Source organism: Elusimicrobiaceae bacterium, assembly GCA_028700325.1.
GTDB lineage: Bacteria > Elusimicrobiota > Elusimicrobia > Elusimicrobiales > Elusimicrobiaceae > JAQVSV01.
The window spans coordinates 1-57,671 of the sequence record JAQVSV010000005.1 but is presented as its reverse complement, the minus strand read 5'-3'; the positions used below and the strand labels follow the sequence as shown (position 1 = coordinate 57,671).

The window sequence follows — 57,671 nt, the reverse complement described above, 5'->3', positions numbered from 1 at the left end:
TGCGGCAAAACGACCAGCGCGCGCATTCTGGCCAAGGCGCTCAACTGCACGGGCGGCGGAGCGGAGAAACCGGTGGTCAGTCCGTGCGGCAAGTGTCCGCAATGCCTGGAAATCGCCGCCGGCAGCGATATGGACGTGCTGGAAATAGACGCCGCCAGCAACACCCAGGTGGAAAAAGTGCGCGAGGTGATTATAGACACCGTGTCGCTTTCAGCCGGGCGCGACCGTTACAAGGTGTTCATTCTGGACGAAGTGCATATGCTGTCGGACGCATCGTTCAACGCGCTTTTGAAAACCATCGAGGAGCCGCCCCCGCATGTAGTGTTCATTCTTGCCACCACGGAGCATCACAAGGTGCCGGTGACGATCACTTCGCGGTGCCAGGGGTTCCGGTTCAAGACAATCGGCGCGGAAGATATTTTCGGGCGGCTGAAGTTTATCAGCGGCAAGGAAAAATTCGATATTGAAGACGCCGCGCTGGCGCTTATTGCCAAAGCCGCCAACGGCGCGCTGCGCGACGCGCAGACCCTGCTCGACCGCGCGGTTTCCTACGCGCCGGGCCATGTGAGCGCGCAGCTGGTCGGCGAAATGCTCGGGTACATGCCGGCGGAACTGGTTGAAATGGCGTGCGCCGCGCTGCTCGCCGGCGACGGCGGAAAACTGCACGACGCTTTTGAAACGGTGCGCCGCGAAGGGTACGACCCGGCCGCGTTTCTGCGGGATCTGAAAGCCGGGCTGGCGGAACTGTTTTATTTCAGGCTGGGGTACGGCAAGCCGCCGTTTGACGGCGCCGCCGAACTGGTTAAAGCCGCGCCGCCCGCGTTTTTGGCGGGTTTTGTCAGGCGGGTCGGCAAGATTTCGGACGAGGTGCGGTTTTCCGACATGCCGCTGGTGCAGGCTGAGACCGGTCTGTTTACCGTGATGCAGGCCGTGCCGGATTTCGAGGGCATGGTGCGCCGGCTTGAAACGCTGGAAAGCCGGCTCGCTTCCGGAAATTTTAAACACGCTTCCGCGCCGGAAACGGCCGCCGCGTCGTCATGCGGCCGCGCGGAAGGCGAAGCTGCCGTTTCAAAACAGGCTGCGGAACCGCCGTCGGGTTCCGCGGCTCCGGCTTCAGCCGCCGGATCCGAACCTGTTTTCCGGCCCGGCCCGGCGGAAGAGGCGGAAACCGACCGCGGGCTGGCCGACGGAACCGCCTGGAAGAAACTGCTGGACACGCTTGCCGAGGGCTATCCGCTGCTTTACGAAATAATGTCGAAGTGCCGGGTGGCGTTAGGGCCGAATGAGTGGAATATGGTTTTTTCCACGCGGTTTCAGCTTGATGCCGCGGAACGCAATGCCGAACGGCTGAACGCGCTGGCGGCCGAAGCGGCCGGGCGCGCGCTGCGGCTGAAATTTTCGTTTGGCGAGGCGGTTCAGAAACCGCATGTGGAGGAAATCGTTTCGGAACCGGTGTCCGATTGCGGCACGCAGCTTACCGAAGAGGCGCCGTTTGTTGAAGGGCAGTACCACTGGGAAGATCTCGCCGGCGGATCCGCCGCCGCGACAGAACCGGCGCTGGCGCGGCTGCTTAAAATCATTCCCGGCAAGGTGGTCCGGCCGGAATCCGGCGGCGATAATGAAAAGTTTTGACCGCATGATCAAAGCGCTGCGCCGCCTGCCCGGAGTGGGGCCGCGGCAGGCGGAGCGGTATACGGCTTATTTTCTCAAGGCGCCCGGTCCGGTCGCGGAGGATTTCATAGCCGCGCTGCGGGAGCTGAAGGCGTCGGTGCGGGTCTGCCGCCGCTGTTTTTCATACGCGGAAAACGAGCTGTGCGAAATCTGCTCCGATCCGCGCCGCAATCAGGAGCTGCTTTGCGTGGTCGAGGATCCGCAGGACGTGGAAGCCGTGGAGAAAACCGGCGCGTTCAGGGGTTATTATCATGTGCTGGGCGGCCCGGTTTCGCCGATTGACGGACTGGGCGTGGATTCCGTGCGGCTTAAAGAGCTGGTCAGCCGGGTAAAAGCGGAACCCGGCCTCGGGGAAGTGATCATCGCAACCGATCCCGATACGGAAGGCGAGGCCACAGCGCTTTATATCGCCGACCTCCTGCGCGGGCTGGTGCCGCGGATAACGCGCATCGCCTACGGCGTGCCGCTGGGCGGAGATCTCGATTATACCGACGAGCTGACTCTGGGCTACGCACTCAAGGGCAGAACCGATCTGTAAACCGATGCATCAGTCATTTTATCGCAGGCCGCTTTTCCTCGCGCTGGTCTTTTACGCGCTCGGACTGGCGGTTTTTTTTGCGGTTTTTCCGCCGTTTTCCAGCCAGAGCGGCATTGAAGCCGGCCCCGCGGAAATTGAAGGCTTGGTCATGGACTTTCCGCGCCCGTACGGCGCGGGATACACGTTCGCGCTTGCGGCGGACCGGCTTGACGGCAAACCTTTTTCCGGCCTGATCAGCGTCACGGTCGTGCCGCAGTCCGGCGGCGCGGAGGAAGGCTGTGCGGTTTTTGCGGGGTGCGCCGGGCCCGTCCGCTCCGGCGCGGATTCGCTTAAAGGCGCGCCGGCGTTTAAAAGCCGGGTGCGAGTGCTTGGCGAGCTGGATGAGCCGCGGGGCGACGCGTCGGCCGGCGGGTTCAGCCGGAAACGGTATCTGGCGGCAAAGGGGATCGGCCTGACGCTTGCCGCTGCGGAGGCGGCGGTGACAGCGGAGCCGAGCTTGTTTTACCGCGCGGTCAATGCCGTGCGCGGGCATGTGCTGGGGGTTTTCAATGCCGTGTTCACGCCTGCCCAGAGCGCGGTTCTGGGCGGAATAACGCTGGGCGACCGCACGGGCCTGACCGGGCGGCTGGCCGGGGTTTTCCGCGACAGCGGGGCGATGCATCTGCTGGTGGCGTCCGGCTCGAATGTGGGATTTGTAACGTTAGGGGTTTATTTTCTGTGCGGGCTGTTTATGGTGCGGCGGCAGTACGCCGTCGTTCCTGCGGTTCTATGCGCGGGTTTTTATACCGTATGCGCCGGAGCCGACGCGCCGCTTCTGCGCGCGCTGATCATGGCCTGCGCCGGCTCGGCTGGGTATCTGCTGGGGCGCGAGAGCGGCATACTCAACGGGTTGCTGATTGCCGCGCTGGGGATACTGGCGGTTGATCCGCGTGCGCTACTCAGGGCCGATTTCATCATGTCAATGCTGGCCAGCGCGGGCATCATCATGGGCCTGGCGGCGTTTCCGCCTGACCCGAAACGCCGGCCGCTCGCGCGGTATTTCACGACCGTGTTTTTCATGAGCTGTTTCGCGCAGCTTCTTCTGCTGCCGGTGCTGGCCCTGTATTTCCAGCGGATCTCGCTGGCGGCGGCGGTGTCGAACCTGCTGCTGGTGCCGCTGGCGGGCGTATTGATGTTTTGCGGATTTCTTGCGGCGGGGCTGGCTTTGCTGCCGTTCAAATTTCCGTTTTTCGCGAGCGCGGCTGTTACCGCGCTCGCCGCGGATATCTTTCTTGAACTGGCGGATTTTTTCGCTGGCCTGCCGGTTTCCTGCCTGTGGGTCCGTTCTCCGGGCTGGGGCGTTACCGCGTTATATTACTGCGTGGTTTTTACGCTGCTTAATTTCCGGCTGGTTAAAGCGGGCGTGTTCCCGTGGAAAAGGATTGCGGGGTCAGGCATGGCGGCGTTTCTTCTCTGGCTGGCGTGGCCGGCGCGGGACAGCTATTATATTTCCTCGGCGCGGGGCGGGGGAATTGTGGTTTTCAGGGCCGCGGCCGGCGCGACCGCACTTTCCGGTTCCGGCTGCGACGGCACGGACGCGGCCAGGGCGGTGCTCGCCGCCGGACGCAAGCGGGTGAATGTGTTTCTGGCCGTGTCACTCGCGCCGGGCTATTGCGGCGGACTGGCGGAGCTTGACCGCGTCACCCCGGTTGAAAACGTGATTCTTCCATACGGGCCGCTTGACGCGGCGCTTGAACGCGTCGTAAGCGGGCTCAAGGCGCGCGGCGTGAGCGTGCGGCGGCTGTGGCCGGGCGAGACCGCCGTGTTTCAAACTTCTGCGGGCGCCGTGCGCGTTACCGCGCAAAAAGGGCGCGCGCGCGCGGCCGGGACCGGCGAATACTATTCCCTGCCGTTTTATAGCGGAAACGCCGCAAGCGACGCGCTTTCCTACCGCGTCGCCGCAGGCGGCGCCGAACTGGTTGTGGGCGCTAAAAACCGGTCCGCCGGGCTGATAATACAGAATACGCGCGCGCAATGATATTTGATATAATTCCGGGTAGCGGTGTATCCGCCGGACCGCGTGACCGGAGCGACGATGCCATACAGGTATAACAAAATAGCCGTATTTTTCAATGAACGCAAGGAAACCTCGCTTCTGTGGAGCGACCGCGTGTCGAATGTGCTGCGCAGCCGCGGAGTGGAGCATTCGTGCATAGCCTGCTATGAGCACGCGGAATGGAAAGAGGAGGCTGATCTTGTCATTTCCATAGGCGGCGACGGCACCGTTCTGCACGCCGCGCGCGATCTCGGCGGGCTTGACATACCGCTGCTTGCGCTTAACGCGGGCACGCTGGGGTTTTTAAGCGTGCTGCACGCGCAGGAGTTTGAGAGCCGGTTTGACCAGATTTTTTCAGGCGGGTTCGGTGAAATGAGGCGCAGTCTTTTGTCCGGACGGGTCGAAAACGGCGGAAAAACGGTGCAGCCGGAATCGGTGGCGCTTAATGACTGTGTCATCAAATCAATGTCGTCGCGCGCCATAAGACTGGCGGCGAATATTGACGGAGTGTTCGCCAAAACCTATTTCTGCGACGGCCTTATCGTGGCCACGCCGTCCGGCTCCACGGCTTACGCGCTGGCGGCGTCCGGCCCTGTTGTGCATCCGGCGCTGGCGGCGCTGCTGCTGCTTCCGATTTGTCCGCACACGCTTACCCAGCGGCCGCTGGTGCTGCCTTCCTGCATGACGCTGCGCGTCCGGCCGGATTTTTCCGGCGGTTTCGAGCGCCGGCATCCGGTTTTTTCCGTTGACGGACAGGTGAACTATACGATGAACGACGGGGATGAGGCGGTAATCCGCATATCCGACCGGACGGTAAAAATGCTCATGCCGCCAGAATATAATTATTTTGACGTGCTCAGCGACAAGCTGAAATGGGGCGAATAGGCGGATATGCTCAGCCAGCTAAGCGTTAAAAACTACGCCGTGATTGATTCGCTGGATATAAAATTCGGCCCGGGCTTGAACGTATTTTCCGGCGAAACGGGGGCCGGCAAGTCGGTGCTGGTGGGCGCGCTGGGGTTTGTGCTGGGCGTGCGTGCAGGCGTTTCGGCGATACGGCCCGGCGCGGCGAAGCTGGAAGTGACGGCGGTTTTTGAAAACTGCCGGCTGGACTCAGCCGTCTGCTCCAGATACGGAATCGGCGGCGGGCGTCTGCTGCTGCGGCGCGAGCTGGACGCGAAAGGGCGAGGGCGGGCGTTTATCGGGTCCGTCCCGGTTACGGTGTCGGCGCTTGCCGATATAGGCGCGGAACTGGTGGATTTTCACGGCCAGCATGATCATCAGACGCTGCTTCGGCCCGCGCTTCACCTTGAACTGCTCGACCGGTTCGCCGGACTGGACGGGAAAACCGGTGAAATCGCCGCGCTTGTGCGGCGGATGCGGGAACTGGAGAACGGGCTGAAAGCGCTTACGATGAGCCGCGGCGAGAAGGAACGGCTTCTTGATCTGTACCGGTTCCAGCTGGACGAAATCGAGTCCGCCGGCGTTACTGACGGGGAGGACCTGGAACTGGAAACGGCTCTGCCGCGCGCGAAAAACGCCGATAAACTGGCGGCGCAATGCGCGCTCGCCCGCGAGATTCTGTACGACGCGGAAGGTTCCGCCGTGGAAAAAACCGGCGAGGCGGTCAAGCTGATCGCGGAACTCGCCGCGCTGGATCCGGAACTTGCCGCTCTTGGGGAAACGCTTGCCGGAGCGCTTGCCGCGCTGGAGGATGCCGCCGCCGGCATCAAGGATTACGGTGCGCGCGTGAACGCGGATCCGGCGGAACTCGACCGTCTGCTGGCGCGTGACGAGCGGCTCAAACGGCTTAAAGCCAAGTACGGGCCGGGGCTGGATGACGTGCTGGAGTTTGCCGCCGGGCTCAGGCGTAAAACAGAGGAGCTGGATTTTTCGGAGTTGAAAGAAACGGAAGTCCGGGCCGAGCTGGAAGCCATCAACGCGAAACTGCTGCCGTTATGCGAGAAGCTGCACGCGGCCCGCATGAGCGCGGCCGGGAAACTGAGCGGCAGGATTATCGCGCAGATCAGGCCGCTGGGGTTTGCGGACGTGGATTTTGCGGTGTCGGTGGAGATGGACGGGAGCGATATCCGCGAAAGCGGAGCGGACCGGGTGGAATTTCTGTTTTCGGCCAATCCCGGCAGTCCGCTCATGCCGCTTAAGAACATCGCGTCGGGCGGAGAGCTGTCGCGCGTGATGCTGGGGCTTAAAACTGTGCTGGCCGGAGCGGACCGGGTGCCGGTGCTGGTGTTTGACGAGATTGACGCCGGGATCGGCGGCGAGACCGGCGCGCTGGTCGGCGAGAAGCTCGCCCGCATAGGCCGGGTTCATCAGGTGCTGTGCGTTACGCATCTGGCGACTGTGGCCGCCTGCGCGGCGGGCCATTACAATGTGGAGAAGAAATCCGCCGCGGGCGTCACGAACGCTTCGGTCAAACGGCTTGACGGCGACGCGCGGGTGCGCGAAATAGCGCGTATGCTCGGTTCCAGGGACGCCGGTGATGCGGCGCTCCGCCTCGCGCGCGAACTGTTGAAAAACAGCGTAATATAAATTTTACGCCGCCGTACCCGGCGGCTTTTAGCATAACCGTACAAGGAGAACGACATGCCGCAAAATGATGAAGTCAAAGCCGAAGAAACGGAAATAAAGCCGGAGGAAACGGCAAAAGAGGAAACCGCTGCCGTCGAGGAGAACGGAGCGGACAGAAAGGAAGATTCCTGCCGCGAGTCAGTCTGCTGCTGCGGGAAGGGCCGGATCGGGTCGGAACGGGAGCTGGAGCATATTCCGCTCAGAAACATAGCGATCGGGTTTAAATTCGCGAGCGCGTTGCCGGTGGTTTATTTCCTGGTTTCAGTTTTTCTGCGCGTGAAGGATTATTCACAGGTGCCGGCCGAATACATGGGCCAGTTCTGGAAAATTGTCGCGTTGTCGTCGCTGGTGAATTTCATCGCGTGCGCCATTATCGCGATGATTTTCTATGCCATGAGCGAATGCATCAAAATTACTGTCGAAGCCGCGCAGAATGTGCGCGACATACGCGATTCGGTAAACGAAAAATGCTGTAAATAGAGTCGTTCGCAACGGTTGTGTTTTCCGCCGCGGTGTTAAAACACCGCGACGGAAAGCGCAGGGCTGTTTTGCATCGTCCGGCGCAGGACGGCGGACGGGTTGAAACGCGGGAGACGGATCGGTGGAGCAGGTATGCGTTATTGTCTAATTGCGGCAGCCGCGCTGGCAGTGTTTTTCATACAGGGGACATGCGGGGCCGAAACGGTGTATCTTAAATCGGGCGCGGCGGTGTCCGGTTCGATCGCAGGCGGTTCGGACGGGAGCGTGGAACTGGTCACGGCGTCGGGCACGTTTGTCATTCCCCGGTCCGGCATTGACCGTATCGAGAAAGACGTTTTCAGGGTCACCATGAATGACGGGACGGTTTATGAGGGCGCTATCGAGGATCTCAGCGCGGATTCGATGGTGCTTGCAACAACCGGCGGAAGGCGCATGGTGATCGCGCGGCAGGACATTGCGAAAGCGGAGCCTGTTACCGCCGTGCCGGGCGTGCCGGCGGAGCTGGCCGCGGTGTCAACTTATGCAGCCGCGGCGTTTGAGCCGCCGGCGGCAGCCGCACAGCCGTCTTCGGCGCCTGTGACCGGGCCGGCCGTGCAACAGGCCGGACAGGCCGAGCCTTTGCCGCAGCCGCCGCCTTACGCGGAAATAACCGCCGACGGGCGTGTCAAGCGGGGGTTTTTCGGGCGCGGGATATCGGGCGTGCTTGAATTGTCTTTAGGGCCGTGGCTCAACGATATCAGCCTTGATCTCGGCCCGTATGGCGGAAGCGTCGTGTCGCCCGGCAAAACCGGGTTTGCGCTGGGCGCGGAATACCTGTTCAGGTTCAGGTCCGGGTTGTGTCTGGGCTTGCATGCCGAACTCCTGTCGCTTGGCACAAAAACCCATGCTTTCCCGGCTTCCGCTATCAAGACATCGGGCGGGATCACCGTTGTTGAGGTAACTGGCGGCTACGAATTCAATCCGGCAGGCCGGTTCCGGCCCTATGCGCGGGCCGGAATCGGAGCGGCGTTTACCGATATAAGCTACAACGTGTCAAACGATTCGGTGCTGGGCGAGGGCCATAAGGCCGGGTCGGAAGGACTTATGTTTTCAGGCGGAGCCGGCGTAAAGGCGAAGGTGGGAGAGGCGGTGCTGGCCGCCGAACTGCGCTATTTGAATATACGGCAGAAAGACGGAGTGTTTGCCGGTTCTTCCGCCGGCTCTTTTGTGCCTGCCGTGAAAATATGCTGGGTATTTAACTGAACCGCCGGAATCCGCATGGGTCAAAAGGCCTATATGCGGCATGGTCTTTTGGCGGTTGACGGGCTGGGACATAATGCCTATCATAAATGAATAGACAGGCTGTGCGCCGCGAGGCAGATGCGACAGCGTGCGATATTTCTGCCGTAACAGCCGCATCGGAAACCGGGATTTTTATGCTTGAGTTGAAATTTGACTTGTTAATGCATCGCTTGATTCTCGCGGCGGCTTTGTGTGCCTGCGCCTCGGTTTGCGTGCATGCCCAGACGGAAGGGCTTCCCGGTGCCAGCGAACAGGAATGCATGCTCAAGATTTCGGTTGAAGAGGGCAAATGCGCCAACAGCGAAAATTCCCAGCTTGCGTACCGGAATTTTCTGTTAAAGCTCAGGCAGGAGAATCCTGCCGTTTTCAAGCCGTCCGGCAGGGCCGAACTGGAGAAACTCAAGCACAAGTTCTGGTATGATACGCTGGTGGAATGCGGCAGCGCCTCGGTTCCAAGAAATTGCGCCGTATACGCTCAGGACGCCACCGGCCGCAATCTGGTTAAAGAAGTGGCCGAAATGTCGGCCAGCGTCATTGAATTCAGAGAAACGGGCAAACCGGTTAACTTGCAGGAGTTTCCGCCGGAAGTGCTTTTCCCGCAGAATGACAACTGGCAGCGCGGCTGGAATTCGATTGTGCAGATTGTAAACGACAGCGCGAGCGGCGGCGCATCAGGCAACACTATCGCGCTGACGGTGCCCAGATTATGCCGCAAAGCCCAGATCCCCAATGACAAATGCTGGGAATATCTGCCCGCGCTAAGCCAGAAACTCGCTGAAGAGAACCGCGAGATGGCAAGCATTCGCCAGAGGCGGCCCGGACAGCATAATTCCGGTTCCAACCATCACGGCGGCCAGACGGATGATTCCGGTTCGGACGAAACGTCAACCGGGACGGATTCTTCCGCTTCTCCCTCTTCTTCATCTTCCTCTCAGCCGGGCGCCAATTCTTCCGGTTCTGTTCCGGTCAACAGCCAGTCCGGCTTGGCCAGACTGGCCAGCGGCGTCGCTGGCCAGACACTGCTTGCCGGCGGATTTGAAAGCATGCGCGACGACGGTTCTCCGATTATGGTGGAAGGCGCGTATGCGAAAGGCAAGCGCAGGCCGCTGAACGCGGGCCGGCAGGCCTTTGAAAACGGCGAGCGTAACGGCAGGGGGAGCGACTCCGGTTCCGCCGCCCGGTCAAACGGCGGTTCCGCGCGAAACGCCGCCGGTGCGGTTAACGTGACGCCGCAGGCTCAGCTGGCCGAGCAGTATCTGCGCAATGCCAAGGAAAAGGAAAGCTATGATCCCGCCCGCGCGGCGCTGGAGGCTTCACGGGCGATAGCGGCCAATCCGTCCGATCCGTCCGGCTATGCGGCGCGCGCGGTGTATATGTACAAAGCGTCCAGCGACAAAAATGCCGACGCGATCATGCTGGATACGGAAAAAGCGCTGTCGCTTGCCGGGACGGACCCCAATCTGGCCGGAGTGCGTTTTCAGATGCACAATATCCGGCGGCTGCTTTACAAAAGCAGCGGCGACACCGCGGGAGAAATGCGCGAGGCCCGGCTGATGCTCGACGAGCTTCAAACCGCCGCTTTGCACGCCAAGACTCCGCGCGACCGGGACAAGTATAAAGAACTGCTTGTGCGCGGTTATCAGGAATACCGCGACCGGCTGGCGGATTATTCACTGCTTCCGGAACTGGGGCTTGATTCCATAGCGCTTGCCGCCGTGGCCGAGCAGCCTGGCGCCGTTAAACCGGCGCCTGCCGCGGAGGTCAGTCTGCCGCTGCAGTGGCGGCTGTACGCGATCGGAGTCGGCCTGCTGACGACAGTGGGTTTTTTAATCTGGCTCGTGCAGTTTTTCCGCCGCAACAGCGGCAAAGAGTTCGACGCGGCGCTTCCAAGCGAAATGCAGAATTACGAGGTCATCAGAAAACTCGGCGAAGGCGGCATGGGGCAGGTGTTTCTGGCCGAGGACAAGGTTTTGGGCCGCAAGGTTGCCATAAAGCAGCTGCACACCGAACTGGGCATGAGCGACGACGCCCGCGAGCAGCTGCTTAACGAAGCGCGCACGGTGGCTTCCCTGCGCCATCCGAATATAGTGGACATTTACACGGTTTTCCGGGAGAAAGGCGACCTGTATCTGGTGTTTGAGTATGTGGACGGCGAAACGCTGGAGCACAAGCTCGACGCTGACGGCAAGATGCCGCTTGCCGAAGCCAAACCGATATTCGAGGCGATTTGCAAAGCCCTGACTTACGCTCATAAAAACGGAATTATTCATCGGGATCTGAAGCTGTCGAACATCATGCTTGCTTCCACGGGCATTGTGAAGGTTATGGATTTCGGAGTGGCCAGGAAGATGGACGCCAAACCGGCGGCCACCGTGTCCGGCACGCCGGCCTATATGGCGCCGGAACAGCGGCGGGGGCTTGTGAGGCCGGAGTCGGACATTTATTCGCTAGGGATCTGTTTTTATGAGGCGATTACCGGACATATTCCCTGGGAACTGGAAGGCGTTCACCCGGACAGCGAATATATAATCGCACCCACCCAGATAGATTCAACTTTGCCCAAAGCGGTAGATCAGCTTCTTGAAATGGCGCTCTGTGAAGACTATAACGAACGCATTGCAACCGCTTCGGAATTTTGGGAAATACTGAAAACCATTTAAGCGCGTTTTTGCGCAAGCTGCCCGATTCGCATTCACTTGCGCTGGCTGTGTTTGTGCAAGCGTAAATATAATATGTTATTATTAAGCCATGACTATCAGAGTTAGATTTGCACCGTCGCCCACGGGCAACCTGCATCTGGGCGGTGCCCGTACGGCATTGTTTAACTGGCTGCTGGCGCGCAGGCATAAAGGCGTGTTTATTCTCCGTATAGAAGATACGGATGAACTCCGGTCGAACGCGGAGTTTGAACAGTCTATTTTCCGCGGCATGAAATGGCTCGGCCTGGACTGGGACGAAGGCCCCTGTATCGAAGGCGGCGAAAAAGGTGATTACGGCCCCTATTACCAGAGCAAACGCGCCGAACAGGGCGTTTACAAGGCTTACGCCGACAGGCTGCTGGCCGAAGGCAAGGCCTATTACTGCTACTGCACGCCGGAAGAGCTGGAAGAGGAACGCCGCCGTGCGACTCTTGAAAAACGCCCGCCACGTTATAACGGGCGGTGCCGGGATCTTACCGCGGAGCAGCGCCTCGCACTGGAGGCGCAGGGCCGCAAACCCGTCATACGTTTTAAAATGCCGGCGGAGGGAACCACCGTTTTCAACGATCCGATCCGCGGCGAAGTGAAATTCGAAAATAAACTGCTGTATGATTTCATCATGCAGAAATACTCCGGGTACCCTACCTATAATTTCGCCTGCGTTATTGACGATCACCTGATGAAAATCACGCATATCCTGCGCGGCGACGACCACATCTCCAATACCGCGCATCAGATAAACCTTTACAGGGCGCTGGGGTTTGAAATGCCGGAATTCATGCACCTGTCAATGATCCACGGGCCGGACGGCACCAAGCTTTCCAAGCGGCACGGGCACACCGGCATCTTCGAATACGAGGCGGAAGGGTTTTTGCCGGAAGCGATGATGAATTATCTTGCTCTGCTCGGCTGGTCCAACACGGAAAGCCAGCAGCTGTTCGGGCCGGGCGAACTGGAAGCGAAGTTCGATATCGCCGGGTGCCAGAAGAATCCGGCTGTTTTCGATCCCGTTAAGCTAAAGTGGATGAACGGCGAATATATCCGCAAAATGCCGGCTGATGAACTGGCGCGGCGGGCGTTGCCGTTTTTGACGAAGGCCGGCGTGGATGTGTCCGGCGACCGGGAAAAACTTGTGAAGATCGTGGCTATTGAGCAGGAAAAATACAAACTGCTTACGGAAATTCCTCCGCTGGTGGATTTCTTTTTCACGGAACAGGTTGAATTTGATCCTGAGTCCGTGGAAAAAGTGCTTAAAAAGCCGGGCGCGAAAGCGGTGCTGCGCGGCATTGCGGCTGTTTACGGGCAGCAGGCAGATTTTAAAGAAAAAGAACTGGAGGCGGCAGCCCGCAGGTTCGCAGCCGACAGCGGACTGAAAGCCGGGCAGGTTTTTCATCCGCTGCGAGTGGCCGCAAGCGGGCGCACTCAGGGGCCGACCCTGTTTTTGATGCTTGAATATCTAGGCCGCGAAACGGTATTGCGCAGACTTGAGTCGGCAAAGCCGCTGTGCGCGGAGTAGAACTGGAGCGCGAGTGAATTATTGGTTGTACGCCCGGGGCGAAATCACTGGGCCGTTTGACGCAGATGAGCTTGTCAGCCGGGATGATTTCCGGCTGACATCGCTTGTTTGCCCCGAAGACAGGCTGGGCGAGAGCGGGGCGGACTGGGTATGCGCGTCGGAGTTCGGGGAATTGAAGGCCGCTTTATCGGGTCAGGACGAGCCCGGAACGCAGGAAAACGCGGACGGCGCCGGTCCGACGGGTGAATTTACCGGTTTAAATACTGATTCTCAAGCCGGACCCGGCGGGCAGGAAGTGGTTTCCGGTGCGGAGGCTGATATCACGGCTGCAGCCGGTTCGGGCGATGGCGGTGATATGAAGGCCGCTGCCGCAGGTTCTTCCGGGGAAGCCGGCGCGGAAGAATCCGGTTCCGGCGGCGGATTTGAAAACGAGCTGGAACAGGTTTACGCCGAGGCGGTCGCCCCGGCGGCGGACCCGGAAGCGGACGGGCAGGCTTCGCGGGAGATCCTGCCGGACGGAAGCGAACCGGACGGCGTGCCTGAAGCGGACGGCGGAACTGACGACGGGCCCGGCGCTACCGCGGAAGCGGAACGCGCGGAAGGTGTGGAAGGCGAGAGCCCGGACATGTCGTCTGACCCGGATACGATTGAAATGCTCAGGACGCTCGGTTATTCCGAACAGGAAGCCCGGCAGCTGATAAAATTTGACGGCGCGGTGCTGGAGCCGGAAGACGGCACGGGGCAGCAGTATTCTGGCGCCAAAACGGCGCGTGAAGCGGCTGGGCAGGATTCGGGATGCCGTGAAAAAATGCCGCGCGGCGTTTTACCGGCTGACCGGTCAGGCGCAGACGGCGGGCTGGCCGGCCCGGAGAAGAAATTCCCCAGAGCGCTTGGCGAAGTTGCGCCCGGCTGGGTCGCCACGCTGAAAGAAAACGAGATTTTACAGGAACTGGCGCAGGATTCAACGCGGTTTTCTTTTGACTCGTCTGAACCGGACGAGGAGGAAGAAACGGCGGCCGATTATATGCGCGCCCAAACGCGGGAACGGCCGCAAAAGAGTCATGCGCGGCGGCCTGTTTACCGGCGGCCGGAGTATTCCGCCGGGCCGGATGATGAGTTTGAGGATGAAGCGGAGCCGCAATCCGGGTTTTCGCGGCGCCATATCACGCGGGCAGCGCAGCCCGCAGTTTCGTCGGATTCCAGCCGGCAGGAGTCTGAAGATGATGACACGTCCATAAGCGACATGGAATTTCCCCAGCAGATGGTTTCGCCAAGCCTGCTGGATACGGAATTATACCGTGCCGACGAGCCGGAAAAAGAGCGGGCCGGTCAGGCGGGCGCCCGGCCGGAGTCTGATTCCGCATCGTCTGCTTCTTCCGATGACAATCTGCCGCCGGCCAGGAATATGGATCTGTCGGCATTGGCACGCGACACGATAAGCCGTGATATGGAAGACGGTTCATCTGCGGTTTCGGGCGATATGCCGCCGGTAGTGATGCGGGAAGATCTGGTGACCTCGCCCAATCTTTCGCCGTCGCCACAGCCTACGGTGCCGCCCCAGTTTACGGCGCCGCCGCCCCGGCCTACGGTGCCGCCCCAGTTTACAGCGCCGCCGCCCCGGCCTACGGTGCCGCCGCAATCTCCGCAGGCCGTTCAAAGCGAAGATTCCGCGTCTATCGCGGATTCGGCCGGCCCGGCGGCGAAAGCGGACAGGGATTCGCAGGAGTCCGGCCCGTTTATGGGCGATATTCAGGCCCGTATCGCCGCATTGAGCCGGACAGAGCGGCTGAATGCCACGGGCGAACCGAAGGTTTTTCCGGCGATGACCGAAGAAACCGCAGGGCAGAATAAAACCCAGATGATTCCGGATGTTTTGCCCGGCAATCTGTTTACCGAAGCCTTTACGAAAACTTCCATGCAATCGGGCCAGATGACCGCATCAGCGGCGCTGCCCGCACAGGAGCAGTCTTCCATCCGCATGACCAGAACGCATTTTTCCGGCGTTACCGGCGGCGTTGGCATAGGTACGCAGAATGACCTGCGTACCGTGCATGTAGCGGCCGAAGTGAGAAATGCCAGGCTGACGGCGCCGAATGTTACCCAGCCCGGCGGAGCCGCTCCCGGCGCGAAGAAAATGCTTGTTGTCGTATTGGCTGGCGGCCTCGCGGCCGTTGTTTTGCTTGCGGCGGTTTTTCTGCTGCGCGGGCGCGGCAAAGCCGCCGCGGAACAGGATCCGGCGGCGACGGCGACGCAGCCTGACGCAGGCGGCACGCAGGTTTCGACCTCGGCTGTTCCCGCCGCGGCGACGGCGGCGCAGCCGTCCGGCGAACCGCCGGGTCTGGACGCCGCCGCGAAAAGCGAGTTGGCTGTTTCAATAGTCAAGCAGCATAGTCTGCCCGGCGGGAAAGGCACCATTGAGAACTGGTTTGCCAATACCCTGGTGGCCGGGCTGGGCGGCGAGCCGTATGAGGAAAAATGGGAAAGCAAATCCTGCTACCGCAGCACCTGCTATGTGTACTATAAACTGCTGCAGCCGCGAAAAGAGCCGCTACAGTACGGTTTTGTGGTTGATACGGATGCCCGGAAGATAAAGAGCGGCATCAACAACAAAGCCGTTGAACTGCTCGGCGGTGACGACGGCATGTTCTCAAGCCCGTCGGGCAAGGCCAATAAGCTGTCCCCCTCGGCGAGCGAGCCGGACTATTCCAACGCGGCGCGGTCGGCGTCCGGAAAGCCGGCTGTAAAAACCAGGCCGGCCGTAAAGAAAAAGAAAAAAGCGGCTTCCGTGCCGGATCAGCTGCCGCTGCCGAAAGATCCTCACGCCGGACGAAGCAGGGCGCGCGCCCTCATTGACGAAATTTCCGCCGATGAACGTTCTCATTACGACAGCTTGATGGACGACGAATATAAAAAACGCAAGACCAGCCGGGACGAATAGCAGTTTCCATGGGAGACCATTATATGGTTACAATGAGCGATCTGTTTATAATGATGCACGATAAAAACGCGTCCGACCTGCATATCACGGCCGGCACTCCGCCGATATTAAGGATTAACGGCGATCTTCTGCCGACACCTTTCGAGCGGTTGACCGGCGATTTATGCCAGAACCTTATTTTTTCGCTTATGACCGACGTGCAGCGGCAGCGTTTTGAAGCGAAAAACGAGCTGGATTTCGCGTTTGGCATCAAGGGCATGGGCCGGCTGAGAATGAACGTGTACCGGCAGAGGGGACTGGTGGGCGCCGCGATCCGGGCGATTCCGTCGCAGTTTAAAACTTTCGAAGAGCTGAACCTTCCGCCTGTGGTGTATGATATGCTCAAGCTCAGAAAAGGGCTTATCCTTATCACCGGGCCCACCGGTTCGGGCAAATCCACCACGCTGGCCAGCATGATAGACTATCTCAATGAGCAGTATAAATACCATATCGTCACGGTGGAAGACCCGATCGAATACGTGCACGGGCACAAACGCAGCATGGTCAATCAGCGCGAGGTCGGGGCGGACACCGAGAATTTCGCCGTTGCCTTGCGCCATATCCTGCGGCAGGATCCGGACGTGATACTGGTCGGAGAGCTGCGCGATGTTGAAACCATTCAGGCCGCGCTTAACATAGCGGAAACGGGCCATCTGGTGTTTTCCACACTGCATACCAACGATGCCGCCCAGACGGTCAACCGTATTATTGACGTGTTCCCTCCGCATCAGCAGGAGCAGATCCGGGTGCAGCTGTCGTTCGTGCTGCAGGCGGTGCTGGCGCAGCAGCTGGTTGCCGCCGCAAACGGCAAAGGCCGCGAACTGGCCTGCGAAGTGCTTATTGTGACTTCCGCCATCCGCAATCTGGTGCGGGAGCAGAAAGTCGAGCAGATGATTTCCACGATGCAGACCGGCGGGAAATACGGCATGGTGACCATGAACCAGGCCCTGTCGGAGCTGTATCTCAGGCAGAAGATAACCTATCAGGAAGCCGTTACCCGCTCGCCTGATCCGGAAGATCTGAAAAAATATCTGCAACGCGGGCTGTCCAGCGCCGGCTAGCGAGTGAGGCATTATGAAGTTTGAATATCAGGCGAGAGACGCCGCGGGGCTTATTGTCAGCGGCATCATAGAGGCGCCGGACCAGAAACTGGCGATGGAACGGCTGCGCAATATCGCCAAACTGTCGGTGTTTGAAATCCATGAAAAAGTGCCGTCCCAGTTTGACAGGTTTATTGACAGAATAAACATTTTCAAACCGAAGGTGAAATCCAAGGAACTGGTCATTTTCTCGCGCCAGCTCTCCACGCTGGTCGGCGCGGGCGTGCCGATTGTGCAGGGCCTGGGCATTCTGGAGGCGCAGGCTGAAACAGCGGTGTTCCGCATGGTGCTGCAGTCCATAAAAACGGATATCGAAGCGGGGCTTGGCATCGCCGACGCCATGAAGAAGCATCCCAAGGTGTTCAGCACGCTTTATGTTTCGATGATCCGGGCCGGCGAGGTGGGCGGTATCCTGGACACGATTCTGGAGCGGCTGTCCGCTTATCTGGAACAGGCGGAAAACCTCAAGGGCAAGGTCAAATCGGCGATGATGTATCCGCTGGTGGTCGGCCTGATTGCCGGCGTGGTAACGGTGTTTCTGATGGTGTTCGTCATTCCGACTTTCAAAAATATTTTCGGAAGTTTTGGCGCGGCTCTGCCGTTCCCGACGCGGGTCGTAATAGCGATATCGGATTTTCTGAAAAGCCAGATCGTGGCGGTTATCCTGTTTCCGTTCGCGGCATGGTTCGCGTTCAAGAAGCTGTACGCCACCGAAAAGGGCCGGGCGATTGTGGATTTTAACATACTGAGGATGCCGGTGTTCGGCATTCTGCTTAAAAAAGTGGCGATCGCGAAGTTTACCAGAACGCTGGGCACGCTGATCCGCTCCGGCGTGCCGATCCTGCAGGGGCTGGAGACGGTGGCGGCGACTGCCGGCAACGTGGTTATCGAGCGGGCGGTGATGGATTGCCGCGAATCGGTCAAGGAGGGCGGCAGGCTGGTGGAGCCGCTGAAAAAATCCAGTATTTTTCCGCCGATGGTCGTGCAGATGATCGGCGTGGGCGAGGAAACCGGCAGCCTTGACGCGATGCTTGTCAGAATAGCGGATTTCTATGATCAGGAAGTGGATACCGCCGTCAAGGGACTTACTTCGATGATCGAGCCTATCATTATTGTGGTCATGGGCGTGGTGATCGGCGGGATCGTTATAGCCATGTTTCTGCCGATGCTGTCGCTGGGCCAGCTGGCCGGCGATATGGGCTAGCGCGCGGGTTGTTTGTTTCTTAATGAAAGCCCCGGCTGATATATCAGCCGGGGCTTTTCGCAGGCGATATGCGGCGCATCCGTTTTTTACAGCGGCGGCAAAGGGGTTTTATTTTTTCGCGTGTCCGCCGAGCCGCCTGTTGAGCCCGTCGAAGTAAATGTAAAACGCCGGGGTCACATATAGAGTGAGCATCTGCGAAAAGAACAGCCCGCCCACCACCGCGATGCCCATCGGCTGGCGCGCGTCGCCGCCGGCGCCGAAGCCCATGGCGATCGGCAGGGTGCCCAGCAAAGCCGCCAGCGTGGTCATCATGATCGGGCGGAACCGCACCACGCAGGCTTCGTATATGGCTTCCCGCGCGGTTTTTCCGGTTTTTTCGGCCGCCACCGCGAAATCCACCATCATGATCCCATTTTTCTTGACCAGCCCGACCAGCATGATAATGCCTACAAACGCGTAGATATCCAGCTCCTTGCCGAACGCCAGCAGCGAAATCAGCGCGCCGAACGCCGCCAGCGGCAGCGCGGTGAGGATCGTGATCGGGTGAATGAAATTCTCGTACAGGATGCCCAGCACCACATAAATGATCAGGATGGTGACAAAAAGCAGGAACCCCATATCGGAGAACGAATCCTTGAACGCCTGCGCCGAACCTTCAAACCGGGTGTTGACCGAAACCGGCAGGAGGTTTCCTTCCGCCGCCTTGATTTTCTGCATCGCCTGGCTGATGGACATGCCTTTTTTCAGATTGAACGAGATTGTCGCCGCCGGCATCAGGCCAGAATGGTTTACGCTGATCGGCGAGCTGGTTTCCGTGATCTGGGTGAACGCGGTAACCGGCACCAGTTTCCCGTCGGCCGATTTAACGTAGAGTTTCGACAGCTGGTCGGGGTTGCGCTGGTATTCTTTCTGCAGTTCCACTATAACGTAGTACTGGTTGGTGGTGCTGTATATGGTGGACACCTTGCGCGTGCCGTAGGCCGACTGAAACGCCGTGAGAATGTCGGTCACGGTCAGCCCGTAGGAAGACGCCTTGTCGCGGTTGATGGCAACCGACAGCTTCGGCTGCTTGACGTTGAGGTCGGTGTTAAGGTCAGTCAAACCGTCAATGGCGGCCAGTTTCTGCATCATTACCGGAGTATAGGTGTACAGGTCCTGCAGATAAGGGCTTTGCAGCACATACTGCCACAGCGCGTTGGTCTGTTTGCCGCCGATCTGGATCGGCGGCGGGTTATAAGGATAGCACAGTATGCCCGGCACCGCGTTGAGTTTCCTGCGGTATTCGCTGATGATTTCATCCACGCTGCGGTGGCGGCGGCCCAGCTCCTCCAGCCCGATGAACATGAAACCCGCGTTGACGGAGTCCATGCCGGCTACGGAGATCATGTCCTTTCCCTCCGGGATCGTGCGTGCGACTTCCGCTACAGCCGACTGGTGGCGCACCATGTCCTCGAACGAGGTCTGGTCGGCAGTCTGGGTATAGACCATAAAATAATTCATGTCCTGGTTGGGAATGAAGCCTTTGGGCATAACCGCGAACAGCCAGGCCGTCAGAACCAGCACCACGCCGGTAAGAACGACGGAAATCCACCGTTTGTCAAGCGCCGCGGCGAGCGTGCGCGCGTAGAACGCCTGCATGGCGTTGAACAAATTTTCAATTTTTCCGTAAAGGCCGGATTCGTTTTTCGGCTCTTTCCAGCCTTTGAGCACACGCGCCGCCATCATCGGCGTCAGTGTGAGCGACACGAAGCCCGACACCAGAATCGCGGCGCCTATGCTGACCGCGAATTCCCGGAAAAGCCGGCCCACTATCCCGCCCAGAAAGATGATCGGGATAAACACCACCACCAGCGACAGCGTCATCGAAAGCACCGTGAAACCGATCTCGCCGGACGCGTCCAGCGAGGCGGTCATGGAATCCTTACCCATTTCCATATGGCGGATGATGTTTTCAAGCACTACGATCGCGTCGTCCACCACAAAGCCCACCGCGAGCGTCAGCGCCATTAAAGACAGGTTGTTAAGGCTGAATCCGAGCGCGTACATCACTATGAACGTCGCCACCAGCGACAGCGGCACCGCCACCGTGGGTATTATGGTAGGACGCAGCGCGCGGATGAACAGGAAGATGACCAGTATCACCAGCGCGATGGTCAGCAGCAGCGTGAACTGCACATCCTGAATGGATTCCCTGATAAATACCGACTGGTCGAAAATCGTGTAAAACTCTATCGCCTGCGGCAGCTGGGCCTGAATGTGAGGCAGGATCTGCTTGATGTTGTTGACCACCGCCACGGTGTTGGTGCCGGGCTGTTTCCGGATAGCGACCACGATGCCGCGCTTTACCGCTTCCTTGCTGACGTGCCAGGCGAAACTTTTGTCGTCCTGCAGCCCGTTCTGGGCCGAGCCGATGTCTTTTACCCGGACGGGCTGGCCGCCGAGATACTTGATGATGACGTCGCTGTAGTCTTCGGCTTTGGTGAGCTGGCCGGCGGCGTCTATCATGTATTCCTTGGTCTCGCCGTCGAGCACGCCGGTCGGGATGTCGGAATTGCTTTGCGCGATCGCGTTTGCCACTTCGCTTATCGAAACGTTTTTTGCCGACAGCAGGTCCGGGTTCGCCTGCACCCGCACCGCGAATTTCTGCTCGCCGTAAATCTGCACCTGCGCCACGCCTTTTACGGTGGACAGATACTGCGATACGAAAGTGTCGGCGTAATCGTCCACGGTGGTCATCGGCAGCGTGTCGGAGGCGAGCGCGAAGTATATTACCGGCGTGTCCGCCGGATTGATTTTTTTGTAAGTCGGGGGGGACGGCATGTCCGACGGCAGGTAGCCGCTCGCCGCCGAGATCGCGGTGTTGACGTCCTGTGCGGCGGCGTCAATATTGCGGTCAAGGTCGAACTGGAGCGTGATGGTGGTGTTGCCCGCCACGCTCTTGGAACTCATTGACGACAGCCCCTCTATTGACGTGAACTGTTTTTCCAGCGGGGTCGCCATCGTGGCGGCAGCCTGTTCCGGTATCGCCCCGGGCAGGCTCGCGCTTACCTGAATGGTGGGGAATTCCACTTCCGGGAGGTTGTTTATCGGCAGTGACTGGTAAGCCACGCTCCCGAAAAACAGGATCGAAACCATCACCAGCACGGTCATTACGGGCCGTTTTATCCAGAGCTCTGAAAGATTCATTTGGGTCGTCCTTAGCTATGCGGCGCGGTTTATTTTGCCGGCGCGTTTAAATCAATGGCGCTTTCCACGGCTTTGAAGCCGCTGCGCAGTTTTAGCTGCCCGTCGGTGACGATGTTTTCGCCGCCCGCCAGGCCCGAAGAGATGACCACCTGATTGCCGATAGTGCGGTCCACTACTACCGGCCTGGCCTGCACCACGCTGTCCGCTCCGACTACATAAACAAAGTTTTTGCCCGCGTTATCGGGCTGAACGGCGTTGGCGGCGATAACCACCGCGTCCGCCTGCTCGTCAAGCGTAATGGTGGCGTTGGCGAACTGGCCGGGCCACAGGTCCTTGTCCAGATTGGGAAAACTCGCTTTGAGCTGGATCATGCCGGTGTTGGGGTCTACGGTATTGTTGATAAAGCTCAGCGTGCCGGTTTTGCTTTCGCCGTCCGATGTCACGGCGGTGACCGCCAGCGGTTTTCTGCTGTGCGCTTTGCGTATGGCGCCAAGGTATTTCTCCGCCACGGAGAAGGTGACGTAAATAGGCTTGATCTGGTTCAGCGTCAGGATTTTCGTCTGGTTCCTGCTCACTATCGCGCCCATGTTGACCAGATACCCGCTCGTCACTCCGCTGACCGGCGCGGTCAGCTTGCAGTAGCCCAGATCCAGCTGCGCCTGCGCCAGGGCCGCCTTGTCGGCGTTGACCTGTTCCTGCTGTTTTAAAAAAGAGGTCTGGTGCTGCTGCGCGTCGGCGGTGGCTACGGCGCCTTCCTTGAGCAGGTTCGCGTAACGCTGCGCGTCGGCCCGGTCGTACTCCAGTTCGGAAAGGTCTTGCTGAAGCTGCGCCTGCGCCTTGGAAACCGCTTCCTGGTATACCGCCGGGTCAATGGTGACCAGCAGATCGCCTTTTTTCACTTCGCTGCCTTCCCTGAAGTTTATTGCCTGGATCTGGCCGTCAACCCGCGGTATGATGTCCACCTGGTTATAGGATTCGATCGCGCCCACGGCGGTTATCTGGATGGGCATGGTTTTCACTTCCGCCCGCGCCATCTTCACCGGCACTACGGGGATGGTTTCCTGCGCCTCTTTTTTTTTGCAGGCGGCCAGCGCCGGCAGAACGGCGAGAACGAGAATAAGGACTTTTTTCATTATCTTGACCCCATGGTTTTTTCAATGTCGGCCTGCGCGATTTTGTAATCATACAGCGCCGTGATGAACTGTAGTTTCGCATCGCTGTAGGAGGCCGTCGCGTCAGTCAGTTCAATAGGAGTGCTGATGCCGGTCTGATACCGCACCGTGGCGATCTCCAGATTCTCCGACGCTTCTTTTACCTGCGCCGCCGCGTTGGAGATCCGTTCCTCCGCTTCCGACAGCGCAAGCAGTGATTTCTGCGCTTCCATATAAATATCGCGGCCTTTCGAGTAAAGCTGCGCCTTGAGCGCGTTTTGCCGCGCGTTGCCGCGTTCCACCGCCGCGCGGGTTTTCATGCCCTGAAAAATGTTCAGTTCGAGCGACAGGCCGGCGTTCCAGTTCTGCGACGCCGGAGTTTCGCTCCCCGCCGCGTTGTACGCGCCGCTGGCGTAAAACGAAGGGTAATAGTCCGACCTGGCCTGCCGCACCTCGAATTCCGCCGCCGCGTATTGCTGGGCCAGCGCCTTCAGATCGGGCCGGTTCTCATAAGCCTTGTTAAGAATATCGTCAAGCGCGATGCTGTAATCGGTGTAATCGAGAGTGTCCCGGACGCTGTATCTGCCGGGCTTGGTGAGGAACATCGCGCTGTTGAGCCGGATGCGGGCGAGTTCGTATTCGTTGCGCGCGCGAATCAGACCCAGCTGCGCGCCGCTTAAATCGGTTTCGGCTTTGGTCACGTCATATTTCGGTTTGCTGCCCTGCCCGAACTGGGCCTGCGCTACGGCCAGATGCTGCTCGTATTGCGACACCGTTTCGATATTGACGTCCAGCGCGCGTTTGGCCCGGATCACGTCGTAGTAATACTGCTTGATGTCGCGGGCGATTTGCGTGGCCAGATTTTCCAGATCATAAAGCGAGGCTTTGTAGCCCGCCGAACTCGCGCCTATCGAACCGGAGCGGCTGCCGAAATCAAGCAGCAGCTGTTTCAGCGAAATGCCACCACCGCCCAGCGTGTACTTCTGCTGCTGGGTGGTTACATACGGGTCTTGCGGGTTGGTGTAGGGCGCACCGTATTTCTGGGCGTAAACCTGGGCGTTTATGGCCGGATAATAGGCGGATTTCGAGCCTTTGAGCGCGGCCTGCGCGGCTTGCGCCGAGAACCGGGAAGCCAGTAAGTCGGGATCCTGGTCCAGCGCGATCGAAAGGCACTGGTCGAGAGTCAGTTCGTCGCCGTCTTTTACAACGTGTTTTTGCGGCAGATCGAATTTTTCGATGACTTGCGATGTGACCAGATTGTCTAGCCCCTGCGGCGGGCCGGATACCACGGCCGCGGTATACCCGGCCACCGGATACATCGGCGGTTGCGGCGCGGCGGTCTGGGCGTATAGCGGCGCGGCGGGCAGAAGCCCGGCTGCCGCCAACAGTGCTGTTTTTAAAAAAGGCATTTCCGATTTCCCCTGAAAAGACGGTGATATTGTCTGGAAATTATAGCAATTCTTTTCCGGGTTTAGCTTTCCTTCGATATTTTCGCCGCGCGTTCAGCCGCCAGCAATGCGATTTTTTTAGCCGGCCCGCCGGGCGCCGAATAACCGCCCGGCTCGCCCGACTGGCGGATCACGCGGTGGCACGGCACCGCCGGCGCGAACGGGTTGCGCTTTAACGCGGCGCCAGCCGCGCGCGCCGCGCGCGGATTGCCGGCCGCCGCGGCAATCCGCCCGTAAGTTCGGGTTTCGCCTTTCGGGATCAGCGCGCACGCCAGCCATACCCGCTGGTAAAAAGGCGGGTAGTCCGGCATTGCGGCAAGCACGGCTTCCGGCAGCAGTTTTTGCAATTGCGCTTTTGTGACGCCCGGCGGAAGGCACAGGGCCGGTCTGGATTTTTTCATCGCCGGCTGTTCCTGACATCCAGAACCGTCAGATCGAACTCCAGAGTCTGTCCGGCGAGCGGATGATTGAAGTCAACGGTCGCGGCGGTTTTGCCGAGCGCGATTATTTTTGCCGGCAGCGCTTTGCCGTCGGCCGTGCGCGCCGCTATGTTGTCCCCCGCTTTTACCTGCAAGCCTTTCAGCGCGGAAAGCGGCACTTCCTTCACATAGGCGCCGTTATGGGCGCCGTAGGCTTTTTCCGGCGGGATCAGAATATGGATTTTATCGCCTTTATGCTTGTTCTTCAGCGCTTCTTCCATGCCGGGGATGGTGCTTTTGTCGCCCATCGTGAAAACGAACGGCCTGTCGCCGGAGGCGGTGTCCACCTGCCGGCCGTTCACTTTCAGCGCGTATGAAATGGATACGATTTTGCCATCCGTCGCAGCCGGGTCTCCGCAGCCGCAGATCGCAATCAGCGCCGCGGCTGCCGCTATCAGTCCTAGTTTCATTTTAATCCTCCAGTAATTTTTTATCACGCAGCCGGCGGTGATAGGTTATGGCGAAACGGTGCGCTTCGTCACGTATTTCCATGAGCAGCCTTAATGCCGGGTCCGACCGGTCGAGCCGGATGCTTTTGCCGCGTCCCGGCACGAACAGTTCCTCCTCCCGTTTGGCCAGCGCGACAAGCGCTACGCGCAGGCGGCTGGCCGCAACGGCTTTTGCGGCGGCGGCCAGCTGGCCGGGCCCGCCGTCAATAAGCAGCAGATCCGGCGGTGGTTCGCCGGTTTTTGCCAGCGCGGCGAGCCGCCTTGTAACTATTTCCCGCATCATGAGAAAATCATCCCCGCCGCGCTCAGGCAGCGCGCTTTTTATCCGGAACCGGCGGTAGTGCGGGCGGTTCTTTTCGCCGCCCGTGAAACAGACCATTGAGCCAACCGCCTGTTCCCCGAACAGGTGCGAATTGTCGAACGCTTCGATATGGACCGGCGGGCGTTTTAAGCCCAGCGTTTCGGCCAGCCGCATGGCGGCCCGGCTTTTGGCGAGTTTGGCTTCCAGCCCGGAACCGGTGCAGCGCGAAATTTTTATCCGCTCGCGCATATGCCGCAGGGTTTCGAGAAAATCCCGGTAGCGCGCCGCCTGTTCGTAATCGAGCCGTTCTGACGCCGCGCTCATCAGCGCGCGGAATCGGTCGGCCAGTTCCTGATGGCGGCCTTCCAGGAACAGTTCCGCCCGTTCCGCTATTTCACGGTATTGCCGCGGCGAGATGCCGCCCGCGCAGGGCGCGGGACACTGACCGGTATGGTAATACACGCAGGAGTCTGTTTTCTTCCGCGCGAGCGGGCGCTCCGGCGAAAAATTCCATTTGCACGGCCGCAGCGGAATGATTCCTGCCGACCACAGATGCCGCAGCAGTCCTTTAAGCTCCGCGGCGTGCGGGTAAGGGCCGAAATAGCGAGCTCCGTCGCGCCGTTTTTCGCGCGTAACGCTCAGGCGCGGGAACGGTTCGTTTAAATTCAGCCTTACGAACGGGTAGGTCTTGCCGTCTTTGAGCATTCTGTTAAAGAACGGCTGGTGTTCTTTTATCAGCCGCTCTTCCAGCACGAGCGCGTCCCGCTCGCTTTGGCAGGGCAGATAGTCAATCCGGCGCAGCAACGCCATCAGGCCCGGTATTTTCCAGCCGCCTTCGCCCGCGCGCGACTGCTGGAAATACTGCGAAACCCGCCTGGCCAGATCTATCGCCTTGCCGATATAGATTATCTCGCCCTTGCCCGCGCGCATTATGTAAACGCCCGGGCTGTGGGGCAGGGCCGCGAGCCCGGCGCGGTTTGCGGTCATCGGGTGTTCTCCCGGTTCTTTCCGGCGGCCAGAAACAGTTTGGCTTCGCCGGTGTTAAAAGCCAGAGCCAGCCCCGCGTAGCCGGCCGCGCCCGCGCAGACGGCGCAGGCGGCTGCAAGCGCCGTGCCGAGCGGCTGAGCGTAATGCAACGCCATGGCGCAGAGCCCGGCCATCGCGCCCGCCAGAAGGATAAATCGCGCGTACGCGCGCAATATCCCCGCGAAACCGAGCGGCCCGAACTTTTTTCTTAGCGCCAGCGTAAGCAGGAGCGCGCCGGACCATGCGCCCGCCGATGACGCCAGCGCCAGTCCCGCCACGCCCATTTTCCCCAGCAGCGCCATGCACAGCGCGATTTCGACCGCGGTCTGGGCCAGAATTATTTTGAACGGGGTTTTCCAGTCTTTTAACGCGTAAAACGCCATTACGGAAATTTTGTTCACGCCGTGCGCCGCCAGGCCCGGCCCAAGCCACCGGAGCGCGGAGGCGGTTACTTCGCTCTGCTCGAATGAAAAGCGCCCGTGCTCGAACAGAGCGCGCACAAGCGGCAGGTCGAGAACCAGAATGCCCGCCATGGCCGGTATAAGCATGAATCCGGTCAGGCGCACCGCGAGCGAGTAGGTGGAACGGAATTCCGCCCGGTCGCCCGACTGCGCGCTTACGGTTAAATGGGCCAGCGCTGAGTTGGCGGCCGCCACTCCGAACAGCGCGAGCGGCAACTGCATTATGCGCGCGGAGTTATAAATCGCCGTGATTGAACCCTGCGGCAGAAAACTGGCGAAGAACATGCCGGTAAACATGGAAATCTGGTCGCCGGCCGAGCAGACCAGCGCGGGCAGCATCATGGCAAGCGCGGTTTTTACCGCCGGCGTGCGCAGCGGGTTTGTCAGCCTCAGACTGTAACCCAGTTTTTTCACGGCGGGCGCAAGCAGCGCAAGCTGAAGCGCGCTTCCCGCCACGGCGGCCAGCGCCAGCCCCCGGACCCGGGTTTCCGGGTCCGGGCCGGGCAGCGCCGCCGCGGCTATAAGGTAAACGATTATGGAAAGCGAAAAGGTGACGGGCGCGATTGCCGGCAGAAAAAAACGCATCGAAAGATAAAGCGCGCCCTGGCATAAAGCCGACAGCATGACGAAAATCACCTGCGCCATCATTATCCGCGTGAGCGTTACCGTCAGCCCGAAAATTTCCGGCTGGCCGCACAGTCCCCATGTCAGCGCGCGCACCAGCGGCGCGGCGAAGACAGCAGCCAGCAGGGAAAAAAATGCCGTCGCGGCCAGGCCCGCGGTCCAGACCGCGGCGAAAAATTCATGCCCGCGCGCGCGCGAAACCGCGTTTTCCTGCGCCAGCAGCGGCATGAAGGCCGCGTTTATGGTGCCTTCGCCGGCGGTGCGGCGGAAAAAATTGGCGATCCTCAGCGCCGCGTAATACGCGTCGGTCAGCGCGGTCGCGCCGAACAGATACATTATGCCCGCGTCGCGCAGGTAGCCTAAAACGCGCGAAACGGCGGTCGCGGCGCCGAACGCGCCGGCGTTTTCAGCGAATTTCTCGTCCCGAGCGGTTGACCTGATATCCATAAAAAGTGTACACTATGTAACGGAGTTATAAAATAATTTATGGCAAAACTTAAAACTGGAAGACACACTAGTGGTATCAAAGCTCACCGCCAGTCTGAGCGCCGGGCCGCGTTTAACCGCGGTATGCGCAAAATGATCCGCACGGCGGCAAAGGCGGTCACGACCGCTGTTGAAAAGAAAGAACCCGAAACCGGGAAAGTCCTTACCGAGGCTTTTTCCAAATGGGACAAGGCCGCCAAGAAGGGCCTTATTCACTGGAAAACCGCGGCGCGGAAAAAATCCCGCCTGAGCAAGCTGACCGCTTCTTCTTCCAAATAAGAGCTTAAACCCGCTGTACGGATTTTAAAAACAGGCGCGGCAGGCAACTGCCGCGCAGGTTTTTGTCTGTCCGCAAAATACGGTTCGATTTTCAAAAACGCCGTCTGCGGCGCAAAACCGGAAGCCGCTGTTTCTGGCAACGGGTTTGAATGCCGGGCCCGCGGAGCGCGGATTATCAGGAACGTTTTGCCCGTCCGCCCGACAGTATTTTAAACACCAGCGATTTCAGCGTCACGCCCGGTTCCGAGCCGGACGAAGTTTTCAAGTCCCGGTCATATTCCAGCGATCTGGCCAGCGCGTCAGTCAGCGCGGCCGCAGGCGCGAAGTCGCGCGCCTGCGCCACAAAATCACGCTCGAAAAAATTCAGGCCCGCCTGCGCCGCTATGGACTGCTGGTCCAGCCCCGCCGTTTCCAGCCGTTTGACTTTGATCAGCTTTACGAGCGTGCCGGTTATGATGTTAAGCAGCTGCACGGGTGTTGAACCTGATTCGATCAATCTGTCAATCAGCGACATGGCGCCCTTCTGATCGCGCCGCATGATGAGGCTCGCCAGTTCATAGGGGTTTTCCTCTTTTGAAAAACCCAGGCTTTCCAGCACCAGTTCCGGAGTTATCAGCCCCGCCGTGCCGGACAGGTAAATGGCCAGCTTGTCTATTTCCATGCTCAGGGCGGTGAGATCGGTTCCCGCCGAATCAACCAGCAGTTTCGCGCCCTGCGCCGTTATCGAAAGGCCCGCTTTCTCCGCCCGCGCCATTACCCACGAGTGCGCCTCGTTTTCCCGCAGGCCGTAGAAAACCGCCGCTTCGCCCGCTTCTTCGCAGGCTTTCAGCAGCGCGTCGGTTTTCTTTCGCTCCTCCGAAACCAGCACCAGGCAGGTAGTGCCGAGCGGATTGCCCAGATACTCGATCAGCGATTTTTTGTCCTTGAGCTTTATTTTTTCCGCGCGGTTTATGACAATCAGCCGTTCATTGGCGAAAACCGGCGGGGTTTGCGCCAGCGACAGGATTTCCTGCGAGGGGGTTTTGTCGCCGTCGCAGGAAAAATAATTGAAATCGTCCGGACTGATCAGTTTTTTCAACTGCGCGATGATCTGTTTTTTCCGGTAAATTTCCTCGCCGCCCAGAAAATAAACCGGTTTGATGTTGCCCGCGCGCAGGCCGCCGGCCAGTTTTTCCGGGGTGACCGTGCCCATCGGATTACTGTCCGCTCGACCGGTATTCAACCGGCGCGGTGGAGGTGGAAACGGGATCGGTCGGAGAAATCTTCCTTTCCGACGCGCTGGACACCGAGCCGTAGCCCGTTACCGTGCGCGTGACAATGTCGCGCGCGAGAATGCTCCACACCTGATCGCGCGCCTGATCTTCCGTTATGCCGCCGGACAGCACCGAGGCGGTGTACACCACGGTGCCTTCCAGCGCCGGTTCTTCCCACAGCAGGGTGTTGGATTTGCGGTCGTAAAACTGCACCTTGAGCAGCACTGTCAGTTTGTAGGAGGTGGGCACCATCGCCGCGTCATACTGGATTGGCACGAGTATGTAGCGCCGTATCTCGCCCATTATTACGCCCGTGGCCTGCGGCTGCGGCACCACCGGGAAATTGCCGTTTCGCAGAAATTCGTTGGTGATGGCGATGTTGAGCCGGTCTTCCAGCCCGAAATACTCGGTTTTATTTATAAACGGCTGAACCGCCAGATTCGTTACCGACTGTGGCAGTATCTGCGGATAAGGCTGGTAGATAACCCCCGAGTCGCCGGCGCAGCCCGCCGCCAGCAGCGCGAGCGCCGCGAAAAACGCCAGCTTGATTTGTTTGGCCATATTCCCTCTCCGTACGGCTTATTTTACGACTATGCTGACCATCCTGCCCGGCACATAAATGACTTTGACCAGCGTTTTGCCCTCAAGGTGCCTGCGTATCCGCCCGGCCGCCAGCACCGCTTTTTCCGCGTCCTCTCTGGCGATGTTGACCGGCAGCCTGATCCGGTCGCGCAGTTTGCCGTTTACCTGCACGCCGATCTCCCGTTCGTTTTCAACCAGCCGGGCGGACTCGTAAACGGGCCAGCGTTCGTTGAGCAGAAAGGTGGAGTGTCCGAGGTGCTGCCAGGCCGCGTCCGTCACATGCGGTGCGAACGGATGCAGCAGCTTGAGCAGACTTTCCGCGTGTGCGGGCGGCACCGTCTTGAATTTCTGCAGGTCGTTGAAATAAATCATCATCGCCGAAATCGCGGTGTTAAAGCGCATTTCCTCGATATCGGCGGTGACCTTGGCGATGGTTTTGTGAAGCAGGGTTTCCAGCTCGTCCGGCAGCGCGGCCGCACTGTCGAGCCTGAGCTCCTGCGTCCAGTACCACACGCGCTTCAGAAACCGCACCACGCCTTCCATGCCGTGCACGTCCCACGGTTTCGACGCGTCGAACGGGCCCATGAACATTTCGTACATGCGGAACGCGTCGGCCCCGTGCTCGGCTATAACCGAGTCGGGGTTGATCACGTTATGTTTCGATTTGGACATCTTCTCGACCATCGGGCTCAGCGTTTCGCCGGTCGCCCTGAGGCGGGGGCTTTGCGGATCGGAAAAATCCACCTCGTCAACACTATGGTACGCGCCGCGCCCGTCACGGTAGGAATAGGCCAGTATCATGCCCTGATGACGCAGTTTTTTAAACGGTTCCGGCGTGGAAACCAGACCCGCGTCAAACAGCACCTTGTGCCAGAACCGCGCGTAGAGCAGGTGCAGCACCGCGTGTTCCGCGCCGCCGATATAGCAGTCTACCGGCAGCCATGCTTTTTCCAGATCCGGCGCGCAGATCCGCCCGGTGTTTTTCGGATCAATATAGCGCAGGTAATACCAGCACGAACCCGCCCACTGGGGCATCGTGTTCGTTTCGCGTTTTGCCGTGCCTCCGCATTCAGGGCAGACGGTGTCGAGCCAGCCGTGCGCGAGCGCGAGCGGGCTTTCGCCGGTACCCGACGGCTCGAACTGCTCCATATCCGGCAGGCGCAGCGGCAGCTCGCTTTCCGGCACCGCCACGGGCCCGCATTTTCCGCAATGCACTATCGGGATCGGTTCGCCCCAGTACCGCTGGCGCGAAAACACCCAGTCGCGCAGCCGGTAGGTTGTGCGGGCTTTTCCAGACCCCTCTTTTTCCAGATGCGCGATGATTTTCTTTTTCGCGTCGGGCGTTTTCAGCCCGTCGAGAATGCCGGAATTGACGGCTATCCCCTCGCCGGTGAAACAGCCCGGCTCCGCGGCGCCTTCCGGCTGCACGACTTCTGTGATCTCAAGTCCGAATTTTTTGGCGAACTCGTGATCCCGCTCGTCGTGAGCGGGCACCGCCATGATCGCGCCGGTGCCGTAACCGATCAGCACATAATCGGAAATCCAGACCGGGATTTTTCTGCCGTTTAGCGGGTTGACCGCGAACGAGCCCGTGAACACGCCCGTTTTTTCTTTTGAGATGTCGGTGCGCTGGTATTCCGTCGCTTCGCCGGCGGCTTTTATGTATGCCTGGGCCTGCGCGGCTTGTTGCGGCGTGAGCAGTTGCGGCACCAGCGGGTGTTCGGGCGCCAGCACCATGTAGGTGGCTCCGTACAGCGTGTCGGGGCGGGTGGTGAAAACCGTGATTTTTTCGTTCCGCCCGGACACCTGGAAACTCACTTCGGCGCCGTCCGACCGGCCGATCCAGTTTTTCTGCATGTGCATGGTGGATTCGGGCCAGTCGAGCCCCTCCAGTCCTTCCAGCAGCTGCGGCCCGTAGGCGGTGATTTTCAGCATCCACTGCCGCATGTCCTTTTCTTCTATGGCGGAGCCGCACCGCTCGCATTTCCCGCCAAAAACCTCTTCGTTGGCGAGCCCGGTTTTGCACGACGGGCACCAGTTGATCGGTATCGTGCTTTCATAAGCCAGCCCGCGTTTGAACAGCTGGAGAAAGATCCACTGGGTCCATTTGAAATACTCGGGATCGGTGGTGTTTATCTCGCGGTCCCAGTCGTAGCACAGGCCGATGGATTTGATCTGGCGGCGGTAGGTGTCAATGTTTTTGCGGGTCGTGATGTCGGGGTGGATGCCGGTCTGGATGGCGTAATTTTCAGCGGGCAGCCCGAACGCGTCCCACCCCATGGGATGAAGCACGGTGTAGCCGTTCATGCGTTTGTAGCGGGTGATGATGTCGGATGCGGTGTAGCCTTCCGGGTGACCCACATGCAGGCCCGCTCCGGACGGATAGGGGAACATGTCAAGGCAATAAAATTTTTTGCCCGCGGCCGGACTGGCGGGTGTTTTGAAAAGGTTTGCGTCGGCCCAGCGTTTCTGCTGGAGTTTGTCGAGCTGTCTGAAAAGATCGGAATTGGTTGTTTGAATGGTCATCTCTGTAATTATAGCAAAAGAGCGTTATGTTACCATTATGCACATTGCGGGTTCCGCTGTTCGCGCCGGCTTTTACAGCGCGCGCAGAATGTGCTAGTCTATCTGGTATCGTGGCGGACCGCCGCAGATTCGCTTAACCTATGAAACCGCATTACAATTCATCCGCCGGCCGCAGAAAAAAACCGTTTGCGCAGACCCTGTATAAAACGGCGGTCTGCCGAAAACCCGCCGGCAAGGGCCGCGCGGCGCGCCGCAGTCGCACGTTGGTGGCGGTGGGCGACGTGCATGGCGAATATGACGGGTTTCTGGAACTGCTCCGGCATGCCGGCCTGGCCGATGCGCGCGGAGCCTGGCGCGGCGGAAACGCCACACTTGTGCAGATAGGCGACGTGGTGGACAGGGGGCCCAGGCCTTTTGAGGTGCAGAATCTGCTGGCACGGCTTCAGCGCGAGGCGGGTCGGGCGGGCGGATCGGTGGTGAGGCTGCTGGGCAACCACGAGCTGGAATTGCTTAAAGGCAATTACGCGATCACGACTTTATCCAAAAACCAGATAGCGCCGTTTACCGAGGCCTTGAGAACCGCCGTGCATGACGGCAGAATTGCGGCCGCGTTGAGCAGGCAGGGCTATCTGTTCACTCACGCCGGGCTGACCGCCGGGCTGCAGGAGATTTTTTCCGCTGGCGGCACAGCCGGTGAGGACGCGCTGGCGGCGGAAATAAATTCCATTTTCATCAACGCGGTTGAAAAGAACGATTATTCGCATCCCATTTTCTATGTCGGGTCTTCGCGCGGCGGGCCGCACCGGTTCGGCGGAATTTTCTGGGAGGATATCGAGGATCTGTTTTATTCGGAAAATCCGCTCCGGCTCAAGCAGGTGGTGGGGCATACGCCGCTGCGCGAAGTGTCGGTGAGCGACGACGGCAATATTATCGCCGTGGACGTGGGTGTTTACGTCGGGTATGGCGGCGGGCGCGGTTATCTTAAACTGCGCGCCGGCAAGCCGGAAATAGTGAATCTGCGCCCCGCTTCCTGACAGCCGGCTTTTTTCAAACCGGACCGCCGCGCGGCAATGGCCGCGCGGCGGTCCGTCATATTGTTCGCTCAGCGGATCCGGGCCTGTTTTCGGGCCGTGGCTCGGCTTGTTGCGCCTGGTGAGGGTTATCTGCGGGAAAATACGGAGTTGCCACGGGCGCGGACTCCGCCGGAATTCATCCATTCAGCCAGCCGCCGGGTTTGTGCCGTCCGGCGGGCCGGCTTGATGCCGCAGGGCGGGGAAGGCCTCATCCAAGGCGCGGCGCAAGGCTGGCGAGTATGGCGAGCGCGGCGGAGTCCATGGCGGCAAGCTCCGCTTTTGTCGAGTCATCCATTCCGGCCAGGTGCAGCGCGCCGTGCGCCGCCAGCAGCAGCAGTTCTTTTTTGACGCTGTGCCCCAGATTTTTCGCCTGCAATCGCGCCGATTCGGCGCAAATGAAAATGTCGCCGAACGGGAAACCCGGTTCGCGGGCCGCCTGCGCGGGCAATTCGTAATTGAACGAAATCACGTCGGTCAGCGCGCCCGTCGAAAGATACCGGCGGTTGAGCTTTTTTATTTCTGCGGCGGTTACGAACACGATGTTCAGCTCGCCCGCAAGGCGGGCCAGAGGCCCCAGCCCGCTTCGCGCCGTCCGCCTGAGCAGTCCGGGGTCGGGCAATGTTTTTGCGGCAAGCCCGGAATTGTTGAAGATGTTGATTTTCATAAATGCGTCCGCCCGGCGCTACATGGGTTTCTTGGTTTTTTTGTTTTCCCAGTTTTCGTAGGCGGCGAGGATTTCTTTCACCAGCGGATGGCGCACGATGTCTTCTTTGTTGAACCGGAAGAACTTTATGCCCTCGGTATGCTGGAGAATGTGGGTGATCTGGAACAGGCCGCTTTTATTCTTGTCTTCCAGGTCTATCTGGGTGATGTCGCCGGTCACGACCACCTTTGAATTCATGCCCATGCGCGTGAGAAACATTTTCATCTGTTCGGGCATGGTGTTCTGCGCCTCGTCGAGTATGATGAACGCGTTTTCAAGAGTGCGGCCGCGCATGTAGGCGAGCGGCACGATTTCCAGCACGCCGTCTTCGCGCAGGTTGCGGAAGCGCTCGGGGCCGGCGAGCGTCTGGAACGCGTCGTAAAGCGGGCGCAGGTACGGGTGCACTTTTTCATACAGGTCGCCCGGCAGAAACCCCAGTTTTTCTCCGGCTTCCACGATGGGCCTTGTGAGTATTATCCGGTCAACCAGATTCATTTCCAGAGAACGCATGGCCGCCGCCGCGGCGACGAAGGTTTTGCCTGTGCCGGCCGGGCCGATCCCGATCACCATGTCGCTGCCGAAAATCATGTTGGCGTACTCCGTCTGCGCGGCGTTGCGCAGTTTCACCGGCAGCCCGCGCGACGGGTGGTAAATTACGCCGTTGCTGATCGGGCTTGGTTTGTCGCCCGGCTGCGTCGGCTCGGCGTGCGCGAGCATTTCTTTTTGCGAAATTATGTCGGTGATGGCGTTGAGCGCCTTGTCCACCCGCGAGATGGGGCCTTTTATGCTTATGTCCACTCCGCCGGCTTCGCCCGGCTCGTGCCGTACGAAAAGCTCAACCTTGTAATCGCGTTCCAGCCGGCGCAGCTGCTCGTCCTGCACGCCCAGCACGCAGACGGCCTGTTCCCGGGTTTCCAGTCGTATTTTTTTTATTGGCATAATCAGCTGATTGTTTTCACTCCCATAAGCGGCGCCGCCTGGCGCAGCAGGCGCGTAAATTCCGGGTCGGTGCGCGTGGCGGACAGGCCCGGCAGAAAATTCCGCAGCGCGAGCAGCGCGCGCCAGTTTGAAAGGCCGGCGTTTGAAAAATATTCAAGCCACGGCAGAACCGCCGCCAGCCGGGCCGCCGAAAAGGATTCCAGCGCCAGGGAAAAGCGGTCGGCGCATAACGCCGAAAGCTGGTCCAGCCACGGAATGGCGGCGGGCCGCAGCCCGGCCGCGCGCATGGCGTCGAGCTCCGCCATGAGCGCCGGGGTAAGCAGATCGGCATAGCGGGCCCGGGCGAGCGTTTCAGTCCAGTGCTGCAGCAGTCTGTCCTTTTCCGCCGGGGCCGGATTGGCGAACATGGGATTGGCGCGCCGCCAGTCGGCCAGCAGCGCGGTTTCCGTGAAATGTTCATAGCCCGCGCCGGCCAGTATTTCCTGCGCCCGGTCCGGCTCGGACTGGAGCCGGTCGAAAAATTTTGCGTGTGCGGCGGGATTGTGCGCGGGGGCTGCAAAACAGTCCGCGCCGGCGGCGCAGTATTTGTCGGCGCTTTTTTTCAGCACGAATATTGAAAACGGGCGCTGTTCCATTGTGTCGGAGGTTTCGGTGCGGACCAGATACGCGCGGATATGCGCGGCCGCAATGCCTTCGTCCGTCAGTTTATAATGAAAGGCCGTGCCGTCCTCGAACGGCAGTTCCAGCCGGCAGGTTAGCGCAAGGCTGTAGTGCGCGGCCGCACGGGCCGGAGTGATGGCGGCGGGTTTTACGAGCGCGCGGTATACCCGGTCGCCGCTTTTAAAGCGCGGCAGGTTTGACGGGCACCGTGCCAGCCCCGCTTCCAGTTCCTGTTCGGCGTTGCAGCCCAGTTCGGCCGCCAGGCCGCAGGCCATCGCGGCGTATTTCATTGTCTGAACCGGCTCCAGGCCGGAAAGCTCGTCGAAAAACCAGCCGCAGCTGGTGAACATGAGAAGCCGGTTGCGCTGCATTTCAAGCAGTTTCAGGCCCTTTTTAAGATCCTGCGGCGCGGCGGAGGGCCTGAGGCAGGATTTGACGTAGCCGCGCAGCCGGCGCATCCGGTCGGCGTTAAGGCAGGCGATATACCCTTCGCGCGCCGCCCGGCTGTCGGTAAAAACAGCCGCGCTTTCCGTTTCGTAAAAGCCGTCGAGTTTTTCCGCCAGCCGGTTGAACGTTTCGCGCAGCGGCCGGCGCCATTTCTGGTTCCAGCCTTTCGGCTGGTCGGGCGAAGTGCAGCCGCAGTCGTCGGTCCAGCGGCCGACGCCGTGCGGGCAGCTCCAGGCCGAAGGCGACACTATCTCCGCCTCGAACCGCGGCGCGCCGCAGATATCCAGGAATTCGCCGTAATTGGTTATCCTGGCCAGGCCTTTCGCTTCAACGGCGCAGAGCGCGCCGGCGAGAGCGAGGTGGCCGGTTTTAAAGTGGTGCCCGTAGTCTTCCCCGTCGGACGCGTAACTTAGCAGCCGCGGCTCCCTGACTCCCGCGGGCAGCAGCAGCCGGGTCTGCTCCGGCAGCACTCCGGGGTTGGAGCAGCCGCCCGCGCGCATCGCGTCGGCCAGCTGGGGCGAGTAAAAAAACAGGTCTATGAATTTGCCTTTCTGCTGCCGGCAATGCCAGCGGTAGGGGCGGGTATAGTCGTCGGGATGGACGGGTTCGTTCGTCCGCACGCCGCTCATGCGTTTTGACGCCAGCGAGCGCGGCGCAAGCAGCGCAAAGCGCAGGCCGTGCAGGCAAAGTTCTTCGAGCGTGGCTTCGTCCACCGCCGTTTCCGCCAGCCACATGCCTTCCGGCTCGCGCCCGAACCGGTAGCGGAAATCCTCCAGGCCCCATATGATCTGGGTGCGCTTGTCGCGCTGCGAGGCCAGCGGCATGATGACATGGTTATAAACCTGCGCCAGCGCGTTGCCGTGGCCGGACCGCTTTTTCGCCGACTCCCGGTCAGCCTGCAGTATGGCCAGATAAAGGCTGCGGTGCCGGTATTCCAGCCAGTTTAAAAGCGTCGGGCCGAAATTGAAGCTGATCTGCGTGTACAGGTTGAGCAGTTCATCCGCGGTTTTGCCCCGCCGCGCTACGGGCACGGCCGCCAGCGGGCCGTAGCATTCGGCGGTGATGATCGAGTTCCAGTCATGCATCCCGCCGGTGTTATGCTCGGCTTCCACGCAGCCCAGCCACGGGTTCTCCCGCGGCGGCTGGTAGAAGTGCCCGTGAACGGCGAGGTGCCGGCGGGTCATAGAAACTTGGTTTTGCCGCGCGGGATGACCACTATTCCTGACGGATCAATGTAGTAGCGCTGCGCGTCTTCCGCAGGATCATGCCCGACGGTGAGTTTGGGCCCGAGCACGTTGAACCTGTCAACGACCGCTTTTTTCAGCCGTGTGCCGGGCTTGATTTCGCAGTAGTCCATGATAATGCAGTCTTCAATCTCGCATTTCTCGCGCACCACCACGCCGCGGCCCAGGATACTGTGCTTGATGACGGAGTTCTTGATAACGCAGCCGTCGCTTATCATGGAATCTTTTATTTCCGCGCCCACATATTTGGCCGGCGGCGAGTTATGGCTGCCGGAATGGATCGGCCATTTGGGATTGTTCAGATCCATTTTGGGCTTGGTGCCCAGCAGATCCATGTTGGCTTCCCAGAAGGCGGCGATGGTGCCCACGTCCCGCCAGTAGCCTTCTTCCTCGTAATCCTGTATGCCGGGCAGTTTCTGCGACGGAAAGTCGTATGCGAACACGTTATAGCGTTTGTGGATGATCGGCATGATGCCTTTGCCGAAATCAAGGCCCGGCGATTCGGCGTATTTCTCGTGCAGTATTTTGACGAGCGCGTCGTAGGAAAAAATATAGTTGCCCATCGAGGCGTACGCCATCGTCGGGTTTCCGGGGATCGGCGGCGGGTTCGGTATCTTTTCCAGAAAGCCGGTCACCCTGTTTTTCGCGTCCACCGCGACGACGCCGAACTGTGTGGCTTCCTTAAGCGGAACAGGCAGGGCCGCGATGGTCACGTCCGCCTTGTTTTTCAGGTGGAAATCTATCATCTGCCCGATGTCCATCCGGTAGATGTGGTCGGCTCCGAACACGGCCACCAGATCGGGCGCGAAATCCGTGATCAGGCTCAGGTTCTGGCGCACGGCGTCCGCCGTGCCGCGGTACCACACCTCGCCCATCCGCATCTGAGGCGGCACTACGGTGATGAAATGGTCGTTGGTGAGGCCGCGCGTGGGCCAGCTTTGCCGCAGGTAATCTATTAGCGACTGCGACAGGTACTGCACCAGCACATAGGACGCGAAAATCCCGGAATTGACGAAATTAGACATCACAAAATCCGCGATCCGGTATTTGCCTCCGAACGGAACCGCCGGTTTGGAGCGTTCTTTTGTAAGCGGATAGAGCCGTTCGCCTTTTCCGCCCGCCATTATTACGCCTAGTATTCTCATGATGCCTCCTTGCAAGTTTATTTTCCGTTCCGCCCGGCGTCAGCGGGCGTTACGGCGGAGTTTTCCCGCACGCTTCGGTTCGCCGTCCCTGTATGCCCGCCAGCTCCGCGCGGTCAGGCGGTCATTTGCCCAGCCGGTCCAGAATATCGCGCAGGTCGCTGCCGACGCAGAAAAAGGACGGCGTGTCCGCTTTCGCGAAATTCTTGATCCGTTTTTCGCGCAGTTTCTCCGTTACATGGGCCAGCGCGTGCAGTTCGTTGGATTCCCGCAGCACTATCGAGTCCTGGTCGTCCAGCCCGAACGACGCGAACTGGTGTTCCGTTACCGACGGAAACTGCTCCAGCACTTCCCGCCGCTCGATCAGAAACTGATCCTGTTCCTCCGCGCTCATCTGATGCCATTTGAAAGTGCGCGTGAGCGGATGCATCAGCATATAGCGGTATTTTCCGAACAGGCCCGCCGGTATGACTCCGCATTCCAGATCGCACTGCAGATGTTCCTGCTTCAGCTCGAAAAACCCCAGATAACTGTATTTTTCGATAAAATACTTGCCCGCGCCGGAAGACGAAATCTGCGCCCACGCCTGCTGCAGGTGTTCCACGTCGGTCGAGATGAGCCACAGCAGCATGTCGCAGTCGGCCCGCAGGCCCTGCAGGGAGTAGGTGCGCAGGAAAATCTCGTCCTGATGAAAAGCGACCGCCCCCTCCAGTTCCTGCTTGGCCGCGATTTTTTCGTTCGAAATCAGGCGCCGGAATTCCGGCGACACTTTGATGAAAATGAAACTGGAGAACCGCAGTTGCTGGGTTTCGCTCATAATAGTCCTTGCGTTATTCGCTCTGTTCCTCGCCGGTCCCGGCGGGCGCATAGCCGCCCTGCTCGCCGCCGACGTCGCCGTAAGTCGGGTTCGGCATCGGGCCGAGCTTGTGCGGGATGGTTACGGCCGACTGCACCGCGCCGGTCGGCTGCGCCTGCTGTTTGCCGGGCGCTGGCGGGCTTGCCGGCGCGGCTTGCTTCACGGCCGGTTTTTTAGAGGTTTTCGTTTTTGACCTCTTTTTTCCGGTTCTGGAAGATTTGGCGTAGGCGGCGGACCGAAAGGCCGCGCTGGTTATAATCGAGCTTGCGGAAGCGGTCGGCTGATCCTGCCGCGCCGGCTGATTCGCCGTGCCCGCAACCACGCTGTTTTTCGCGGCGGACGCTTTTTCCCGGCGGTTTTTCCGGCGGGAACCGGTTTTGCTCCCGGAATCCGGTTTGCCGGCAGGATCGCTCCCGTCGAGTTTTTTGCCCGCGGCCGGCTGCGCGCCGGTTATTTCCGGCTTGTGAATTCCTTCGCCCGCTTTCGCCTCTGCGGCAGCCCGGTATTGAGAATTATCTATTTTCAGCAGCGAGGCGGGCGTAATGTACACTTCGCCCGGAAACACATTGTATACTTCGGTATACCAGTCGTTGCGCGAGCCCGGCTCCACCTCGATCAGCGACAGCAGATAGGAACGGCCGTCTTTATGAATGACCGACTCCACCGGAACCATCGCCGCCTCCGGATTGTCGGAAAGCAGCAGATCACCTTCAAAAACCATCCCCGGCCGGATTTTCCATGCTTCACCCGTCACTTCCAGCCGCAGCTGATACTGGCCGGTTTTGCCTATTTCCACGAAATTGCGCAATACCGCCGTAACGGTTACGCCGTCTTCATTTTTCAGCTGGGCGAGCATGCCCGCCTTGAGCGGCACATACACCCTTTCTCCGGTCTTGGCGATCACATAAATGTTTTTGGCGATGGTGAAAATCTTTTCCTGTTCGTACACGTCCTGTTTGTTCTTCGCGTACAGGCCGACGATCACGCCCGCCACCGGCGCGCGCACCTGGTAGTAGTCGTACATGTTCTTCCAGCGGTTGCGGGTGGTGTTTTTGCTCGAAGAGGCGTCCATCATGGCCGACAGTTCGACCGAAGCCACCACTCCCAGCACCTGGTCTTTGTCCACCCAGTTAAACAGCGCCGCGCTCAGTTCGCCCACGCGTCCGTCAAACGGAGCGAAAACGTCCACCAGCCCCTCCGCCGTCGAGGTGCCCGAAACTCGGCAGTAAAAACGCACTCCCGGCCCTTCCACCGTGCCGTATTCAAGCGCGCCGAGCGCGCTGCTTATGGCCGTGTCCTGCGCGGACTGCCGCGCCGGGCTGTCCGTTTTTGCCGCCGTATCGGCCGCGCCGGCCGGACTCAAAGTAAACAGCAGCGCCGCCAGGGGAATTATTCGGTTTGCCATGAATGCCTCAGAAACTTCTTACATGCCGGTCAATTTCCGCCGCCGGCCCGGACAGTTTTTCGCCGTCGCCGAACACTTTCAGGAACGCTTCATGCGTCCAGGGCATACGTTCGGCCAGCAGTGAAAGCAGCGCGTCGGCGTAGTCGCGTATTTCGGCCTGCGCGTGCGAGTCGGCCCGCAGCGACAGGAAATTCATCAGGCTGCGCGCGTTAACCGTCCAGTAAAACTGGGTATACTGGCCGACCGGCAGCAGCATCCGCGCCATCTCGCGCGCCACTCCGGCCTCCAGCAGTTTGTTATAGGCGGCATAACTCTGCTCGAGCGCGGCGCGATAGGCGCTCAGCAGTTCGGCCTGTGGCAGGTCGTCCGACTGCACCGAGCCCTGTTTGTTATGCGTGTCCTGCGCGCGAAACCGTTCCGGTATGAAGAACTCGTCCGCCACTCTGGTGTAGCGGGCGCTTACCTCGTTATAGGAGCCCCAGCGGTGCCGCATCCACTGCCGCGCCACGAAAATGGGGCATTTGATGTGCAGCTGGAACACGCTGTGTTCAAAAGGCGAAAGGTGCGCATGTTCCAGCAGATAGCGGATAAGTTTTTTGTCGCGTTCGTCGCCTTTCGATTCGCCCGCGAAAGTCACCCGCGCGGAAGCGACGACCCGGTTGTCCCCGCCCATGAAATCCACCAGCCGCACAAACCCCGCGCTGCCTACCGCCAGCTCGGCGTTACTGCCAGTCTTTAATTGCTTTTTCATAGCTTTCCCGTGAAGAGAGACCGCCGGACTGCCGGCTCTGCGGCTCTATGGCCGGCAGGTCCACCCCTTCGTTTATTTTCGTAACCAGCCAGGCCTGCACGCCCGCTTCGTCAAGCGCGGCGTTGCCAAGCCAGCTGTAAAACAGGCCGTCCATGTTGTCCTGCACCAGTTTGTCCAGCTCGTGGCTTGATATGGAATAGCCGACCGCCACTATGGAGTAATGGGCCGCCAGTTTCCGCGCGGTTTTTTTAAGCTGCTGCGCGCTGGATTGTTCGTTGGAAGATTCGTCGGTTTCTTTCAGGAGCCGCCCGTCCTTGCCGTAAATGCCGCTTTTGGAGAAACTGGCGGCGTCAATTTTCAGTTCGGGTTTGCCGATGTCGCGCCTGGCGTCGCCGCGAGGCCTGAGCACGAACGCCTGCGCTATGGCGCAGGCGGAGCTTGCCGTCACCTGCGCGGCGATCCGGTTCATTATGTCGAGTTTGGCGCGGTTCGCCATATCGTTATTGAGTCCCGCTCCGACCAGCAGCAGCGCCAGCGGCCTGCTGCGGCGGTAGTTCCTGACAGAACGCGAGACGGCGAGCGCGTAGGCCGGCGAGTCGTCGAGCGCGGACGTGATCGTAATCTGCGATTTCAAAAGCGCTTTCTGGGAATCGCTGGTAGGCACTCCGCCGCCGGGCGATTTATCCGCGTCGGCCGCGGCCGCGCGCAGGCCCAGCATGTGTTTCAGGCGGTTGAGCGAGTCGGAATTGGAATTGAGAAAAAACGGGATTACCACAATCTTTTTCACCGCCCGCGCCTGCAGGCTGTCAATCGCCGCCTGCACCGCCGACAGATTGTCCGACCTCAGCACCGTTTCCGCCGTCACGCGCGGCGACAGCCGGTTAATCGCCGCCCGCGCAATCGTTTCCCATGACGAATCGCCGGCTTCGACAGCGAACAGATAGCCGCAGCCCTTGAAATCGGTCGCCAGTTCGGGGATTTTAAGACCGGCGGATGTTGCGCCTGGCGCCGTATAATCGGAGCCGGGCGCATAGTCGGGCACATTGCCCGCGATATCGTCCGCGGTGTCGGCCGCGTCGGCCGTGTCCGCGTCAATGTCGGGTTCGGCGTCCTCGTCGGGGAGCGGCCGGTGTTTCTGCGGTTTCTGCCGGTCAACGGGTTTGAAATTCTGGGCCGGAGCCGGCACGGCCGCCGCAAACAGCGACGCCGCGAGCAGAGCCGTTATCAGTGGCCGCAGGGTCAATGTCATTGGTATCCGAACACTTTTATTATGGTGGCGTCGTCAATCGTTGTCACCGGGATGATCAGGCCCGGCTCCAGCCCGCCGAACGAGCCGTAGTTTATGTTCCAGACCGCGCCGCCCAGCCGTGTGCGGCCGGTTTCTGTCAGGATCGCGCCGTTCCAGGCGAACCGGCACAGGTCAGCGTCCGAGTATTTGCCGAACGCTTCCGACAGCATGTGCGCGGGGATGTTGCTCACCCCGTAAATGCCGGCGGTTTTGCCGGTTTTCACGACCGGCAGGCGCAGGTTGAAATAAAGCTGGGTATTTTTTATGTTTGCGCGGTTGGGCGTTCTGCTGAATCCGGTGCGGGTGTCGGCGTGTTTGGCGCGTTTTTCAAACTGCACGCTTATGCTGCCGCCGGGCGTGGTGTAGACGGATTCGTTTTTGCCGTCCCCGTCCAGATCGGTGACGGTCAGGCCGTACAGCCAGTCTGCGCGCGGCAGCGTGAGCCGGGCGGACCCGGTTCTGAACCCGTCGCGGTACTCCAGCGGTTTGATAAATGACAGCCGGAACCCCTGGCTCTGGTATATCTCCTGGGTATAATAGGCGGGCGCGTCGCCCGCGGCGTTGAGCGCTCGCACGATCCATTTCAGCTGGTCCTTGCGGGTCAGGGTTCCGTTCTCGAGCGCATAAATGCCCGCTTCCACCTGATTGGAGGCGCTGTCGAAGATGTTTATTATCAGCGCGTCGGTTTTCAGGTCCGCCTGGCCCGCTTTAAGCGTTTCAATCGAGACGATACGCTGTATCGCCGGCAGCGCCGCCGATGAAACGGCGACCAGTTGCGTGCCGTCCCGCCGGAAAATGGAAATTAGCGCCGCCTGCGCCACGGCGAGTTCGGTCAGGCCGTCGCCGTCAAAATCTCCAGGCGCGGCGTCTACCGTTATGCCGGGCACCGGTTCGCTTTCCCAGACCGGCGTCTGCGCCGGCAGTGTATTGGCCGGCGGGGCCGCCGGTTCCGTCAGCCGTTTTACCGCAGTTTCAAATTCCGCCACGAAACCCGGCTTGATGACCGCGCTTGATTCCGATATTCTGCCTTTGGCGTAGGTGTCATGAATTTCGGTCAGCGAGCCTTTGCCCCGTCGCTTTAATTCCGCGCCGAGTTTTTTTCCGGTGGAGGGATTGACCAGTTCTTCGCCCGGCTCATAAATCACGAACGGCGAGCCGGCAACCGGTTTCTCCCGGAATTCCGAGATGTCTATAAGCACCTCGTCATCATGTGTTTTCACCACCTGACCGGTTTCGGCGCGCAGCGGCGCGGCTAAAAATAGTAAAATGAGAACGCAATTGGCGATTTTCATAGCCATATTGTATATATTTACGCGCGAAAGGTCTATCTATGGGAAAAGCTGGTTCGGAGTTTGAGAAGCTGGTGGAGGTAATGGCCCGCCTGCGGGCCGAGAACGGCTGTCCGTGGGACAAAAAACAGACGCACGAAAGCCTGCTGGAGTATCTGCGCGAGGAATCGGGCGAAGTGGAGCAGGCCGTAAAAAACGCCGATTGGGATAATCTGCGCGAGGAGCTTGGCGACGTGCTTCTGCAGGTTGTGTTCCATGCCGAAATAGCGCGTCAGGCCGGCCGGTTTGACATAACGGATGTGGTTGCCGGCATAACGGGCAAGCTCGTGAGGCGGCATCCCCATGTGTTCGGCGATGAAAAACTCGACACGCCCGAACAGGTGCTTGTTCGCTGGGAAGAGATCAAGAAAAAGGAAAAAAACAGCGAAAAAGGCAGCAAAAAACCGCGCCCGGAGCGCTGATTTTTCCAGAAAGCTGTTTTACCCGTTAAAAACGGCGGGCCCGCTGCGGGCCCGCCGTTTCAGGTTCAACGCGTTTCTCAGCGGCTGTTTAACAGGCAGTGCAGCATTACCTTTGCGTCGCCGAGCAGATTGTCGAGCAGGCAGTATTCATTGAACTGGTGAGCGGATTCGTCGAGCTTTGAATACACCGCCGCCTGATAGCCCAGTTCGCGGAAATAGGCCGCCACGGTGCCGCCGCCGATGCCCATGGGTTTTGCGTCCACCCGGTAAATTTCTTTCGCCGCCGCCTGCAGCAGCCGCACAAGGCTGCCGTCCGCCGCGGTGGGCTTGGGCGCCTGCAGTTCCTGCGCGTAAGTTGTTTCGACCGTCACGCCGCGTCTGGCGGCAATCCCGTCGCACGCTTTTTTAAACACGGCCTTGATTGCGGCGAGGTCATAAGACGGCAGGATTCGGCAGTCGAAATAAAACACGTCCCGGCCCGGCACGATGTTTATGCTTTCGATGTTGGCTTCTTTTTTTGTCGGCTCGAAAGTACTTACGGGTGGATTGAAAAGCGGATCCTGCGCGGTGAATTCTGCGTGCAGCGCGCGGTCCAGTTCCACGGCAAGCTCGTTGGCGGCGCGGCAGGCGTTTATTCCGCCGTCGGGGCTGGCCGCGTGGATCTGCCTGCCCGTCACGGTGAATTTCGCCCAGATGATGGATTTTTCGGCTATTTCTATCATGGTGCCGTCGGGCATGCCGCCGTCCGGAATGAGCACCATATCGTTTTTGCCAAACAGTTCGGGCCGCATTTTAACCACATAATCCGCGCCGAAACCGGAGCCGGTTTCCTCGTCCGCGTTAAACAGCAGTCCTAAATTTACCGGCGGCACTACGCCCGCCTCGCGCAACGCCCTGGCCACCAGCATGGACGACACCAGTCCCTGCTGGTTGTCTTCCACGCCGCGGCCGTAAATGCGGTTGCCTTCGCGGCGCAGGGTGTAGGGGTCGGACGTCCACTTCGACAGATCGCCCGGTTCCACAATATCCAGGTGTGTCATTATCCACAGCGTTTTGGAGCGGTCTTTGCCGTAAAATTTCACCGCCATGTTCGGCCGCACGCCGCCTTCGGCTATTGCCTGCGGCGCGTCAATGTGGATCAGCTCGTCCGGGTTTAGCAGTTTCGTTTCCTCTTCAACCAGCAGGGATTTCTTGTATTCGCCGGTGCCGCCGTTGGCGGGGTCAATCGCGGGGATCGCCGTCAGGCGGGTCTGCAAATCTACGGCGTAGTCAAGATACGAGTCAATTTTAGCGTAGAGTTCTTTTGTCATTTTTTTCATCCTTATTCATAGTCCGCGGACAGTGCTTGCGCCTGCGCCGGAGAACTGTATTTTTCAAGCAGGGCGACATAATCCGGGTCGGAATCTATGCCCGACAGGTAATTGCCGTAGCCGCTTGCGTGGGTGAGCAGGTTATAGCGGGTGAACCCCGCCTTGAACGCCTGTTCAAGATTGGAGAGCGCTTTCGCGCGGTCGTTGCCGGCGGACCAGTAGTAGCACGCCAGCCCGATATAGGTTTTGGGATCGTCCGGGTTGAGTTTGAGCGCGCTTTCCAGGTCTTCCCGCGCGCCTTCGGGGTTGTTCTGGCGCAGCCGGGCCAGCGCGCGGTTGGCGTAGACGTCGGCGGAAGCGAAGAGCGAGAGCGCTTTCGTGAACTCCTCCTCCGCTTTGCCGTACATCTTTACCCGCAGAAACATCCGGCCGGTGTAATTGTATATTTCCGCGTAATCGGGTTTAAGGCGGGCGGCCTGGGTGAAGTCGCGGTAGGCCTTGTCGTTCTGGCGCAGTTCGTAATACAGTTTGCCGCGTTCGAGATACAGCTGCCAGTTCCCTCCGTCGAGCCTGACGGCTTTGTTTATATCGGCCAGAGCGGGCGAGAATTTACGGGTCATTCTGAGCAGCTGGGAGCGGAAGCTGTACCCCATCCAGAAATCCGGAGCCGCGGCGATCGCCTTGTCGAAACAGGTTTTCGCTCTGGCGGTGTCGCGGCGGTCCATTTCAAAAGCTCCCAGCGCGAGATTCAAACCGCAGATGACGCCGGATGATTCGGCCGCGCCAAGCTCGGCCAGCGTCGCGGCGTAATCCAGCTTGAGCGCGGCGAGGGTTTCGTCCAGCCCGGCCTGCGTGTCCGGCCCGCTGAAATAAATCCGGGCCAGCAAAAGTTTTATCATTATATCGGCCGGGCGCAGTTTTCCGGCTTCAAGCAGGTCCCGGCGCGCGCCGTCCTGATCGCCCAGCTGCAGCAGCGCTTTGCCGCGCAGATAATAAGCCTGCGGCAGTGCGTTTGAAAGCGCGATGGCGGCGGAGGAATTGCTGACCGCGGCAACGGCGTCGCCTGAAGCGAAATTCAGTTCCGCCAGCCCCAGCCAGGGTTCCGGCGCTGCCGGAAACTGTCCGGTCATCGAGGAGTAAACTGCGGCCGCGCTTGCCGTGTCGGCATTCAGTTCGTAAGAGCGGGCGAGCAGAAGATACCCGGTTTTGTCAGCCGGATAGGCCGCTATCACGCCGTCCGACGCGGCTACGGCGGCGGTCGCGTTTTTCAGCCCGATATAGGCTTGCGCCAGTCCCGCCAGCGCGGGATAATTTTTCGGCTGGCCGGCCAAAATCGCGTTATAATCCTGCGCCGCCGAGTCGAACTGGCCGAGCGCCAGGTAGGAATTGCCGCGTTCCGTGAGCAGCTGTTTGTCAAAGCCGGCTTTGATGGCGGCGGTGCAGTCCGCCGCCGCGGCTTCATATTTCCCGATGCGATAGTTCAGGCGCGCGCGGCGGGGATAGGCGGGCAGATAGCCGGGGTCGAGCGAGAGCGTCCGGTCGAGATCGGACATGGCGCCCGTAACGTCATTAAGCGCGATATAGGCCACGGCGCGGCGGTAGTAAGCGGAGGGCGAGTCGGGCGCGGAGGAGATCACGGCCGAATAATCCGCTATGGCGGCGGTGCTCCGGCCCAGTTCCAGCAGGCAGGAGCCGCGGTAATAGCGCGCCTGAACCGGCGCGTAGCCGAGCGCGACGGTTTTATCGAGATCGGGCAGGGCGGCGTCGCAGTCGTTCAAATCCATAACCGCCTGCGCGCGCAGAAAATAGGCCGGCGCGAAAGCGGCGTCCTCGTTTATGGCTTTGCCGAGCAGTTTAACGCGTTTTGTGGGAATTTCGTTCGCGAGCGCCCTGTCGTAATATTCCTGCGCGGTGTCGGCGCGGGCGGGCATTGCCAGCGCGGAAAATATAAGAACAAAGGTCAACAACCGCATTGCTACCTCCGATGCTGTCTGAATAAAGGGATCTATATAATGAAATAATATAGGATATCGCCTGTCAAGCGCGTTTGACCGGGAACCGCGGCATTGAATATACTTTTATATCGCCAGTCTGTGCGCGCGGCGGCGGGTTCGGGAGAAAATTATGAAAAAGATTCATGCGTTTGCGGTTGCCGTTTTGCTGAATATGGTTTTCGCCGCCTGCGGCTGGGCGCAGGTGCGGGTGCTGTCGGTTTCGCCCGACGGCTTGCTGCGGGACGGGGAAACGCCGGGCGTCGTTACCGTGATGTTCAGCGAGCCGATGGTCGCGCTGGGCGCAGCGTCCCATAAATTACCCTGCCCGTTTTTGCTGGAGCCTGCGGTCAGCGGCGTCTGCCGCTGGGCTGATACGGCGACCGCCGTATTTACTCCGGACGAACCGTTCGAATTTTCACGCGTATATAAGGTGACGGTGCCAAAAGGCGTCAAAGCCGTTTCCGGCTCGGCGCTTGCCGGTGAGGTGCGGCGCGCGTTTGTCACGCCGCTGGTGCGGCTACTCGGCAGTGATCCGCAAAACGGCGCGCGCTGGGTGTCGCGGTACCCGACGGTGTTTTTGCGGTTCAATCAGCCGGTCAGATATGATGCCGCGCGCAATTTCATCACGCTGGCCGACTCGTCCGGTTCGAAAATACCCTGCGGTGTGCGCAAGGCGAAGCCGGAGGAAGTGGAAAAACTTTTTCCGCCGTATATAACGAACGAGGGTGAAATCCCGCCGTCCACCGCCACGGTGCTGGCGGTCAAGCCGGTGCTTGCGCTCAAGCCGGATTCGGAATATTTCCTTGCAGTCGCCGCCGGTCTGCCGGGCGCGGGCGGCGCGGGCGCGCGGCTTGCGGAGGGTGTCCGTTTTTACACTTACGGCGGGCTGGAATTCAAGGGCGTAAGCGCTTCCAGCGGGTGTCTGCCGGCGAATTATGCGGTGAAACTGTCAAATCCGGTCAGATATTCGGATTTTGCGGAGCATCTGGCTGTGCCGGACGGGCTGAAAAAAAACGCCGTGCCGGCATATATATCCGGCGGTTTTGGCTTCGCGCGGCCGGCGGAGCGGGCCTATTCATATCAGCTTGACTGGCTGGATTTCGAGCCGGGCCGCACCTATGATTTTACACTGACAAAGGGGCTTAAGGACGTGTTCGGCAACACCCTGCCGGCCGACAGGACGTTTAGCGTAACCGCAGGGGATTACTGCCCGCGCGTGTCGTTTGCCGGAGGGTTTGGCGTGCTGGAAAACATGTTCTAGCCCAAACATGTGTACAGCGCAATGAACGTGCCGCAGGTGTTGTATGCGCAGAAGTCCGTGGCGGAAGGGGATTTCATAACCGAGTACGGCAGCATGAAAGCCTCAGCCGGCGGCGCTCCGGCCCTGCCGGAAGGAGTGGAGCCGAAGGCGCTGGAACCGCGCGCGCGCGTCAACAGCGGCTGTTACGGCGGGATAGATCTTTCCACTGCAACGCCGTTCGTGTTTACCGGCGTGTATCTGCCTTCGCGCGCCAAATGGGCGTGGGCGTTCGATAACGTTACGGGTATCGGGCTTACCGTGAAATCCTCGCCCGTGAACGGGCTGGTGTGGACTACCGATTTAAGCGCAGGCGAGCCGCTGGGCCGGGTCAATATCACCCTGCGCGACGGAAAAAACAACGTGGTCTGGACCGGGCGCACCGATGGCGACGGGCTGGCCGAACTGCCCGGCTGGGGCGCGCTCGGGCTGGCCGCGGACAGTGAATGGGAATCGCCGGATCTGTGGGCTTTCGCCGAAAAAAAAGGCGATATCGCGGCGCTGTCGCTTGATTTCGCTTCCGGCCTGGAGCCCTGGCGTTTCGGGCTGCCCGCCCGGTTTGAAAAACCGGCCGGCACGGCCAGGACGCTTGTTTTTACCGATCGCGGGCTTTACCGGCCCGGTGAAACGGTCAGCGTCAAAGGGTTCCTGCGCCGGTACGGCAAAAAAGGCGTGACTTACGCCGGAGTGCGCGAGCTTGCGGTGACAGTGGCTGACGGGGGGAATGCGACAGTGTCCAGTTTTACGGCGTCCGTGTCGGACAGCTCCTCGTTCGATTTCAGCTTCCCGCTCTCCAAAACCGCCGGACCCGGGTTCTGGAGCGTGCGGCTGTCCAACCCCGATCCCGCCGGCCCCAAGGTGGATGAGCAGGCGAATTTTCAGGTGGAGGCGTTTAAGCGGGCGCAGTTCGCGGTTTCGGTTACGCCGCTTCAGAAGAACTATTATCGGGGCGACACTTTTTCGGCGGCTGTGGACGGCTGGTATCTGGCCGGCGCGCCTATGGCGGGCGCGGAGGCGGAATGGTCGCTCCTGCTCTCGCCCGCGCCGTTCGCGCCCTGCGGGCTGGGCTCCTATACTTTCGTGAACGCGGATTATACGCCGGACCGTGTTCTGGCCGCCGGCCGGGGCCGGCTTGATGAAAACGGCAGGCTGTCGTTTTCCGTGGCCGGGGTCACCGCTACGGTAACGCGCCCGTACAGCCTGATAGCCGAAGCGTCGGTGTTAAGCCCCGATATGCAGAGACTGTTTTCCAGAACCGCCGCCACTTTGCATCCGGCGGATTTTTATCTGGGCGTGGCCGGGCCGTGGCGGGTGGAAAAAAGCACGACGCCGGTTTTTGCGGGCATCGTTTCCGTGCGGCCTGACGGCGCGCCAGCGCCCGGCGTGGCGGTTACGGCGGGTCTTGCCCGCAGGGAGTACCGCAACGCGGCGCGGGCGGGCCTGTCGGGGCGGCTGGAAATCGTGTCGGAAGAAAAAATCATTCCGGTCTCCACGTTTTCGTACACGTCCGGCTCCGGCGAATACCGCTGGCCCATACCGCAGGATCTGCCGCCGGGTTCGTACCGCCTGGCGCTGAACGGCGAGCGCGGCGGCCGCGCAAACGCCACGGCTTTCACTTTTTATGTGCCCGGCGACGGGGGGGTGTCGTGGGAACGCGACGACACCGATCTGGTCGCGCTTGCGGCCGATAAAAGCGGGTACAAACCCGGCGACACCGCGAAAATAATGATCAAGTCCCCCTTTGAAAAGGCGTGGGCGCTGATCACCGTGGAAAGCGCGGGCGTGGTGGAGAGCCGTGTGGAGCGCATCAGTGGCGGCGCCGAGGAAATCAAGCTGAAACTGCGCGCCGGGCATGTGCCGAATATTTATGTCGGCGTGGTGCTTGTTAACGGCAGAACGGCCAAGCCGACAGCGTCATCGCTCGACGCGGGCAAGCCGAAAGCCAAATTCGGGTATATCAACATTCCGGTAAGCCCCGACGAGAACCGGCTAATCGTGCGGTTAAAGCCCGAAACGAAAGAATACAGGCCGGGCGCGGAGGCGGCTGTCGAGATCCGCACGCTGGACGCGGAAGGCGACGGCACGCCTGCGGAAGTGGCTTTTTACGCGGTTGACGAGGGCGTGCTTAATCTGACGGATTACGGCACGCCCGACCCGTTCGGCGCGGTTTACGAAACCCGCCCGCTCGGAGTTAAAACGGCCGATTCCCGTCCGCTCGTGCTGGGCCAGCGCAATTTCGGAGAGAAAGGCGAGAACCGGGGCGGCGGAGGCGGCGGCGCCGCGGGCGGGGTGGACATACGCTCGAATTTCATACCGCTTGCCGCATGGATGCCGGCGGTGATGACCGACCGCAAAGGCTCTGCGCGTGTTGCGTTCAGGCTGCCGGACACGCTTACTTCGTACAGGATAATCGCCGTCGCCGCGTCTGAAACGCGGTTCGGCAGTTCCACGGACACTATCAGGGTTTCCAAGCCGCTCATGCTTAAAGCCGCGCTGCCTCGCTTCGCCAGAAAAGGCGACACGTTCAAGGCCGGCGCGGTGCTGATAAACTATTCAACCGCCACGGTTTCCGCCAGAGTCGAAATGAACGTTTCTGGCGCGCTGGCGGCCGCCGCGAACGCGCCGAGTGAGGTTACTCTGAAAGCGGGCGCGGCCAAACGGCTGGAATGGTCTTTCAGCGCAATATCAACCGGCCCCGCCGCGCTGGTTTTCACTGCGCGGGCGGGCGAAGAGAGCGACGGGCTGGAACAGGAAATACCCGTAGTGCAGGGCGAGCTGCCGGAAACGACGGCGGTTTCGATGGCGATCGCAAGATCCGGCGTTCAGACTCTCAAGCGTCCGGCTGACGCGCTGAGCGCGGAGCTGGCGGTTGTCCTGTCGCCGACCGCGCTGGCGAGTCTTAAACTGCCGGCGGAATATTTGCTCGGGTACCGCTATGAGTGTCTGGAGCAGAAACTGTCGAAACTCGCGCCGCTTCTGGTGTCGGAAAAATTCGCCCGGCGCTGGCTTGCGCAGGATACTGACGCGCTGAAAAAACAGGCGTCCGAGCTGTTTGCCAATCTCGCTTCCTATAAAGGACCGGGCGGCGGGTTCGGATACTGGGAGGATTCTTCCTATTCCGACCCGTGGCTTACCTCCTATGTGCTGGAAACTTACGCCGCCGCGTCAAAACGCGGCTACCGGGCCGACCCGCCGGTCATCGCCGGCGCTGTGAATTATCTGCAGGGCCTGATTAAAAACGGCAGCGGCGACAGCGCCGCTTATGCCCTGTACGCGCTTGCGCTTAACGGCAGTTTCTGGCCGGACGCGTTTGCGAGGCTTTACGGAGCGCGGGACACGCTGTCCGGCGAAGGCGTTTCCTGTCTTTTGCGCGCGGCTTCCAGGCTTGGCGTGAAGGACGAACAGCGCGCGGAACTGTCGCGCATGCTGCTCAACCGGCAAAACATCGGCGGTGACGCGGCGTTTTTCGGCGAAACGGCTTTTTCGGCGCGCTCGCACGCGAGCGCGGTAAAAACAACCGCGCTCTGCATGCAGGCGCTGCTGGAGTCGGACGGCACGTTTCCCGCCGCGGGCAAGGTCGCCCGCTGGCTCGTCCGCCAGCAGAAAAACGGGCGGTGGAACAACACCGCCGACAACGCCGCCGCCCTTCGCGCGCTTGAATATTATTATTCGGCCTATGAAAAACCGGAACAGGCTTTTACGGCGAAAGTGACTGCCGGGGCTGACGCGCTTATGCGTGTCCGGTTCGAGAATCTCGCGCCGGTTCTGGCCACCGCCGCGTTCGACGCGCTTATGCTGACGCGTTCCTCCGCTTCCGTGCCCGTACGGTTTGAAAAAGACGGCGACGGCCGGCTTTATTACACCATGGCACTTAAAACCGTGCCGGCCGCGTATAAAACTCCGCTCGCACGCGGTTTCTCCGTTACGCGGGCAGTGAAGGCGCCGGGCGGCGGGAAACTGCGCCCCGGCGTGAGGGCCGAGGTCACGGTGTCGGTCAATACCGCGCAGGATCGCTACTTCGTGGCACTTGAGGATTTTGTCGCGGCCGGTTTTGAAATCGTGAACACCGATCTTTCCGGCCAGGCGGGCGTCGCCTCCGCCGGTTCCGCGGACGCGGGCTGGTTTTCCGGAGATTATGCTCCGGGTTTTCACAAGGTGCAGCGGTATGACGACCGTATTGCGGCGTTCGCCGAGTTCCTGCCCGCCGGCCAGCATGAGTTCACTTATATGGTGCAGGCGGTGGCGGAAGGCGATTATGGCGCGCCGGCCGGGTTTGTGTCGTGCATGTACGAGCCTGACGTGTTCGGCCGGACCGCCACCGGCAGGGTGAAAATCCTGCCGTTGGCGAAATGAAACCGCCGGCTGGCAGGAAGACAGCCGTTTTATGCGCCGCGGCGGGGATTTTTTTGTCCGCCGCGGCGTTATTTATATGGCCGGCCCGGCCTGCGCCGCCGCCAGGGCCGGCGGATTATTCGGTCACCGTCGCGGCGGCCGGCGGCGAGCCTTTGCGCCGCTATCTGTCGGCGGCCGGCTGTTACAGCGCGCCGGTGAAGCTGGCGGACGTTCCGGCCTGGGCGCTGCTTGCGTTTCTGGCGGCGGAGGACAGGCGGTTTCTCGAACATCCCGGCGTGGACGTGCGCGCCATCGCCCGCGCCCTGTGGCAGAACGCGCGCGCCGGGAAAACCGTGTCGGGCGCGTCCACCATAACGCAGCAGCTGGCCCGTGCGATAACGCCGCGCGAACGCACGGTGCCGGGCAAGCTGCGCGAAATGGCGCGCGCCTTATGGCTGGAGCGCGGCATGACCAAGCAGGAGATACTTCAGCGGTATCTTAACACCGTTAACTTTTCAAATAACGCGGCGGGGATCGGTGCGGCCAGCGAACTGTTTTTTGAGCTGGCTCCGCAGCGGCTGACACTGTCGCAGTCGGCGTTTCTTGCCGGTATCCCGCAGAGCCCGAGCCGCTATGACCCGGTGCGCCATTACGCGCAAGCCCTGCGCCGGCGCGACGCGGTGCTGGGCAGAATGCTAGCCGCCGGCTACATAGACCGCGCGCTTTACGAATCCGCGTTAAGCGAGAAAATAATAATCCGCAAACGTTCCGCCGGGTTTTTCGCGCCGCAGTTCTGCGATTTCGCGCTGCGCCGGTATGCGGCGGACGCGCGGGGCCGCCGTCCGCCGGACGGGAAGATCCGTACCTCGATTGATTTTGAGCTCCAGCGCGGGCTGGAGCGCGCCGTCGGATCGTATATCAAAAAATTGCGTGATAAAAACGTCACCAACGCCGCGCTGGTCGCGCTTGACAACAAAACCGGCGGCGTGCTGGCGTGGGTCGGCTCGGCGGATTATTTCAGCGAGCGGAATTCCGGCCAGGTCGATGGCGTTACCGCTTTACGCCAGCCCGGTTCCGCGCTCAAGCCTTTTGTGTACGGACTTGCGCTTGAGCGCGGGTGGCGCGCGTCCGACCGGCTCGCCGATTCGCCCGCCGTTTTCGCGCACGGCTTCTCGCCTGAAAATTACGACAGGCGGTTTCACGGGCCGGTCAGTGTGAGGCAGGCGCTGGCCTGTTCCTATAATATTCCGGCGGTTTATCTGGCGGAGCAGCTCGGCCCGGATGCCGTGCTGAAAACACTGCATGATTTCGGGTTCGATTCTTTGCGGCTGGACGCCCGGCATTACGGCGCGGGCCTGAGCCTGGGCAACGGCGAGGTTACTCTGCTTGAGCTGGCTAACGCCTACGCCGCGCTTGCGCGCGGGGGGGAGTATCTGCCGTGGTCGGTGTTCGGGCGGCGCGCCGGCTTGCCGCGCCGCGCGCTGGACGCACGGGCGGCGTATATTATCACCGATATTCTGTCCGACAATCATGCACGGGAAGCGGCTTTTTCGCTTGATTCGCCGTTTAATATGCCGTTTCCTTTCGCCGCAAAAACCGGCACGAGCAAGGATTACAAGGACAACTGGGCGGTGGGGTACACGCCGGGGTGGACGGTGGCGGTCTGGGCGGGCAATTTCGACGCCAGCCCCATGCGCAGGGTTTCCGGCGTTACCGGAGCCGGCCCGCTGCTGAGGCTGGCGGCGTTTATGCTGCAGCGCAGGTATCCGTCCGGCGGGTTCGCGCGCCCGGCTGGTCTTGCCGAAGCGGAAATCTGTCCTGATTCGGGGCGCGCGGCCGGTCATTTCTGTCCGGCGACGGCAAACGAACTGTTTTACGCCAGTCGTTTGCCGGAGGCCGGCTGCCCGGTTCATAAACCAGAAGGCATGGTAACGCCGGCCCGCGCTTTTGTGAAAACGGTTTCGGTGTCGTTTCCGAAAGACGGGGACGTATTCGTGCTTGAACCCGCCTACCCCGCAGCTTCGCAGGAGATCAAACTGCAGGCCGCTACGCCGTGTTCAGCGCCCGTGCAGTGGCGGGTGGACGGCGCGGCAGTGTCCTCCAGCGCCGGGCAGGCGTGGTGGGGTTTGAAGCCCGGCGCGCATTCCGTGTATTTTACGCAGGAATGCGGCGGGAAAACCGTAAAAACCAGGCCGGCAAGATTCAGGGTGATAGGTTATGGCGAGCCTGTGCCGGAACCGGATCCGGGCAGATAACCCGGTATTGAACACGCCCGCCGCTTGTTTTCAAGGGTGATGGGCGGTGTTGCCGTAACGGGCGGATTCTCGGTTATTTTGCTGCATACCGGGCTGGCGCGGCCTGAAAAAAAACCGCCGGATTATCCCGGCGGTTTTTTTCAGAGGTCAATGTTTCCGGCTAGCTGCGTTCGAAATAAGTGATCAGTTCAATGTGCGCCGTCTGCGGAAACATGTCTATCGGCTGGACAATTTTCAGGTCGAACCCGCAGGTCATCAGCACCTGCGCGTCCCGCGCGAATGTTTCTGGATTGCATGATACATAGATGATCTTGCGGATGGACGGATGCTTAAACCGCGTCAGCAGCGCGATGTTGCAGCCTTTGCGCGGCGGATCCACAATCACGGTGGCGGTGCGGCTGAGCTTGCTGTAGATGTCGGCCGCGAAAACCGTTTCCGCCTTGCCCGCTATGAACGACGCGTTCTCAATGTGATTGTTTTCCGCGTTTTTGTACGCGCAGGCGACTGCGCCCTGATTTTCCTCAATCCCTATCAGTCGCTCGTACCCGTTGCAGTGCAGAAGCCCGATCACGCCCACGCCGCAGTAAATGTCATACAGAAACGGCGTTTTTTCGCCCATCGCCAGAAAATCGCCTACAATGTTGAACATTTTTTCGGCGGCGCGGTTGTTTACCTGCAGAAACGAGCCGGGGTACATCATGAACTCCATCCCGCACAGCGTTTCCGTGAGCAGCGATTTGCCGTGCAGGTGAATCCATTCATGCCCCAGCACGACGGGCGTTTTCTCGATCTGCACGTTGAGGTAAACCGAAACTACAGCCGGCACCGCGCGGGTCAGTTTCCGGACTATCTGCTCTATCCCCGGCGCGTCTCCGGAAGAGGCCACCAGCACCACCACCGCCTCGCTTTTGGAGTTGGTGCGGATGAAAAAGTGCTTGAGCCAGCCGCGCCCGGAGTCAATATCGTAAGTGGACCAGCCCGCTTTTGACACCAGTTCGCGCAACACGCGCAGGATCTCGATGGTGAGTTTGGGCTGCACGATGCAGTCCTCAAACGGTACGATGCGATGCGTGCCCGGCTGGTAGAACCCGGTAAGCACCCGGCCGTCGGCCTTGTGCACTACCGGTATCTGGTTTTTGTTGCGGTAGCGTTTGTCCACCGGGGAGGCAAGCGGCTTGCGGACCGCTATGTTCGCGAGACCCGCCCGCCGGAACGACTCCTCCACGATTTCAAATTTGGCTTTCAGCTGCTCGTCATAGGTGAGATGTCCGAAATCGCAGCCGCCGCACCAGAAAGTCTTTCCGGGCGTGAAATGGAGCGGGCATTCCGGTTCGGTGCGCCCATGCCCGTGCTGGAGCACATGCAGGATCGTGCCCTCGTGCATCGCTTTGGAATTGGTGCCAGTGGTCTTTATTTCGAGCACGTCGCCTGTCGCTGCATAAGGCACGAGCACTTTTTTGTTGCCGCGTTCGGTTTCACAAACGGATTCGCCGCCCGGAACGAACCGTTCCGCGGTTACCTTAAGGGTTTCCTGTTCTTCCGGCGGCAGAACCCGGCTCATGTTTAAATGATAGATGCCGGTTTCCTTAAGTTCCGGGCGGGGTCTGTCGTCATGCTCGAAAGAGCGGCGTGGCTTGGCTACGCGATTGAAAGGTTTTTGCTCGCGGGCGAAGGGTTTTTTATCTTTATCAAAGGGCCGGCGCGGCCGTTCCTCGGAACGGAACGGGTGAGGGCCGAAACTTTTTCCGGCGGGCCTGCGGTCGCCAAATGGTTTGCGGTCGCGGTCAGAGGGTTTTCTGTCCCTGTCGAACGGCTTGCGGTCTTTGTCAAACGGTTTGCGCGGGCCGAAACTTTTTCCGGCGGGCCTGCGGTCGCCAAATGGTT

41 protein-coding genes (1 of these 41 running past the window's edge) are annotated in these 57,671 nt (G+C 60.2%); 19 read left to right on the top strand and 22 right to left on the bottom strand.

Annotation, left to right across the window (positions count from 1 at the left end; all coding sequences use genetic code 11):
• The 12 genes from dnaX to PHW69_01420 all read left to right on the top strand — a co-directional run.
• On the top strand, positions 1-1,632 hold the 3' portion of the coding sequence (dnaX, locus tag PHW69_01475; protein MDD4003858.1) for a DNA polymerase III subunit gamma/tau. 153 nt of this gene lie to the left of the window's left edge; only the last 1,632 of its 1,785 coding nucleotides appear in the window; its start codon lies off the left edge, out of view; the stop codon is at positions 1,630-1,632.
• Positions 1,619-2,209 (top strand): recombination mediator RecR, encoded by a 591-nt coding sequence (gene recR, locus PHW69_01470; protein MDD4003857.1) that lies wholly within the window; start codon positions 1,619-1,621, stop codon positions 2,207-2,209. The genes dnaX and recR overlap by 14 nt, the downstream gene beginning before the upstream one ends.
• A gap of 4 nt (positions 2,210-2,213) precedes the next feature.
• The gene (locus PHW69_01465) at positions 2,214-4,226 is read left to right on the top strand and encodes a ComEC/Rec2 family competence protein (GenBank protein ID MDD4003856.1); all 2,013 of its coding nucleotides are present in this window, start codon (positions 2,214-2,216) and stop codon (positions 4,224-4,226) included.
• A gap of 57 nt (positions 4,227-4,283) precedes the next feature.
• A complete protein-coding gene (locus tag PHW69_01460) occupies positions 4,284-5,129 on the top strand; it encodes an NAD(+)/NADH kinase (protein ID MDD4003855.1) in 846 nt (281 codons plus the stop codon).
• 6 nt (positions 5,130-5,135) lie between these two features.
• On the top strand, positions 5,136-6,794 hold the full coding sequence (gene recN / locus PHW69_01455) for a DNA repair protein RecN (GenBank protein MDD4003854.1): 1,659 nt from the start codon (positions 5,136-5,138) through the stop codon (positions 6,792-6,794).
• A 54-nt stretch (positions 6,795-6,848) separates the two neighbouring features.
• The gene (locus PHW69_01450; protein MDD4003853.1) at positions 6,849-7,313 is read left to right on the top strand and encodes a hypothetical protein; all 465 of its coding nucleotides are present in this window, start codon (positions 6,849-6,851) and stop codon (positions 7,311-7,313) included.
• A 132-nt stretch (positions 7,314-7,445) separates the two neighbouring features.
• Positions 7,446-8,555, top strand: a complete 1,110-nt coding sequence (locus tag PHW69_01445) for an outer membrane beta-barrel protein (GenBank protein ID MDD4003852.1) — start codon at positions 7,446-7,448, stop codon at positions 8,553-8,555.
• A 173-nt stretch (positions 8,556-8,728) separates the two neighbouring features.
• On the top strand, positions 8,729-11,254 hold the full coding sequence (locus PHW69_01440) for a serine/threonine-protein kinase (GenBank protein MDD4003851.1): 2,526 nt from the start codon (positions 8,729-8,731) through the stop codon (positions 11,252-11,254).
• An 88-nt stretch (positions 11,255-11,342) separates the two neighbouring features.
• A complete protein-coding gene (gltX, locus tag PHW69_01435; protein MDD4003850.1) occupies positions 11,343-12,809 on the top strand; it encodes a glutamate--tRNA ligase in 1,467 nt (488 codons plus the stop codon).
• A 13-nt stretch (positions 12,810-12,822) separates the two neighbouring features.
• The gene (locus PHW69_01430) at positions 12,823-15,747 is read left to right on the top strand and encodes a hypothetical protein (GenBank protein MDD4003849.1); all 2,925 of its coding nucleotides are present in this window, start codon (positions 12,823-12,825) and stop codon (positions 15,745-15,747) included.
• A 32-nt stretch (positions 15,748-15,779) separates the two neighbouring features.
• On the top strand, positions 15,780-16,847 hold the full coding sequence (locus tag PHW69_01425) for a type IV pilus twitching motility protein PilT (GenBank protein ID MDD4003848.1): 1,068 nt from the start codon (positions 15,780-15,782) through the stop codon (positions 16,845-16,847).
• A 13-nt stretch (positions 16,848-16,860) separates the two neighbouring features.
• Positions 16,861-18,090, top strand: a complete 1,230-nt coding sequence (locus PHW69_01420; protein MDD4003847.1) for a type II secretion system F family protein — start codon at positions 16,861-16,863, stop codon at positions 18,088-18,090.
• Between the two features lie 108 nt (positions 18,091-18,198).
• On the opposite strand, the gene PHW69_01415 is transcribed toward PHW69_01420, so the two are convergent.
• From PHW69_01415 to murJ, 7 genes are all read right to left on the bottom strand, one after another.
• Positions 18,199-21,276, bottom strand: coding sequence for an efflux RND transporter permease subunit (locus PHW69_01415; GenBank protein MDD4003846.1), 3,078 nt, complete (start codon positions 21,274-21,276; stop codon positions 18,199-18,201).
• 29 nt (positions 21,277-21,305) lie between these two features.
• Entirely contained in the window at positions 21,306-22,409 is a 1,104-nt protein-coding gene (locus tag PHW69_01410) for an efflux RND transporter periplasmic adaptor subunit (protein ID MDD4003845.1), read from the bottom strand.
• Complete coding sequence (locus PHW69_01405; GenBank protein MDD4003844.1) at positions 22,409-23,836, bottom strand: TolC family protein; 1,428 nt, start codon at positions 23,834-23,836, stop codon at positions 22,409-22,411. Before PHW69_01405 ends, PHW69_01410 begins: the two co-directional genes overlap by 1 nt.
• A gap of 62 nt (positions 23,837-23,898) precedes the next feature.
• On the bottom strand, positions 23,899-24,276 hold the full coding sequence (locus PHW69_01400; protein ID MDD4003843.1) for an MGMT family protein: 378 nt from the start codon (positions 24,274-24,276) through the stop codon (positions 23,899-23,901).
• Positions 24,273-24,764, bottom strand: coding sequence for a peptidylprolyl isomerase (locus PHW69_01395; GenBank protein MDD4003842.1), 492 nt, complete (start codon positions 24,762-24,764; stop codon positions 24,273-24,275). The genes PHW69_01400 and PHW69_01395 overlap by 4 nt, the downstream gene beginning before the upstream one ends.
• 1 nt (position 24,765) lies before the next feature.
• A complete protein-coding gene (locus PHW69_01390; GenBank protein ID MDD4003841.1) occupies positions 24,766-26,091 on the bottom strand; it encodes an excinuclease ABC subunit UvrC in 1,326 nt (441 codons plus the stop codon).
• Positions 26,088-27,662, bottom strand: coding sequence for a murein biosynthesis integral membrane protein MurJ (murJ, locus tag PHW69_01385; protein ID MDD4003840.1), 1,575 nt, complete (start codon positions 27,660-27,662; stop codon positions 26,088-26,090). The genes PHW69_01390 and murJ overlap by 4 nt, the downstream gene beginning before the upstream one ends.
• 39 nt (positions 27,663-27,701) lie before the next feature.
• Here murJ and rpsT point away from each other — a divergent pair, with 39 nt between their 5' ends.
• Positions 27,702-27,980: a 30S ribosomal protein S20 gene (gene rpsT, locus PHW69_01380; GenBank protein ID MDD4003839.1), complete on the top strand. Its 279-nt coding sequence runs from the start codon at positions 27,702-27,704 to the stop codon at positions 27,978-27,980.
• 175 nt (positions 27,981-28,155) lie between these two features.
• Here the strand turns inward: rpsT and holA are convergent, their stop codons facing one another.
• From holA to leuS, 3 genes are read right to left on the bottom strand one after another with little or no spacing between them, the layout of a single operon-like run.
• The gene (gene holA / locus PHW69_01375; protein ID MDD4003838.1) at positions 28,156-29,172 is read right to left on the bottom strand and encodes a DNA polymerase III subunit delta; all 1,017 of its coding nucleotides are present in this window, start codon (positions 29,170-29,172) and stop codon (positions 28,156-28,158) included.
• 4 nt (positions 29,173-29,176) lie between these two features.
• Entirely contained in the window at positions 29,177-29,794 is a 618-nt protein-coding gene (gene lptE, locus PHW69_01370) for an LPS assembly lipoprotein LptE (GenBank protein ID MDD4003837.1), read from the bottom strand.
• An 18-nt stretch (positions 29,795-29,812) separates the two neighbouring features.
• Positions 29,813-32,341: a leucine--tRNA ligase gene (gene leuS / locus PHW69_01365; protein MDD4003836.1), complete on the bottom strand. Its 2,529-nt coding sequence runs from the start codon at positions 32,339-32,341 to the stop codon at positions 29,813-29,815.
• A 140-nt stretch (positions 32,342-32,481) separates the two neighbouring features.
• Here leuS and PHW69_01360 point away from each other — a divergent pair, with 140 nt between their 5' ends.
• The gene (locus tag PHW69_01360; GenBank protein MDD4003835.1) at positions 32,482-33,375 is read left to right on the top strand and encodes a metallophosphoesterase; all 894 of its coding nucleotides are present in this window, start codon (positions 32,482-32,484) and stop codon (positions 33,373-33,375) included.
• A gap of 247 nt (positions 33,376-33,622) precedes the next feature.
• On the opposite strand, the gene ybeY is transcribed toward PHW69_01360, so the two are convergent.
• The 9 genes from ybeY to PHW69_01315 form a co-directional block, all read right to left on the bottom strand.
• Entirely contained in the window at positions 33,623-34,078 is a 456-nt protein-coding gene (gene ybeY / locus PHW69_01355) for an rRNA maturation RNase YbeY (protein MDD4003834.1), read from the bottom strand.
• Positions 34,079-34,096: 18 nt separating this feature from the next.
• Entirely contained in the window at positions 34,097-35,056 is a 960-nt protein-coding gene (locus tag PHW69_01350) for a PhoH family protein (GenBank protein ID MDD4003833.1), read from the bottom strand.
• A gap of 2 nt (positions 35,057-35,058) precedes the next feature.
• Positions 35,059-37,347, bottom strand: a complete 2,289-nt coding sequence (locus PHW69_01345) for a DUF3536 domain-containing protein (protein ID MDD4003832.1) — start codon at positions 37,345-37,347, stop codon at positions 35,059-35,061.
• Entirely contained in the window at positions 37,344-38,552 is a 1,209-nt protein-coding gene (glgC, locus tag PHW69_01340) for a glucose-1-phosphate adenylyltransferase (GenBank protein ID MDD4003831.1), read from the bottom strand. The genes PHW69_01345 and glgC overlap by 4 nt, the downstream gene beginning before the upstream one ends.
• Before the next feature lie 121 nt (positions 38,553-38,673).
• On the bottom strand, positions 38,674-39,366 hold the full coding sequence (locus tag PHW69_01335; protein MDD4003830.1) for a chlorite dismutase family protein: 693 nt from the start codon (positions 39,364-39,366) through the stop codon (positions 38,674-38,676).
• Between the two features lie 13 nt (positions 39,367-39,379).
• The gene (locus PHW69_01330) at positions 39,380-40,810 is read right to left on the bottom strand and encodes a hypothetical protein (protein MDD4003829.1); all 1,431 of its coding nucleotides are present in this window, start codon (positions 40,808-40,810) and stop codon (positions 39,380-39,382) included.
• A 7-nt stretch (positions 40,811-40,817) separates the two neighbouring features.
• Complete coding sequence (gene thyX / locus PHW69_01325; GenBank protein ID MDD4003828.1) at positions 40,818-41,561, bottom strand: FAD-dependent thymidylate synthase; 744 nt, start codon at positions 41,559-41,561, stop codon at positions 40,818-40,820.
• Complete coding sequence (locus PHW69_01320; GenBank protein ID MDD4003827.1) at positions 41,533-42,810, bottom strand: hypothetical protein; 1,278 nt, start codon at positions 42,808-42,810, stop codon at positions 41,533-41,535. Before PHW69_01320 ends, thyX begins: the two co-directional genes overlap by 29 nt.
• On the bottom strand, positions 42,807-44,147 hold the full coding sequence (locus tag PHW69_01315) for a VCBS repeat-containing protein (protein MDD4003826.1): 1,341 nt from the start codon (positions 44,145-44,147) through the stop codon (positions 42,807-42,809). Before PHW69_01315 ends, PHW69_01320 begins: the two co-directional genes overlap by 4 nt.
• A 32-nt stretch (positions 44,148-44,179) precedes the next feature.
• Here PHW69_01315 and PHW69_01310 point away from each other — a divergent pair, with 32 nt between their 5' ends.
• Entirely contained in the window at positions 44,180-44,599 is a 420-nt protein-coding gene (locus PHW69_01310; GenBank protein MDD4003825.1) for a MazG family protein, read from the top strand.
• Positions 44,600-44,676: 77 nt separating this feature from the next.
• On the opposite strand, the gene PHW69_01305 is transcribed toward PHW69_01310, so the two are convergent.
• Both PHW69_01305 and PHW69_01300 read right to left on the bottom strand, forming a co-directional pair.
• Positions 44,677-45,909, bottom strand: coding sequence for a M20 family metallo-hydrolase (locus PHW69_01305; GenBank protein MDD4003824.1), 1,233 nt, complete (start codon positions 45,907-45,909; stop codon positions 44,677-44,679).
• Between the two features lie 11 nt (positions 45,910-45,920).
• Complete coding sequence (locus PHW69_01300) at positions 45,921-47,882, bottom strand: tetratricopeptide repeat protein (GenBank protein ID MDD4003823.1); 1,962 nt, start codon at positions 47,880-47,882, stop codon at positions 45,921-45,923.
• Positions 47,883-48,033: 151 nt separating this feature from the next.
• On the opposite strand from PHW69_01300, the gene PHW69_01295 reads away from it, so the two are divergent.
• The 3 genes from PHW69_01295 to pbpC are packed head-to-tail and all read left to right on the top strand — an operon-like array spanning position 48,034 to position 55,787.
• Positions 48,034-49,164, top strand: a complete 1,131-nt coding sequence (locus PHW69_01295) for an Ig-like domain-containing protein (GenBank protein MDD4003822.1) — start codon at positions 48,034-48,036, stop codon at positions 49,162-49,164.
• Positions 49,165-49,173: 9 nt separating this feature from the next.
• On the top strand, positions 49,174-53,553 hold the full coding sequence (locus PHW69_01290) for an alpha-2-macroglobulin family protein (protein MDD4003821.1): 4,380 nt from the start codon (positions 49,174-49,176) through the stop codon (positions 53,551-53,553).
• Positions 53,550-55,787, top strand: a complete 2,238-nt coding sequence (gene pbpC / locus PHW69_01285; protein ID MDD4003820.1) for a penicillin-binding protein 1C — start codon at positions 53,550-53,552, stop codon at positions 55,785-55,787. The genes PHW69_01290 and pbpC overlap by 4 nt, the downstream gene beginning before the upstream one ends.
• 160 nt (positions 55,788-55,947) lie before the next feature.
• Here pbpC and rlmD read toward each other — a convergent pair whose 3' ends face one another.
• Positions 55,948-57,348: a 23S rRNA (uracil(1939)-C(5))-methyltransferase RlmD gene (gene rlmD, locus PHW69_01280; GenBank protein MDD4003819.1), complete on the bottom strand. Its 1,401-nt coding sequence runs from the start codon at positions 57,346-57,348 to the stop codon at positions 55,948-55,950.
• A 51-nt stretch (positions 57,349-57,399) separates the two neighbouring features.
• On the opposite strand from rlmD, the gene PHW69_01275 reads away from it, so the two are divergent.
• On the top strand, positions 57,400-57,671 hold a 272-nt coding region (locus PHW69_01275), incomplete at its 3' end, for a hypothetical protein (protein MDD4003818.1).

Bases quoted from the DNA above. Each gene is read 5' to 3' on its own strand.
- PHW69_01315 (MDD4003826.1), bottom strand. From the start codon at position 44,147: ATGGCTATGAAAATCGCCAATTGCGTTCTCATTTTACTATTTTTAGCC.
- PHW69_01390 (MDD4003841.1), bottom strand. From the start codon at position 26,091: ATGACCGCAAACCGCGCCGGGCTCGCGGCCCTGCCCCACAGCCCGGGC.
- pbpC (MDD4003820.1), top strand. From the start codon at position 53,550: ATGAAACCGCCGGCTGGCAGGAAGACAGCCGTTTTATGCGCCGCGGCG.
- PHW69_01415 (MDD4003846.1), bottom strand. From the start codon at position 21,276: ATGAATCTTTCAGAGCTCTGGATAAAACGGCCCGTAATGACCGTGCTG.
- thyX (MDD4003828.1), bottom strand. From the start codon at position 41,561: ATGAAAAAGCAATTAAAGACTGGCAGTAACGCCGAGCTGGCGGTAGGC.
- rlmD (MDD4003819.1), bottom strand. From the start codon at position 57,348: ATGAGCCGGGTTCTGCCGCCGGAAGAACAGGAAACCCTTAAGGTAACC.
- murJ (MDD4003840.1), bottom strand. From the start codon at position 27,662: ATGGATATCAGGTCAACCGCTCGGGACGAGAAATTCGCTGAAAACGCC.
- ybeY (MDD4003834.1), bottom strand. From the start codon at position 34,078: ATGAAAATCAACATCTTCAACAATTCCGGGCTTGCCGCAAAAACATTG.
- PHW69_01420 (MDD4003847.1), top strand. From the start codon at position 16,861: ATGAAGTTTGAATATCAGGCGAGAGACGCCGCGGGGCTTATTGTCAGC.
- PHW69_01305 (MDD4003824.1), bottom strand. From the start codon at position 45,909: ATGACAAAAGAACTCTACGCTAAAATTGACTCGTATCTTGACTACGCC.
- PHW69_01350 (MDD4003833.1), bottom strand. From the start codon at position 35,056: ATGCCAATAAAAAAAATACGACTGGAAACCCGGGAACAGGCCGTCTGC.
- PHW69_01395 (MDD4003842.1), bottom strand. From the start codon at position 24,764: ATGAAACTAGGACTGATAGCGGCAGCCGCGGCGCTGATTGCGATCTGC.
- PHW69_01445 (MDD4003852.1), top strand. From the start codon at position 7,446: ATGCGTTATTGTCTAATTGCGGCAGCCGCGCTGGCAGTGTTTTTCATA.
- leuS (MDD4003836.1), bottom strand. From the start codon at position 32,341: ATGACCATTCAAACAACCAATTCCGATCTTTTCAGACAGCTCGACAAA.
- recR (MDD4003857.1), top strand. From the start codon at position 1,619: ATGAAAAGTTTTGACCGCATGATCAAAGCGCTGCGCCGCCTGCCCGGA.
- PHW69_01465 (MDD4003856.1), top strand. From the start codon at position 2,214: ATGCATCAGTCATTTTATCGCAGGCCGCTTTTCCTCGCGCTGGTCTTT.
- PHW69_01460 (MDD4003855.1), top strand. From the start codon at position 4,284: ATGCCATACAGGTATAACAAAATAGCCGTATTTTTCAATGAACGCAAG.
- PHW69_01360 (MDD4003835.1), top strand. From the start codon at position 32,482: ATGAAACCGCATTACAATTCATCCGCCGGCCGCAGAAAAAAACCGTTT.
- PHW69_01405 (MDD4003844.1), bottom strand. From the start codon at position 23,836: ATGCCTTTTTTAAAAACAGCACTGTTGGCGGCAGCCGGGCTTCTGCCC.
- PHW69_01345 (MDD4003832.1), bottom strand. From the start codon at position 37,347: ATGACCCGCCGGCACCTCGCCGTTCACGGGCACTTCTACCAGCCGCCG.
- PHW69_01410 (MDD4003845.1), bottom strand. From the start codon at position 22,409: ATGAAAAAAGTCCTTATTCTCGTTCTCGCCGTTCTGCCGGCGCTGGCC.
- rpsT (MDD4003839.1), top strand. From the start codon at position 27,702: ATGGCAAAACTTAAAACTGGAAGACACACTAGTGGTATCAAAGCTCAC.
- PHW69_01300 (MDD4003823.1), bottom strand. From the start codon at position 47,882: ATGCGGTTGTTGACCTTTGTTCTTATATTTTCCGCGCTGGCAATGCCC.
- gltX (MDD4003850.1), top strand. From the start codon at position 11,343: ATGACTATCAGAGTTAGATTTGCACCGTCGCCCACGGGCAACCTGCAT.
- glgC (MDD4003831.1), bottom strand. From the start codon at position 38,552: ATGAGAATACTAGGCGTAATAATGGCGGGCGGAAAAGGCGAACGGCTC.
- PHW69_01440 (MDD4003851.1), top strand. From the start codon at position 8,729: ATGCTTGAGTTGAAATTTGACTTGTTAATGCATCGCTTGATTCTCGCG.
- PHW69_01335 (MDD4003830.1), bottom strand. From the start codon at position 39,366: ATGAGCGAAACCCAGCAACTGCGGTTCTCCAGTTTCATTTTCATCAAA.
- PHW69_01320 (MDD4003827.1), bottom strand. From the start codon at position 42,810: ATGACATTGACCCTGCGGCCACTGATAACGGCTCTGCTCGCGGCGTCG.
- lptE (MDD4003837.1), bottom strand. From the start codon at position 29,794: ATGGCCAAACAAATCAAGCTGGCGTTTTTCGCGGCGCTCGCGCTGCTG.
- PHW69_01450 (MDD4003853.1), top strand. From the start codon at position 6,849: ATGCCGCAAAATGATGAAGTCAAAGCCGAAGAAACGGAAATAAAGCCG.
- PHW69_01400 (MDD4003843.1), bottom strand. From the start codon at position 24,276: ATGAAAAAATCCAGACCGGCCCTGTGCCTTCCGCCGGGCGTCACAAAA.
- recN (MDD4003854.1), top strand. From the start codon at position 5,136: ATGCTCAGCCAGCTAAGCGTTAAAAACTACGCCGTGATTGATTCGCTG.
- PHW69_01330 (MDD4003829.1), bottom strand. From the start codon at position 40,810: ATGGCAAACCGAATAATTCCCCTGGCGGCGCTGCTGTTTACTTTGAGT.
- PHW69_01310 (MDD4003825.1), top strand. From the start codon at position 44,180: ATGGGAAAAGCTGGTTCGGAGTTTGAGAAGCTGGTGGAGGTAATGGCC.
- PHW69_01425 (MDD4003848.1), top strand. From the start codon at position 15,780: ATGAGCGATCTGTTTATAATGATGCACGATAAAAACGCGTCCGACCTG.
- PHW69_01295 (MDD4003822.1), top strand. From the start codon at position 48,034: ATGAAAAAGATTCATGCGTTTGCGGTTGCCGTTTTGCTGAATATGGTT.
- holA (MDD4003838.1), bottom strand. From the start codon at position 29,172: ATGGGCACGGTCACCCCGGAAAAACTGGCCGGCGGCCTGCGCGCGGGC.